The sequence below is a fragment of the Brevundimonas sp. NPDC058933 genome (assembly GCF_049315965.1).
Classification (GTDB): Bacteria; Pseudomonadota; Alphaproteobacteria; order Caulobacterales; family Caulobacteraceae; genus Brevundimonas.
This window is the reverse complement of the sequence record NZ_JBMOSL010000001.1, coordinates 1047973-1103518: the sequence shown is the minus strand read 5'-3', so window position 1 is coordinate 1103518 and position 55546 is coordinate 1047973. Positions and strand designations below refer to the sequence as shown.

At 66.1% G+C, this 55546-nt stretch carries 49 protein-coding genes and 4 tRNA genes (2 of these 53 running past the window's edge); 39 read left to right on the top strand and 14 right to left on the bottom strand.

The window, feature by feature from the left end; translation table 11 throughout:
- From ACOZBP_RS05415 to ACOZBP_RS05390, 6 genes are all read left to right on the top strand, one after another.
- Nucleotides 1-263 carry the end of a MotA/TolQ/ExbB proton channel family protein gene (locus tag ACOZBP_RS05415; protein WP_422675354.1) on the top strand. Its footprint begins 655 nt before the window's first position, so 263 of the gene's 918 nt are visible here — the last part of the coding sequence; the start codon falls outside the window, past its left edge; it ends in the stop codon at nucleotides 261-263.
- A 5-nt stretch (nucleotides 264-268) separates the two neighbouring features.
- The gene (locus tag ACOZBP_RS05410) at nucleotides 269-697 is read left to right on the top strand and encodes an ExbD/TolR family protein (protein WP_292033261.1); all 429 of its coding nucleotides are present in this window, start codon (nucleotides 269-271) and stop codon (nucleotides 695-697) included.
- Nucleotides 698-715: 18 nt separating this feature from the next.
- Entirely contained in the window at nucleotides 716-1429 is a 714-nt protein-coding gene (locus ACOZBP_RS05405) for an energy transducer TonB (RefSeq protein WP_422675353.1), read from the top strand.
- A gap of 132 nt (nucleotides 1430-1561) precedes the next feature.
- Nucleotides 1562-2311, top strand: a complete 750-nt coding sequence (locus ACOZBP_RS05400) for a M48 family metallopeptidase (RefSeq protein ID WP_422675352.1) — start codon at nucleotides 1562-1564, stop codon at nucleotides 2309-2311.
- An 82-nt stretch (nucleotides 2312-2393) separates the two neighbouring features.
- Nucleotides 2394-2470 (top strand) — tRNA-His (locus ACOZBP_RS05395).
- Between the two features lie 43 nt (nucleotides 2471-2513).
- Nucleotides 2514-3305, top strand: coding sequence for a methyltransferase domain-containing protein (locus tag ACOZBP_RS05390; protein WP_422675351.1), 792 nt, complete (start codon nucleotides 2514-2516; stop codon nucleotides 3303-3305).
- Here ACOZBP_RS05390 and ACOZBP_RS05385 read toward each other — a convergent pair.
- Nucleotides 3238-5025, bottom strand: a complete 1788-nt coding sequence (locus ACOZBP_RS05385) for a patatin-like phospholipase family protein (RefSeq protein WP_422675350.1) — start codon at nucleotides 5023-5025, stop codon at nucleotides 3238-3240. The two genes, ACOZBP_RS05390 and ACOZBP_RS05385, sit on opposite strands and share 68 nt — an antisense overlap.
- Before the next feature lie 78 nt (nucleotides 5026-5103).
- Here ACOZBP_RS05385 and ACOZBP_RS05380 point away from each other — a divergent pair, with 78 nt between their 5' ends.
- The 8 genes from ACOZBP_RS05380 (at nucleotide 5104) to metG (ending at nucleotide 14546) form a co-directional block, all read left to right on the top strand.
- Nucleotides 5104-6696 (top strand): carboxyl transferase domain-containing protein, encoded by a 1593-nt coding sequence (locus ACOZBP_RS05380; protein WP_422675349.1) that lies wholly within the window; start codon nucleotides 5104-5106, stop codon nucleotides 6694-6696.
- A 114-nt stretch (nucleotides 6697-6810) separates the two neighbouring features.
- Entirely contained in the window at nucleotides 6811-7305 is a 495-nt protein-coding gene (locus tag ACOZBP_RS05375; RefSeq protein ID WP_422675348.1) for a hypothetical protein, read from the top strand.
- 17 nt (nucleotides 7306-7322) lie between these two features.
- Entirely contained in the window at nucleotides 7323-7730 is a 408-nt protein-coding gene (locus ACOZBP_RS05370) for a hypothetical protein (RefSeq protein WP_422675347.1), read from the top strand.
- The gene (locus ACOZBP_RS05365) at nucleotides 7711-8610 is read left to right on the top strand and encodes an enoyl-CoA hydratase-related protein (protein WP_422675346.1); all 900 of its coding nucleotides are present in this window, start codon (nucleotides 7711-7713) and stop codon (nucleotides 8608-8610) included. Before ACOZBP_RS05370 ends, ACOZBP_RS05365 begins: the two co-directional genes overlap by 20 nt.
- Before the next feature lie 178 nt (nucleotides 8611-8788).
- Nucleotides 8789-10780, top strand: coding sequence for a biotin carboxylase N-terminal domain-containing protein (locus tag ACOZBP_RS05360; RefSeq protein ID WP_422675345.1), 1992 nt, complete (start codon nucleotides 8789-8791; stop codon nucleotides 10778-10780).
- A 172-nt stretch (nucleotides 10781-10952) separates the two neighbouring features.
- Nucleotides 10953-11351 (top strand): DUF1489 family protein, encoded by a 399-nt coding sequence (locus ACOZBP_RS05355; RefSeq protein ID WP_422675344.1) that lies wholly within the window; start codon nucleotides 10953-10955, stop codon nucleotides 11349-11351.
- 65 nt (nucleotides 11352-11416) lie between these two features.
- Nucleotides 11417-12763, top strand: a complete 1347-nt coding sequence (locus tag ACOZBP_RS05350) for an MATE family efflux transporter (RefSeq protein ID WP_422675343.1) — start codon at nucleotides 11417-11419, stop codon at nucleotides 12761-12763.
- A gap of 73 nt (nucleotides 12764-12836) precedes the next feature.
- Nucleotides 12837-14546: a methionine--tRNA ligase gene (metG, locus tag ACOZBP_RS05345; protein WP_422675342.1), complete on the top strand. Its 1710-nt coding sequence runs from the start codon at nucleotides 12837-12839 to the stop codon at nucleotides 14544-14546.
- Nucleotides 14547-14605: 59 nt separating this feature from the next.
- Here metG and ACOZBP_RS05340 read toward each other — a convergent pair whose 3' ends face one another.
- Together ACOZBP_RS05340 and rlmB are read right to left on the bottom strand one after the other, a co-directional pair.
- Nucleotides 14606-15451, bottom strand: a complete 846-nt coding sequence (locus ACOZBP_RS05340) for a TerC family protein (RefSeq protein WP_422675341.1) — start codon at nucleotides 15449-15451, stop codon at nucleotides 14606-14608.
- 90 nt (nucleotides 15452-15541) lie between these two features.
- Nucleotides 15542-16354 carry a 23S rRNA (guanosine(2251)-2'-O)-methyltransferase RlmB gene (gene rlmB / locus ACOZBP_RS05335; RefSeq protein ID WP_422675340.1) on the bottom strand — a complete coding sequence of 271 codons (813 nt, stop codon included), beginning with the start codon at nucleotides 16352-16354 and terminating at the stop codon, nucleotides 15542-15544.
- A gap of 210 nt (nucleotides 16355-16564) precedes the next feature.
- On the opposite strand from rlmB, the gene ACOZBP_RS05330 reads away from it, so the two are divergent.
- The 4 genes from ACOZBP_RS05330 (at nucleotide 16565) to ACOZBP_RS05315 (ending at nucleotide 19853) form a co-directional block, all read left to right on the top strand.
- Nucleotides 16565-16648, top strand: a tRNA-Tyr gene (locus tag ACOZBP_RS05330).
- 95 nt (nucleotides 16649-16743) lie between these two features.
- Nucleotides 16744-16817: transfer RNA gene (locus ACOZBP_RS05325), tRNA-Gly, on the top strand.
- Between the two features lie 61 nt (nucleotides 16818-16878).
- Nucleotides 16879-18069, top strand: coding sequence for an elongation factor Tu (gene tuf, locus ACOZBP_RS05320; RefSeq protein ID WP_422675339.1), 1191 nt, complete (start codon nucleotides 16879-16881; stop codon nucleotides 18067-18069).
- A gap of 461 nt (nucleotides 18070-18530) precedes the next feature.
- Nucleotides 18531-19853 (top strand): hemolysin family protein, encoded by a 1323-nt coding sequence (locus ACOZBP_RS05315; protein ID WP_422675338.1) that lies wholly within the window; start codon nucleotides 18531-18533, stop codon nucleotides 19851-19853.
- Between the two features lie 271 nt (nucleotides 19854-20124).
- On the opposite strand, the gene ACOZBP_RS05310 is transcribed toward ACOZBP_RS05315, so the two are convergent.
- Both ACOZBP_RS05310 and cydD read right to left on the bottom strand, forming a co-directional pair.
- The gene (locus ACOZBP_RS05310) at nucleotides 20125-21777 is read right to left on the bottom strand and encodes an amino acid ABC transporter ATP-binding/permease protein (protein WP_422675337.1); all 1653 of its coding nucleotides are present in this window, start codon (nucleotides 21775-21777) and stop codon (nucleotides 20125-20127) included.
- Between the two features lie 5 nt (nucleotides 21778-21782).
- A complete protein-coding gene (cydD, locus tag ACOZBP_RS05305; RefSeq protein ID WP_422675336.1) occupies nucleotides 21783-23399 on the bottom strand; it encodes a thiol reductant ABC exporter subunit CydD in 1617 nt (538 codons plus the stop codon).
- A gap of 218 nt (nucleotides 23400-23617) precedes the next feature.
- Between cydD and ACOZBP_RS05300 the strand changes: the two genes are divergently transcribed.
- The 4 genes from ACOZBP_RS05300 to ACOZBP_RS05285 all read left to right on the top strand — a co-directional run bounded on the left by ACOZBP_RS05300 (nucleotide 23618) and on the right by ACOZBP_RS05285 (nucleotide 27323).
- The gene (locus ACOZBP_RS05300; RefSeq protein ID WP_422675492.1) at nucleotides 23618-25183 is read left to right on the top strand and encodes a cytochrome ubiquinol oxidase subunit I; all 1566 of its coding nucleotides are present in this window, start codon (nucleotides 23618-23620) and stop codon (nucleotides 25181-25183) included.
- A 25-nt stretch (nucleotides 25184-25208) separates the two neighbouring features.
- A complete protein-coding gene (cydB, locus tag ACOZBP_RS05295) occupies nucleotides 25209-26357 on the top strand; it encodes a cytochrome d ubiquinol oxidase subunit II (protein ID WP_422675335.1) in 1149 nt (382 codons plus the stop codon).
- 22 nt (nucleotides 26358-26379) lie between these two features.
- On the top strand, nucleotides 26380-26499 hold the full coding sequence (gene cydX / locus ACOZBP_RS05290; RefSeq protein ID WP_181543479.1) for a cytochrome bd-I oxidase subunit CydX: 120 nt from the start codon (nucleotides 26380-26382) through the stop codon (nucleotides 26497-26499).
- 170 nt (nucleotides 26500-26669) lie between these two features.
- Nucleotides 26670-27323, top strand: a complete 654-nt coding sequence (locus ACOZBP_RS05285; protein ID WP_422675334.1) for an OmpW/AlkL family protein — start codon at nucleotides 26670-26672, stop codon at nucleotides 27321-27323.
- Nucleotides 27324-27348: 25 nt separating this feature from the next.
- On the opposite strand, the gene ACOZBP_RS05280 is transcribed toward ACOZBP_RS05285, so the two are convergent.
- Nucleotides 27349-28092 carry a Crp/Fnr family transcriptional regulator gene (locus ACOZBP_RS05280; protein ID WP_422675333.1) on the bottom strand — a complete coding sequence of 248 codons (744 nt, stop codon included), beginning with the start codon at nucleotides 28090-28092 and terminating at the stop codon, nucleotides 27349-27351.
- Between the two features lie 66 nt (nucleotides 28093-28158).
- Nucleotides 28159-28545, bottom strand: coding sequence for a hypothetical protein (locus ACOZBP_RS05275; protein ID WP_422675332.1), 387 nt, complete (start codon nucleotides 28543-28545; stop codon nucleotides 28159-28161).
- A 96-nt stretch (nucleotides 28546-28641) separates the two neighbouring features.
- Between ACOZBP_RS05275 and ACOZBP_RS05270 the strand changes: the two genes are divergently transcribed.
- From ACOZBP_RS05270 to rplA, 6 genes are all read left to right on the top strand, one after another.
- Complete coding sequence (locus tag ACOZBP_RS05270) at nucleotides 28642-29178, top strand: pyridoxamine 5'-phosphate oxidase family protein (protein WP_422675331.1); 537 nt, start codon at nucleotides 28642-28644, stop codon at nucleotides 29176-29178.
- Nucleotides 29179-29314: 136 nt separating this feature from the next.
- Nucleotides 29315-29390 (top strand) — tRNA-Trp (locus ACOZBP_RS05265).
- A gap of 70 nt (nucleotides 29391-29460) precedes the next feature.
- On the top strand, nucleotides 29461-29760 hold the full coding sequence (secE, locus tag ACOZBP_RS05260) for a preprotein translocase subunit SecE (RefSeq protein ID WP_422675330.1): 300 nt from the start codon (nucleotides 29461-29463) through the stop codon (nucleotides 29758-29760).
- Nucleotides 29761-29773: 13 nt separating this feature from the next.
- Complete coding sequence (nusG, locus tag ACOZBP_RS05255; protein WP_422675329.1) at nucleotides 29774-30355, top strand: transcription termination/antitermination protein NusG; 582 nt, start codon at nucleotides 29774-29776, stop codon at nucleotides 30353-30355.
- A 509-nt stretch (nucleotides 30356-30864) separates the two neighbouring features.
- A complete protein-coding gene (rplK, locus tag ACOZBP_RS05250; protein ID WP_422675328.1) occupies nucleotides 30865-31296 on the top strand; it encodes a 50S ribosomal protein L11 in 432 nt (143 codons plus the stop codon).
- A gap of 3 nt (nucleotides 31297-31299) precedes the next feature.
- A complete protein-coding gene (gene rplA / locus ACOZBP_RS05245) occupies nucleotides 31300-31986 on the top strand; it encodes a 50S ribosomal protein L1 (RefSeq protein ID WP_114818403.1) in 687 nt (228 codons plus the stop codon).
- Nucleotides 31987-32085: 99 nt separating this feature from the next.
- On the opposite strand, the gene ACOZBP_RS05240 is transcribed toward rplA, so the two are convergent.
- A complete protein-coding gene (locus tag ACOZBP_RS05240; RefSeq protein WP_422675327.1) occupies nucleotides 32086-32697 on the bottom strand; it encodes an NAD(P)-dependent oxidoreductase in 612 nt (203 codons plus the stop codon).
- Nucleotides 32698-32752: 55 nt separating this feature from the next.
- On the opposite strand from ACOZBP_RS05240, the gene ACOZBP_RS05235 reads away from it, so the two are divergent.
- Entirely contained in the window at nucleotides 32753-33157 is a 405-nt protein-coding gene (locus tag ACOZBP_RS05235) for a winged helix-turn-helix transcriptional regulator (protein ID WP_422675326.1), read from the top strand.
- Here the strand turns inward: ACOZBP_RS05235 and ACOZBP_RS05230 are convergent.
- The gene (locus ACOZBP_RS05230; RefSeq protein WP_422675325.1) at nucleotides 33154-34320 is read right to left on the bottom strand and encodes an aspartyl/asparaginyl beta-hydroxylase domain-containing protein; all 1167 of its coding nucleotides are present in this window, start codon (nucleotides 34318-34320) and stop codon (nucleotides 33154-33156) included. The two genes, ACOZBP_RS05235 and ACOZBP_RS05230, sit on opposite strands and share 4 nt — an antisense overlap.
- Before the next feature lie 175 nt (nucleotides 34321-34495).
- On the opposite strand from ACOZBP_RS05230, the gene ACOZBP_RS05225 reads away from it, so the two are divergent.
- The 7 genes from ACOZBP_RS05225 (at nucleotide 34496) to ACOZBP_RS05195 (ending at nucleotide 39320) form a co-directional block, all read left to right on the top strand.
- The gene (locus ACOZBP_RS05225) at nucleotides 34496-35152 is read left to right on the top strand and encodes a DUF47 domain-containing protein (RefSeq protein WP_422675324.1); all 657 of its coding nucleotides are present in this window, start codon (nucleotides 34496-34498) and stop codon (nucleotides 35150-35152) included.
- Between the two features lie 6 nt (nucleotides 35153-35158).
- A complete protein-coding gene (locus tag ACOZBP_RS05220) occupies nucleotides 35159-36160 on the top strand; it encodes an inorganic phosphate transporter (RefSeq protein WP_422675323.1) in 1002 nt (333 codons plus the stop codon).
- Nucleotides 36160-36597 (top strand): NUDIX hydrolase, encoded by a 438-nt coding sequence (locus ACOZBP_RS05215; RefSeq protein ID WP_422675322.1) that lies wholly within the window; start codon nucleotides 36160-36162, stop codon nucleotides 36595-36597. Before ACOZBP_RS05220 ends, ACOZBP_RS05215 begins: the two co-directional genes overlap by 1 nt.
- A gap of 84 nt (nucleotides 36598-36681) precedes the next feature.
- The gene (locus tag ACOZBP_RS05210; protein ID WP_422675491.1) at nucleotides 36682-37242 is read left to right on the top strand and encodes a DUF2059 domain-containing protein; all 561 of its coding nucleotides are present in this window, start codon (nucleotides 36682-36684) and stop codon (nucleotides 37240-37242) included.
- A 296-nt stretch (nucleotides 37243-37538) separates the two neighbouring features.
- The gene (gene rplJ, locus ACOZBP_RS05205) at nucleotides 37539-38054 is read left to right on the top strand and encodes a 50S ribosomal protein L10 (protein ID WP_422675321.1); all 516 of its coding nucleotides are present in this window, start codon (nucleotides 37539-37541) and stop codon (nucleotides 38052-38054) included.
- Nucleotides 38055-38109: 55 nt separating this feature from the next.
- Nucleotides 38110-38490, top strand: coding sequence for a 50S ribosomal protein L7/L12 (rplL, locus tag ACOZBP_RS05200; protein WP_422675320.1), 381 nt, complete (start codon nucleotides 38110-38112; stop codon nucleotides 38488-38490).
- 149 nt (nucleotides 38491-38639) lie between these two features.
- Entirely contained in the window at nucleotides 38640-39320 is a 681-nt protein-coding gene (locus ACOZBP_RS05195; protein ID WP_422675319.1) for a type 1 glutamine amidotransferase domain-containing protein, read from the top strand.
- 52 nt (nucleotides 39321-39372) lie between these two features.
- Here ACOZBP_RS05195 and ACOZBP_RS05190 read toward each other — a convergent pair whose 3' ends face one another.
- The 4 genes from ACOZBP_RS05190 to ACOZBP_RS05175 all read right to left on the bottom strand — a co-directional run bounded on the left by ACOZBP_RS05190 (nucleotide 39373) and on the right by ACOZBP_RS05175 (nucleotide 45028).
- Nucleotides 39373-41352, bottom strand: a complete 1980-nt coding sequence (locus ACOZBP_RS05190) for a M61 family metallopeptidase (protein WP_422675318.1) — start codon at nucleotides 41350-41352, stop codon at nucleotides 39373-39375.
- Nucleotides 41353-41397: 45 nt separating this feature from the next.
- Nucleotides 41398-43341: a M61 family metallopeptidase gene (locus ACOZBP_RS05185; protein WP_422675317.1), complete on the bottom strand. Its 1944-nt coding sequence runs from the start codon at nucleotides 43339-43341 to the stop codon at nucleotides 41398-41400.
- 101 nt (nucleotides 43342-43442) lie between these two features.
- Nucleotides 43443-44459 carry an alpha/beta fold hydrolase gene (locus tag ACOZBP_RS05180; RefSeq protein WP_422675316.1) on the bottom strand — a complete coding sequence of 339 codons (1017 nt, stop codon included), beginning with the start codon at nucleotides 44457-44459 and terminating at the stop codon, nucleotides 43443-43445.
- A gap of 53 nt (nucleotides 44460-44512) precedes the next feature.
- Nucleotides 44513-45028 carry an FKBP-type peptidyl-prolyl cis-trans isomerase gene (locus tag ACOZBP_RS05175; RefSeq protein WP_422675315.1) on the bottom strand — a complete coding sequence of 172 codons (516 nt, stop codon included), beginning with the start codon at nucleotides 45026-45028 and terminating at the stop codon, nucleotides 44513-44515.
- A 539-nt stretch (nucleotides 45029-45567) separates the two neighbouring features.
- Here ACOZBP_RS05175 and rpoB point away from each other — a divergent pair.
- Together rpoB and rpoC are read left to right on the top strand one after the other, a co-directional pair.
- Nucleotides 45568-49683 carry a DNA-directed RNA polymerase subunit beta gene (gene rpoB, locus ACOZBP_RS05170; protein WP_422675314.1) on the top strand — a complete coding sequence of 1372 codons (4116 nt, stop codon included), beginning with the start codon at nucleotides 45568-45570 and terminating at the stop codon, nucleotides 49681-49683.
- Between the two features lie 101 nt (nucleotides 49684-49784).
- The gene (gene rpoC / locus ACOZBP_RS05165) at nucleotides 49785-53981 is read left to right on the top strand and encodes a DNA-directed RNA polymerase subunit beta' (RefSeq protein WP_422675313.1); all 4197 of its coding nucleotides are present in this window, start codon (nucleotides 49785-49787) and stop codon (nucleotides 53979-53981) included.
- Between the two features lie 57 nt (nucleotides 53982-54038).
- Here rpoC and ACOZBP_RS05160 read toward each other — a convergent pair whose 3' ends face one another.
- Nucleotides 54039-55133: a hypothetical protein gene (locus tag ACOZBP_RS05160; RefSeq protein ID WP_422675312.1), complete on the bottom strand. Its 1095-nt coding sequence runs from the start codon at nucleotides 55131-55133 to the stop codon at nucleotides 54039-54041.
- A gap of 411 nt (nucleotides 55134-55544) precedes the next feature.
- Between ACOZBP_RS05160 and rpsL the strand changes: the two genes are divergently transcribed.
- Nucleotides 55545-55546: a 2-nt sliver of a 30S ribosomal protein S12 gene (gene rpsL, locus ACOZBP_RS05155; RefSeq protein WP_292037356.1), read on the top strand. It continues 373 nt past the right edge of the window; only 2 of the gene's 375 nt are visible here; the start codon is cut by the window's right edge — 2 of its three bases fall inside, at nucleotides 55545-55546; the stop codon falls past the right edge of the window.

Sequence of the window (55546 nt, the reverse complement as noted above, 5' to 3'; positions counted from 1 at the left end):
TCGTCGGTCTGTTCGGCACCGTTTACGGCATCATGAACTCCTTCATCGGCATCGCCGAGTCCAACACGACCAACCTGGCCGTTGTTGCTCCGGGTATTGCTGAAGCCCTGCTGGCTACCGGTATCGGCCTGTTCGCCGCTATCCCGGCCGTTATCTTCTACAACTACTTCAACACGCGCATCTCGAACTACGGCACGCGTTCGGACGGCTTCAACGCTGAACTGATCAACGCCATCTCGCGTCAGCTCGACAAGGGAGCGTAAGACGGATGGCCGCCAAACTTTCCGGTTCCGGCGGCGGCAAGTACACCGTCGAGGCGAACGCCGAGATCAATGTCACGCCTTTCGTCGACATTATGCTCGTTCTCCTCATCATCTTCATGGTGGCGGCTCCGCTCGCCACCGTGTCGGTGCCGGTGAAACTGCCTCGCGCCGTTGCGCCTCCTGGCAAGAACCCGCCGACGCCGGTCTTCATCTCCATCCAGAATGATGGCGATGTGTGGATTGGCGACCTGCGGTCATCGCCTGGTTCGCTTGGTGAAGATCTGAAGGTTCAGATCGGACGCAGGAACCCCTCCGAAGAACGTATTTTCATTCGCGCAGACCAGCAGACCCGGTACGGCGATTTCATGCAGGTCATGAACGCCCTCCAGGATAACGGTTTCTACAGCGTCGCCCTCGTTGGCGAAGAGAGTTAAGGGGGGCGGGCGAATAGCATGACAGCTGAACCTCACGTCCACCGGGATCCCATCCTGGATCCGCCGAAGAAGAAGAAGAAGCTTTCGACCGGCGCCATCGTGGGCATCACCATTTCGGTGATCGTTCACGCCCTGGCGGGCCTGTACTTGTACAACAACAAGTTCGTGTTGAAGGAGATGACCTACGAGGATGAGGCCGTCGACGTCGAGCTGATGGAGGTTCCGCCTCCGCCGCCTCCGCCGCCGCCGCCGCCGCCGCCTCCGCCGGACACCCCTCCGCCGCCGAAGCTTCAGGTGCGTGAACCGCAGATCAACACCCAGGCGCCTCCGCCTCCGGTGACTGTGGCTATCGAACCGACGAAGAAGGAAGACCGTCAGGAATACACGGGCCCGCCCGTGATCGTCCCCGGACCTCCGCCTCCGCCGGCTCCTCCCGCTCCGCCGCGTCCTTCGGTCATCACCAACCCGAGCTGGTCTCGCCAGGTCCAACCCGAGTTCCCGGAACGCGCCCAGTCGCGCGGTATCGAGTCCGGTTCGGCCAAGGTGAACTGCGCCGTTGCGCCTAACGGCAGCCTTTCGGATTGCCGGCTGGTGTCGGAAGACCCCTCTGGCGCCGGTTTCGGCCAGGCGGTTCTTCGGGCGGCCCGTTCGGGTCGTCTGGCGCCGCGGACTGTCGATGGCGCCGCCGTCGGCGCCCGCGTCGAGTTCACGACCCGCTTCCGTCTGGACTAGGGATCTCATCCGAGATCAGGTTGAACGCCCTGGAGGAAACTCCGGGGCGTTTTTCTTTGTCTGACGCCCCGCAGTCTGGCGCTGGCCTGGAGCCTTGCCCATGGTCGCTATCGAATTTCTGAAGGATCCGCCGTGAACAAGCTTGTCGTCATCATCGCCGCCACGACGACCCTGGGTCTTGGCGTGGTCGGTTGCGCCTACAACGAGAGCCTGGGCCGCAACCAGTTCCTGATCGTGGACGACAGCGCCCTGATTCAGCAGTCGAACGCCGCCTGGGCTGAGACCCTGAAGTCGCAAAAGGTGTCGACCAACGCCGCCCAGAACGAACGGGTGCGTCGCGTGGGCGGGCGCATCGTGCAGGCGGCGGGTCTTGCGGGCCGTAGCTGGGACTATGCCGTGTTCGAGGACGCCGGCCCTAACGCCTTCGTCCTGCCGTCCGGTCAGATCGGCGTCACCACCGGCCTGCTGAAACTGGTTCAGAACGACGACCAGTTGGCTGCGGTGCTTGGCCATGAGGTCGGTCACGTCGTCGCCCGCCACGCGGCTGAACGCTATTCGACGCAATCGACCACAGGTCTGGTTCTGGGCGCGGTTCAAAGCCGGGCAGGAGACTACTCCCAGGCGGTCGGCGCGCTCGGCGGCATGGGCGCGCAGTTTGGCCTGCTGCTGCCCTTCTCGCGCAACCATGAGCTGGAGGCGGATCGTCTCGGCGTCGATTACATGGCCGCCGCGGGCTACAGGCCGTCTGAATCTCTGGCCCTGTGGCGGCTGATGGCGCAGCAGCGCCAGTCGGGCGCGCCGGAATTCGCCTCGACCCACCCGTCTGACCAGACCCGGATCACGGCGCTTCAGCAGTATATCGCCAGCCGCGGCTGGAACTGACGGGGAATAAACCGAAAATCCTTCACAAGCATATTGCCGACTGGAGCGAGGCCCGCTAGAGAACCGCCCTCGCGTTGATCGCGCCGCCTTAGCTCAGTTGGTTAGAGCGCCGGTTTGTGGAACCGGAGGTCCTCAGTTCAAGCCTGAGAGGCGGTACCATCGCTCCAACGAATCGCTTTCGGCGACTTGGAGTGGTGACGACATGAGCGACGCTTCCCCCATGTGGGACCCCCGCCAATACAATCGCTTTGAAGCCCAACGCGATCGCGCCGCGCTCGATCTTCTGGTGCGTCTGCCTGAGGATCTTGATCCGGCCGAGATCTGGGACCTGGGCTGCGGCACGGGCCAGCACGCGGCCCTGCTGAAGCGCCGCCACCCGAACGCCCAGGTCCATGGCATGGATTCCAGCACCGCCATGCTGGATCAGGCCCACGCCCTGTCGACCGAGGTGGACTGGTCCGTTGGCGACATCGCGACCTGGACGCCCGAACGACCCGCCGACCTGATTCTGGCCAACGCCTCGCTGCAATGGCTGCCGGATCACGCTGACCTGTTCGTCCATCTGGCCGAAGCGCTGGCCGCCGGCGGCCTGCTGGCCGTGCAGATGCCGATGGCCTGGGAGACGCGCCACCACGCCCTCATGCGCGAGACGGCGGCCGAGGGGGCGTGGGCGTCGCTGTTGGCGGGCGTGGACACCATCGCGCCCCTGCTGCCGGCTGAGGCCTACTACGAGGCGCTTTCGCCGCTGTGCGACCACATCGACATCTGGGCCACGACCTATCTGCACGTCCTGACGGGTAAGGACGCCGTGCTGGAATGGATGAAGGGCACGGCGCTGCGACCCTATCTGACCGCGCTGGCCAGTGATCCGCCGATGCAAGAAGCCTTCTTGAAGGCGCTGGGCGAGCGGCTGTCGTCGGCCTTCCCTAGACGGGCGGACGGAGCAACTCTTCTACCATTTCCTCGTCTGTTTCTGGTGGCGCAAAGGCGCTGACCCGGTGGCGATGCAGGTGCTCGATCGGGCAGTTCAAGGTGGTCAGGGAAGCCTGAGCGGCGGCGTAGCCTGAGGACACGGCCGGCTCATAGGCCTTCCAGTCACGAATATCGACGCCTTCGGGGCGAGGCTGGATGAGCAGGTCGCTGTCGGCGCGCGCCTGTTGCAGTTCCGCCTCCGTCGTCAGGGTGGCCGAGCGCATCAGCACCGAGACGATGGGCGGCCCCTTTTTCCAGGCGCCGGAAAGGATCCAGCGCCACCACGAGGGCGGGTTCTCCAGCGCCTGAGGGTCCACGCCGCGCGTCTGGGACACGTCGACGCCGACAACCGGCCCGCTGTTCAGTCGACGCATCACCTCGCTGGGGAAGTTTCTCAGCACGGCGCCGTCCACCAGCACCTGACCGTTCATCACCACCGGCGGCATGACGCCCGGAATGGAGATTGAGGCGCGCAGGGCGTGACGCAGCATGCCTTCCCGATGCACCTCGATCTTGCCGGAGGTCAGATTGGTCGAGACAGCGAAGAAGGGCAGGGGCATGTCCTCGATGGCCACGTCGCCGTAGGCGTCCTGCATCAGGTTCGCGACCTTGCGGGCATGGGTCATGGCGATGATCGGAAAGGCGATGTCCGACAGCGGGTCGGATTCGACGAAGGCCTTGCGGATGCGCTCGTCCAACTCCTCGTCTGACCAGCCCAGGCCGGGGCCGGCGGCGATGACCGCCCCCATGGAGGAGCCGCCGATGAAGTCGATGGGCATGCCGGCCTCACGCAGGGCCTTCAACGCGCCGATATGAGCGTAGGCGCGGGCGCCGCCCCCTGACAACACCACGCCGACGGCGGAGCCCGTGACAATGCGGGCGATCCGCGCCGTGTCGTCGAAAAGGCCTTCAACGGCATGGAACCAGCGCCCGGGCCTGAAGGTCTCCAGCCAGACGCGGGTGTTGGTGGGCCGGGCCATGTGCGGGGCGCGCAGCAGGATCAGGTCGGTCAGCGGGTGGGCTTCGTCTGCGACCTGAAGCGGCGGAATGGGCGGGTGCGGCGCATGGTCGGCGTCGCCAACCATGAAGACGCGGTCCACCTGTCTCGCACACAGCGAGGCCCATCCCGGCTCGTCGGCCTCGGCGATATAGAGGACGTAGTCGTGCGCATCCTCGACGCCCGAAAACCATTCGGCCGCCGACGACAGAGCCGTCTGGTCGATGATGCGGCAGGTGAAGCCCTGGGCCTCAACGGCGCGGGCGACGCGCTCGACGAAGCTGCGGATCGGCTGCCGCCGCGCCGAGATGAAGCCGAAGACGGTCGGGTCGGATCCCGTCGAGTTGCGATCGCGCGCACGGGTCAGCATGATCTGGCCCAGTTCGGCCATCAGGGCCGGCTCGGCGCGAGCCGCATCGAAGAAGGCGTCCCGCGGCAGGGCGATAACGTCGCTGTCGCGCAGAGCCACGACGTTGGCCAGGTGCGTGGTGCCGGCCAGCATGGCCATTTCGCCGACGGGATCGCCCGGCTTGATGACGCCCACGAATTGCGATCCGCGTCCGTTGTCGTCGCGAAACACGCCCAGCCGCCCGGCGCGCAAAAGATACAGGGTGTCGGCCGGATCGCCGGCGGAGAAGAGCCGCTCACCCCGCGTCAGGGCGAACCAACTGGCGCGCGTGTTCTTTGTGCCCTCAAAGACGCGCGCGAGCGCAGCTTCAAGCGTGTCGGGACGTTCAACAGCCATGGGATCGTTTATGCCGGATTTCGTCCGACAGGAAAGCGGGTGCTTCCCCCCGAGGCGGAAGCCTCCTAAACCTTGGGCATGCCCAAGCTGATTTCCGCCGTCGATCGCAACAGTCCTGCTTTCAAAACGCTGGATGCGCACAATCGCGCCCTGCGGGACGCGCTTTATGAAAAGGTGGCCAAGGCCGCGCGGGGCGGTTCAGACGCCAGCCGCGACCGCCACGTGGCGCGCGGCAAGCTCCTGCCGCGCGACCGGGTCGAGCGCCTGCTGGACCCCGGCTCGCCCTTCCTCGAGGTCGGACAGCTGGCCGCCAACGGCATGTATCGCGACGAAGCCCCCGGCGCGGGCATGATCTGCGGCGTCGGTCGGGTGTCCGGCCGCGAGGTCATGATCGTCTGCAACGATCCGACGGTGAAGGGCGGCGCCTACTTCCCCATGACGGTGAAGAAGCATCTGCGGGCGCAGGAGATCGCCGAGCAGAACAACCTGCCGTGCGTCTACCTGGTCGATTCGGGCGGCGCCAACCTGCCGCATCAGGCCGAGGTCTTCCCGGACCGCGACCACTTCGGCCGCATCTTCTTCAATCAGGCGCGGATGAGCGCGAAGTCGATCCCGCAGATCGCCTGCGTCATGGGCTCCTGCACCGCCGGCGGCGCCTATGTGCCGGCCATGTCAGACGAGACGGTCATCGTGCGCAATCAGGGGACCATCTTCCTGGCTGGCCCGCCGCTGGTGAAGGCCGCCACCGGCGAGGTCATCTCGGCTGAGGAACTGGGAGGGGCCGAGACCCATGGCCGCAAGTCCGGCGTGGTCGACCATGTGGCCGAGAACGACGAGCATGCCCTGGAGATCGTCCGCTCCATCGTCGCCAACCTGAACACGGTCAAGGATGTGCCGCTGGACGTGCGCGAGCCGCGCGCCCCGGCCCTGGACCCGCAAGAGCTTTACGGCCTGATCCCCGACGACGTGCGCGCGCCCTATGATGTCCGCGAGGTCATCGCCCGCATCGTCGACGGCTCGGACTTCGATGAGTTCAAATCGCTTTACGGCGCCAGCCTGGTCTGCGGCTTCGCCCGCATCTGGGGCTATCCGGTCGCCATCCTGGCCAACAACGGCGTCCTGTTCTCGGAGAGCGCCCAGAAGGGCGCGCACTTCATCGAACTGGCCTGCAAGCGCAAGATTCCGTTGCTCTTCCTGCAAAACATCTCCGGCTTCATGGTTGGCGGCAAGTACGAGGCCGAAGGCATAGCCAAGCACGGCGCCAAGCTGGTGACGGCGGTCGCCTCGGCCGAGGTGCCGAAGTTCACGGTCCTGATCGGCGGCAGCTTTGGCGCCGGCAACTACGGCATGTGCGGCCGGGCCTACAGCCCGCGCTTCCTCTTCACCTGGCCCAATAGCCGCATCAGCGTGATGGGCGGCGAGCAGGCCGCCTCGGTTCTGGCCGCCGTCCACCGCGACGCCGAGACCTGGACGGCCGACGAAGCCGAGAGCTTCAAGGCCCCGATCCGCCAGAAGTACGAGGACGAGGGCAACCCCTACTACGCCACCGCTCGCCTGTGGGACGACGGCGTCATCGACCCGGTCCAGACCCGCGACGTCCTGGGCCTGGCCATCAGCGCCAGCCTGAACGCCCCCATTCCGGAAACGCGCTTCGGCGTGTTCAGGATGTAGGGTGAAGATATTGTACGGTGTTCAAAATCTGCTTGTAGCGAGGCGACGCGGCTGGAAAGGTCGCATCGGCGATCTCGATCCGGGATCGAAATCTGCACGACAAGGACAGTGATCATGAAGAAGACTGCAGCTCTCATCGCCTTGACGGCCCTGCTCGCGGCTTGCGGATCGCAGGCCGACTCGAAACCCGCAGCGGCGACGGAAGAGGCTCCGGCGATGGCTTCAACGCCGCAGGCCGCAGCGGCCGAACCCGTTTCTGCGGCCGAGGAGGAGGCCGCACGCGCAGGCCAGCCGTCGCAGGCGGTCTTCCCCGTCGGCTATCGCGGCGAGTGGGACTATAGCGACGACGGCTGCGCCAAGGACGAGAGCGGCACTCGCTTCATCATCACCGCCAACGAGATCAAGGGCTACGAGGACACCTCGAAGCTGGTGGCGCTGGAAACCCTTGAAGGGCAGGGCGACGCCATCCGCGTGGTTCTGGAAAGCCAGTCCTCTGAAGGGGACCAAACCCTCGTACAGATCCTGCGTCTGTCTCCGGTCGCCGGCATTTCGCTGCGCGTCGAGCAAGACGGCAAGACCGTTCGCGCCAACCGTTGCGACCCCGTTTGATCCACCGGATCTCCGCCTTGAACCGCGGCGTCGTCCGCGTCAGCCTGGGCCTTTTGCTCGGGCTGGCGCTTGTCGGCGCGGGCCATGCGCAGACGCAGACCTCCATTCCTGTGCGTTTTCAGGGCGAGTGGAACAGCGACCCGAAACACTGCGGCGACCGCGAAAGCGGGACCAACCTGATCATCACGGACAAGGCGCTCATCTATTTCGAAGCGGGGGACGAGGTCCTGGCCGTTCATCCAGCGGAACTGGACGGGATCAACATCCTCGTCGACCACGAAGACTATGACGGGATCGAACGCCTCAGCCGCACGCTGATACTGTCAGACGACCACCAGAAGCTCAGCTTCACCTATGGCGACGGACCTGAGTCCGTCGTCCTGCGCTGCCCGCAAGGAAACCAAGATGGCCGACAAGCCGACTGAAGAAGACCTGAACGCCCTGGACGTCACCGACGCCGAGGCGGCCGAAATCAACGCCATCGCCCATCCCTTCGTCGCTGACCCGGCGCCGGACGCGGACAATGAACTGGTCAAGATCGACGCCCTGCCGTCGGGCGTGGTCTTCGTGACCATCAACCGTCCCGAAAAGCGCAACGCTTTTGACGCAGCCACCATCGCGGCCCTCTATCAGGCGTTCGAGACGCTGCACGGGGCCGACCGGGTCCGCGTGGTCTTCATCCGCGGCGCGGGCGGCACCTTCAGCGCGGGCGCCGACCTGAACTGGATGGCCGACGCCGCCGGCTGGTCCGAGAGCGACAACCGCGACGACGCCATGGGTCTGGCTAAAATGCTCAAGGCCCTGCACGACGTGCCGGCCCTGACGGTGGCTCTGGTCGAGGGCTCGGCCATGGGCGGCGGGGCCGGCATCGTCGCCGCCTGCGACATGGCCGTGGCGGTCGAGGGCGCGCGCTTCGCCTTCTCCGAGGTCAAGCTGGGCCTGATCCCCGCGACCATCGCTCCCTATGTCATCGAAGCCGTCGGCGCGCGTCGCGCCCGCCAGCTGTTCCTGACCGCCAACACCTTCGACGCCGACTACGCCGCTCATGCGGGGCTGATCGATCTGGTCCTGCCGGAAGGGTCGGTGGACGAGTTCATCTCCATGCTGACCGACAGCCTGACGACCTGTGCGCCCGGCGCCATGGGCGAGGCCAAGCGTCTGGTGAACGATGTGGCGGGCAAGGATATCGACCATCGCCTGCTGGAAGAGACCGCCAAGCGCATCGCTCGCGCCCGCGTCTCGGCCGAAGGCCAGGAGGGCGTCCGCGCCTTCCTCGACAAGCGCGCACCCAGCTGGGCTGAGTAAGACTGCTCAAATGACCCTTCTCCCCTTGTGGGAGAAGGTGTCAGCCGAAGGCTGACGGATGAGGGGTTGCGCCGCCCCAGCCGCTTCGTCTTCGATCCCATTTTTTGCGAGACCCCTCATCCGACCCGCTTCGCGGGCCACCTTCTCCCACAAGGGGAGAAGGGTAAGGAACAGCCTGATGTTCAAGTCCGTCCTGGTCGCCAATCGCGGCGAGATCGCCTGCCGCGTCTTCCGCACCGCCCGCCGCATGGGCCTGCGCACCATCGCCGTCTATTCCGAGGCCGACGCTCAGGCGCTGCACGTTCGCGAGGCGGACGAGGCGGTGCTGATCGGCCCGGCGGCGGCGCGCGAATCCTATCTGGATTCGGCCAAGGTGCTGGCGGCGGCCAAGGCGACGGGGGCGGAGGCCATCCACCCCGGCTACGGCTTCCTGTCCGAGAACGCCGACTTCGCAGAGGCGGTGATGGAGGCCGGGATCGTCTGGATCGGCCCGCAGCCGTCCTCGATCCGCGCCATGGGCCTGAAGGACGCGGCCAAGAAGCTGATGATCGAGGCCGGCGTGCCCGTCACCCCCGGCTATCAGGGCGAGGACCAGTCGGTCGAAACCCTGACGGCCGAGGCGGCGCGCATCGGCTATCCCGTCCTGATCAAGGCGGTCGCCGGCGGCGGCGGCAAGGGCATGAAGAAGGTCGACCGGGCCGAGGACTTCGCCGATGGTCTGGCTTCGGCCCAGCGCGAGGGCCAGTCGTCGTTCGGCGATCCGCGCGTCCTGATCGAGAGCTATATCACCCGCCCGCGCCACATCGAGGTTCAGGTCTTCGGCGACAGCCATGGCAATGTCGTCCATCTGCATGAGCGCGACTGCTCGCTGCAGCGCCGACACCAGAAGGTGATCGAGGAGGCGCCCGCGCCGGGCATGGATCAGGCCACGCGCGACGCCGTCACCGCCGCCGCCGTCCGCGCGGCCAAGGCCGTGAACTATCAGGGCGCAGGCACCATCGAGTTCATCGCCGACGCCTCGGACGGGCTGAAGGCCGACCGCATCTGGTTCATGGAGATGAACACCCGGCTGCAGGTCGAGCACCCGGTCACGGAATCCATCACCGGCGTCGATCTGGTCGAATGGCAGCTGCGCGTCGCGGCGGGCGAACCGATCCCGCTGGCTCAGGCCGACATCCCGATGAAGGGCTGGGCCATGGAGGCCCGCCTCTATGCCGAGGACCCGGCCCACGGCTTCCTGCCCTCCATCGGGCGGCTGGATCACTTCGTCATGCCGGACGACATTCGTGTCGACACCGGCGTGGAGCAGGGCGGCGAGGTCAGCCAGTTCTACGACCCGATGATCGCCAAGCTGATCGTCCACGCCGACAGCCGCGAAGCCGCCGCCGCCCGTCTGGCGAACGCCTGCCGCGAGGTCGAGGTCTGGCCCGTCCGCACCAACGCCGGTTTCCTGGCCCGCTGCCTGGACCACCCTCGCTTTGTCGAGGGCGACGTGGACACGGGCTTTATCGCTGCCGAGGAGGGGGCTTTGATCGCCTCGCCCGTTTCGGCGCAGGCTCTGGCTGGCGCTGCTGGCCTGATCGGGCTTGAGGCGGACGCCGCCGCCTTTGACGTCGAGGACAAGGCGCTGGCTCCGTGGCGGGCGGGCCTGTTCGGCTTCCGCATGAATGGCGCGGCTCAGTCGCGCACGGCCCTGCACCACGGCGACCAGCAGCACGCCGTGACCCTGGCTGGCGAGCCGGGTTGGCACGGACGTCAGTCGAGCTTTGACGTCGGCGTGGAGGGCGAAACCGCCCGCGTCTATGGTGAGACCGATCTGGTCGTGGTCGACGGCGATGTCGTCACCGCCTTCGCCCCGGACGCCGAGCGGATCGTGGTCTTTGACGACGGCGACGTCATCGAGTTCCGTCGCCGCAAGTCCAGCACCAGCGCTGGCGGTTCCGCCTCCGATGGCGGCCTTCGCGCGCCCATGCCGGGCAAGATCGTCGCCGCGCCGGCCAAGGCCGGCGACGCCGTGACCAAGGGCCAGCCTATCGTCGTTCTGGAAGCCATGAAGATGGAACACGCCCTGACCGCGCCCTTCGACGGCGTGGTGGCCGAGTTCAACGTCGCCGTCGGTGATCAGGTCGTGGACGGCGCCGTTCTGGCGGTGGTGAAGGCGGCGGACTAACCCCCGCCGTCATCCCGGACGGCCGTCTGGCCGATCCGGGACCCAGGCATCGGCTTCAAACACGGGCAGGGCTGGATCAGAGCCGCCGTCTGGGTCCCGGGTTCCGCTACGCGGCCCCGGGATGACGGAAGAGGTGGTTTCGCCAATCCCGCCAAGAGACTATGTGCCCCCCATGCCCCTTCACATGATCAAACTCTGCGTCGGCGTGTCCGAGGTCGAGACGCTGGAGGCGAACGTCGCCCGTTCCGACTGGCGCATCGTCCACACCCGCATGACGCCCAAACGCGCCGCCGAGATCGAGGACGGCGGTTCGCTCTACTGGGTCATGAAGGGCTCTGTGACCTGCCGTCAGCGCATCCTCGACATCACCACTGTCGGCGAAGGCAAGGCCAGCCGCTGCGAGATCAGGCTGGACAGCCAGGTCATCCGCACCGCGCCCCTGGCCCGGCGGCCGTTTCAGGGCTGGCGCTATTTCGAGCCCAAGGACGTGCCGCCGGACCTGTCCGTGGCCCAAGCGACGGACCTGCCCGACGACCTGGCGCGTGAGCTGCGCGAACTGGGCGCATGGTGACCCTTTCGTGGCTTTAGGCCGCAAGTGTTGACCTTTGGTCGTCGTCGTGGCCTGTCCCGGCTCCCATGACCAACGCCCTGTTCAGCTTCAAGACCCGCGAAACCCTGTCCGAGCTGCTGAAGCTGGCCTGGCCGGTCGTGCTGGCGCGTCTGGGCATCATGACCATGGGCCTGACCGACGCCATCGTCGTCGGCCACTACGCCAGCCGCGAACTGGCCTATCACTCCCTGGCCTGGGCGCCGTCATCGGTCGTCCTGACCACGGCGGTCGGCCTGATGATGGGCGTACAGGTCATGACCGCCCGCCTGCTGGGCGAGGGCCGCAAGGACGAGGTCGGCGCGGTCCTGCGTCGCGGCATGGTCTATGCGCTGCAGATCGGCGTCGTCTCGATGATCGCCCTGATGCTGCTGGGGCCGTTCGGGCTGCAGCACATGGGTCTGGAAGACGGACTGGGCGAGGGCGCTTCGCCCGCCCTGATGGTCTTCGCGCTTTCGATGCCGGCCTATCTGATCTCGGTCGCGGCCCAGTTCTTCCTTGAGGGGCTGCATCGGCCCAAGGCCGGGATGGTGGCCATGTGGGTCGCCAACGCCGTCAACCTGGGTCTCAATCTGATGCTGGTGCCGGACCTTCTGGGGCTGGGCGTCGATGGCGCGGTCGCCTCGGCCTTGGCCACCTTCGGCGCGCGCACCGCGCTGGCGATCTTCCTGGTCATCTTCATCCTGCGCCTGCCCGAGGCGAGGGCTCTGGGCGTCTTCAGCAAGCCGAAGCGCGACAAGGCGGTCGAGCGCGAGCAGGTCAAGGTCGGCGTCGGCGCCGGTTCGTCCAACTTCATCGAGGTCGGCGCCTTCGCCGCCATGACCGTTTTCGCCGGTCAGCTGGGCGCCGCCGAGACCGCCAGCTGGGCCGTGGTCATCAACGTCTCCGCCATCGTCTTCATGGTGCCCATGGGCCTGGGCTCGGCGACGGCGGTCCTGGTCGGCCGCAGCTACGGCGCGCGCGACCGGGACGGCGTCATGCGCGGGGGCCTGGCCGGCATCGGCGTGGTCACGGTCCTGGCCTTCATCATCGCGATCGGCCTGTGGCTGACCGCCCCCCTGGTGGTCAGCGCCTATACGACCGACCCGGCCATCCTGGCCATCGCGGCCCCGGCCCTGGTGCTGGCGACCCTCTTCTTCGTCGCCGACGCCCAGCAGGTCGTCGCCGCCCAGGCCAACCGCGCGTCGGGCGACGTGGTCTGGCCGACGCTGATGCACCTTCTGTCCTACGGGCTTATCATGATCCCGCTGGGCTGGTGGCTGGCGCACCGGATCGGCGTCGACGGTCTGGTCTGGTCGGTCATCGTGGCCAGCCTGATCTCCGGCGCGCTGCTGATCGGCCGGTTCGTGCGGATCGCGAAGCGCTTGCCGGCCTGAGGCCTGACGGCGGGGTGACGCCTCGGGTTTCGCCCTCTATATCCGTCTGCTTCCTCCCGCAGACTGGACGACCATGGCCCGCATCCTCATCACCTCGGCGCTGCCCTACATCAACGGCATCAAGCACCTGGGGAATCTGGCCGGGTCCATGTTGCCGGCCGACGTCTGGGCGCGGTTCATGCGCGGGCGCGGCCACGACGTCCTCTATGTCTGCGCCACCGACGAGCACGGCACCCCGGCCGAGCTGGCCGCCGCGGCCGCCGGCCAGGACGTCCGCACCTATTGCGACGAACAGCATCAGGTCCAGAAGCAGGCCGGCGAGGCCTTCAGCCTGTCGTTCGACGTCTTCGGCCGCAGCTCCAACGCTCCGAACACCCGCCTGACCCAGCACTTCGCCAAGGTGCTGGAAGAGCGGGGCCTGATCGAGGAGCGCGTCGACCGGATGATCTATTCGATCGACGACGCCCGCTTCCTGCCCGACCGCTATGTCGAGGGGACCTGCCCGCACTGCGCCTATGAAAAGGCGCGCGGCGACCAGTGCGACAACTGCGGCCGCCTGCTGGACCCGACCGATCTGATCAATCCCTATTCGGCGGTCTCGGGCAGCCGCAACCTGGAGGTCCGCGACACCCGCCACCTCTATCTGCTGCAGACCAAGGTGGCTGACGAAGTCCGCGCCTGGGTCGACGCTCGCTCCGAGGGCTGGCAGCCGCTGGCCCGTTCCATCGCCTACAAGCATCTGGACGAAGGCCTGATCGACCGCGGCATCACCCGCGACCTTAAATGGGGCGTGCCGGTCGTCGGTCCCGACGGCGGCCCGCGTCCGGGCATGGAGGGCAAGGTCTTCTACGTCTGGTTCGACGCCCCCATCGAATACATCGGCGCGACCGAGGAATGGGCCGAGGAGACGGGCGGCAACTGGCGCTCGTGGTGGCGTCTGGACGAGGGCGCGGACGACGTCCGCTACGTCCAGTTCATGGGCAAGGACAACGTCGCCTTCCACACCGTCAGCTTCCCCGCCACCATCCTGGGCTCGGGCGAGCCGTGGAAGACGGTCGATCAGCTCAAGGCCTTCAACTGGCTGAACTGGTACGGCGGCAAGTTCTCGACCAGCATGGGCCGGGGCGTCTTCATGGATCAGGCGCTGGAGCTCCTGCCGGCCGACTACTGGCGCTGGCACCTGACGGCCTATGGTCCTGAGCACTCCGACGCCGCCTTCACCTGGGAGCAGTTCCAGGCGACGACGAACAAGGACCTGGCCGACGTCCTGGGCAACTTCGTCAACCGCATCGTCAAGTTCACGGAATCCAAGTTTGACGGCGTCGTGCCCGAGGGCGGCGAGGCCGGTCCGCTGGAAGCCAAGCTGGCGGCGGACATCAAGGCCGGTCTGGAAACCCTGACCGCCGAGTTCGAGGCCATGGAGTTCCGCAAGGCGGCCCAGGCCGCGCGCGCCCTCTGGGTCATGGGCAACGAGTATCTTCAGGAAGCCGCCCCTTGGACGGCGCTGAAGACCGACCGCGACCGCGCCGCCGTCGTCGTGCGCACCGGCCTGTCGCTGGTCGCCCTGTTCGCCCGCATCACCGTGCCCTTCATGCCCGGCAGCGCCGAGCGCATCGGCGCCACGGTCGGCGCTGCCGACCTGTCGTGGCCGAACGCCGACGCCGACCTGCTGACCCTGGTCCCCGCCGGTCAGACGGTCGCGGCCCCCGCCGTCCTGTTCGCCAAGATCGAGGACACCCAGGTCGCCGAATGGACCGAGCGTTTCGGCGGCGCTGAGGGCTGAACTTCCGAGCGCTGAATAGAGAAAAGGCCCGGAGCGATCCGGGCCTTTTTGCTGTCAGGTCACGGAGCGGGCGCCGCGTCCGCCGCTGGAGGCTTCCTCTGTTCCAGCCCGCCGGGCAGGCCGGCGGGCGTGGAGCCCTTGCTGCCGGCGGCGGCGTGCTTCATGTGCTTGGCCTGTTCCTCGGCGCTGATGTCGAGGAAGGCCGGGGCCGAGGCGTTGAACTGGTCGGCGTGACCGGTGCGCACGATGACCGATCGGCCGCCGTCCCAGATCATGTGCAGGGCGACATAGAGGACGATGGCCAGGCCGATGTAGGCGATCCAGCGATAGCGGTTCAGCAGCTTGGCGATGAAGCTGGCGGCCAGACCCATCAGGGCGATCGACAGAACCAGGCCGAAGACCATGATCCAGGGGTGGTCGTGGCTGGCGCCGGCGACGGCCAGCACATTGTCCAGCGACATGGTCAGGTCGGCGATCATGATCTGGATCAGGGCGGCGCCAAACGTCTTGCGCTTCAGACCCATTTCCTCGGGGCTGGGGCCGCCGCCGTGTTCGATGGCCATGGCCCGCTCGATCTCGGCCTCGGCCTCGGCCTGATCGTGGGTCGCCTGCTCGCGCAGTTCGCGCCACATCTTCCAGCAGACCCAAAGCAGCAGGAAGCCGCCCGCAAGCAGCAGGCCGACCACGGCCAGAAGCTGCACGGTGATCAGGGCCAGGCCGATGCGCATGACGACGGCCGCTGCCAGGCCGATCAGGATGGCCTTGCGGCGCTGTTCCTGGGGCAGGGCGGCGGCGGCCAGGCCCACGGCCACGGCGTTGTCTCCGGCCAGGACCAGGTCGATCATCATGACCTTGCCGAGGGCGGAGGCCTGACTGAGGAAGTGGGGATCTGAGAGGAATTCCATCGGCGCTCTTTAAGCGCCGGCAGGGGCTGCGCCAAGACGCCGCAGCAAACTGGCTCCCGCCGATCTTCGGTCGGCGGGAGGAGAGGCCGATCAGACCGGGCGCTGGGCGCGGGCGGTCTCGTACAGGGCGATGGCCGCCGCGTTGGAGACGTTCAGGCTTTCGAATCCCCCGGGCATGGGGATCCTGGCCATGACGTCGCAATGCTCGGCCACCAGTCGGCGAACGCCGTCGCCTTCCGAGCCCATGACCAGGACGGTCGGGCGTGAATCGAGCGCCTGTTCCAGCGTCAGTTCGGCCGAGCCGTCCAGACCGACGGCGCGCCATCCCAGATCGGCCAGTTTTTCCAGCGCGCGGCTCAGATTGGTGACGCGGGCGCAGGGCAGGCGCTCCGTCGCGCCCGCCGCAGCCTTGGCCAGGGCTCCGGCCAGGGCGGGTGAATGCCGGTCCTGCACAACGATTCCCTTGGCCCCGAACGCCAGGGCCGAGCGGAAGATGGCGCCGACGTTCTGGGTGTCGGTCAGTTGATCCAGCAGGACGATAACGCCGCTGGCGTCTTCGGCCAGGTCTTCCAGCGAGACGCCTTCCAGCGGCTGAACCTTGAAGACCATGCCCTGGTGAACGGCGCCGGCGGGCAGCAAGCGGGCGAGGGCGGTCGAATCAATCACCTCGATTCGGTGGCCGTTCGCCAGATTTTCCCGTTCGATTTCCGCGGCTCGATCCTCTGTGACCATCAAACGGCCCATGCCGCGACGGGCCGGATTGGCCAGGGCGGCCAGAACCGGGTGTCGGCCCCAGACAAAATTATCCGCATCCGCCTTGCCGCGGGGGCCTTTCGGGGCTGAATCCCCCCCGGAACGGCCTGTGGGCGTGGGGGACCATCCCTTCTCGGGCCGGCTTTCCACGCGCTTGTGAAAAGATTGCTTTTTACCGGGTTTCCGGTCGTTGCGTTCTGAAAATGACGACACTATAAGACGGCCTCCGATTTGGGCCCTAGGGCTTCGGGTCAGGCGCTTCCTCTATTACAGGCGTCGCCGGACACGAAGGCTTTCGCGACAAAAATGATCGAAAGATCGTGATGTTGCGTATCCAGACCGGTTTTGAGAATGCGCGCTGGGGGAATGTCCCGAGTGGCAAAGGGGGGGGACTGTAAATCCCCTGCGTAAGCTTCGAAGGTTCGAGTCCTTCTTCCCCCACCACGCGCATTATTCAGGATCGGAACGGCGGGACGCCAGAAAGGAATCGGGTGCGGAAACGCCAGCCTCTAGCCGGGCTGGGGCAACGCATTCTTCGCGCGGGTATAGCACAATGGTAGTGCAGCAGCCTTCCAAGCTGAGGATGTCGGTTCGATCCCGTCTACCCGCTCCAGGTTTTTAGAACTGAGCAGAAGCGCCCCTCCGCTTTGGACCCGGGCCACAGGAGTTTGGCCATGGCCAAGGAAAAGTTCGAACGCACCAAGCCGCACTGCAACATCGGCACGATTGGTCACGTTGACCACGGCAAGACGACGTTGACGGCGGCGATCACGATGACGCTGGCGAAGGCCGGCGGCGCGAAGGCGATGAACTACGCCGACATCGACGCCGCCCCGGAAGAAAAAGCCCGCGGCATCACGATCAACACGGCTCACGTCGAGTATGAGACGGCCAACCGTCACTACGCGCACGTCGACTGCCCGGGCCACGCCGACTACGTGAAGAACATGATCACGGGCGCCGCCCAGATGGACGGCGCCATCCTGGTGGTGTCGGCCGCTGACGGCCCGATGCCGCAGACGCGCGAGCACATCCTGCTGGCCCGTCAGGTCGGCGTGCCGGCCCTGGTCGTGTTCATGAACAAGGTCGACCTGGTCGACGACAAGGAGCTGCTGGAGCTGGTCGAGATGGAAGTGCGCGAGCTGCTTTCGTCCTACCAGTTCCCGGGCGACGACATCCCGGTGACCATGGGTTCGGCCAAGGCCGCGACCGACGGCGTGAACCCGGAAATCGGCGAGCAGCAAGTGCTGAAGCTGATGGAAACCGTCGACGCCTACATCCCGCAGCCGGAACGTCCGGTCGACATGCCCTTCCTGATGCCGGTCGAAGACGTCTTCTCGATCTCGGGCCGCGGCACCGTGGTCACGGGTCGCGTCGAGAAGGGTATCGTCAAGGTCGGTGAAGAAGTCGAGATCGTCGGCATCCGTCCGGTCCAGAAGACGACCTGCACGGGCGTCGAAATGTTCCGCAAGCTGCTGGACCAGGGTCAGGCCGGCGACAACGTGGGCGTGCTGCTGCGCGGCACCAAGCGTGAAGACGTCGAGCGCGGTCAGGTGCTGTGCAAGCCGGGTTCGATCACCCCGCACACCAAGTTCCTGGCTGAAGCCTACATCCTGACCAAGGAAGAAGGCGGCCGCCACACGCCGTTCTTCACCAACTACCGTCCGCAGTTCTACTTCCGCACGACCGACGTGACCGGCATCGTGCACCTGAAGGAAGGCGTCGAGATGATCATGCCCGGCGACAACGCCGAGCTGACCGTCGAACTGATCACCCCGATCGCCATGGATCAGGGCCTGCGCTTCGCCATCCGTGAAGGCGGCCGCACCGTCGGCGCCGGCGTGGTCGCCAAGATCGTCGAGTAATCGATCGATCCGGGCCCCAGGGCCCGAACAGTAGCGTACCGGCCTCTCTCACCAGCGGCCGCAGTAGCGAGTAACAGAGCGGCCCCCCGGAGCAATCCAGGGGGCCGCTTCTGCTTTCAGGGATTGGCGGCGCCGGGATTGCGACAGGCGAGGAGAGCAGACGGAACCCCATTCTCCCGCGCGACGTTGGTCATCGGGATTAACGAATGGGTAACCATGATGCGGCGCGCGATCAGACTCGGATTGTTTATCGGCACCATCATCGGGATGAGCGCCTGCGCGACCGTGGAAAGGGGCGGCTCAGCCGGACCGTCGTCGGGCGCCTATGGGACGGTCGATATCGGCCGAACCGGTTGAACTGCGTTTTGCCTCATGAACCACTGGCATAGCGAGGCGATCAGCCTTACTATTCCTGCGCGGACGCCGCTTGTCGCGCCGCGCCGCGGGTCTTTCCCCTTTCGATGTTGACCATCGCTATCGTCGTCGTGCTGCTGCTTGTGGTGCTGAACGGCCTTTTCGCCATGACCGAGCTTGCGGTCGTTTCATCACGTAAATCCAAGCTTCACAGCCGTGCCGAGCGCGGCGACCGCGGGGCCAGAGCGGCCCTGAAGCTGTCCGAGGAACCGACGCAGTTTCTGTCGGCCGTTCAGGTCGGCATCACCCTGATCGGGATTCTGGCGGGCGCCTATGGTCAGGCCACCATCGCGGGTGAGCTTGATCGGATTCTGGAAGCGGCCTTCCCAGCCTTTGCTCCCTACTCGCAGTTCTTCGCTACGGCCCTTGTGGTGGTGCTGATCACCTATGTCTCGCTGATCGTCGGCGAACTGGTGCCCAAACGCCTGGCCCTGATATTCCCTGAGGCGATCGCCTCCAAGATGGCCGCGCCGATCTCGGCCATGGCCCTGCTGATGAAACCGTTCGTGCTGCTGCTGACGGCCTCGACCTCGGGCATCCTCAAGCTCATGGGCGTCAAGGATCGGGACGGCTCGGACGTCACCCAGGAGGAGGTCGAGAGCATTCTGGCCGAAGGCACGTCCGCCGGCCTGATCGAACCTGAAGAACAGGTGATGATTGAGGAAATCCTGCGTCTCGGCGACCGCGCCGTGCGCGTGGCCATGACGCCGCGCCACGAGGTCTTCTGGATCGCCCTGGACGACACCGAGGAAGTGCTGCGCGAGGAAATCCGCACCTGCCCCTATTCGCGGATCGTGGTCGCGCGCGAGAGCGATGTCGATAATCCCCTGGGCGTGGTTCACAAGAAGGATCTGCTGGACAGTCTTCTGACCAGCGGTTCCTACGACATCGAGAAGCTGGTGGCCGAACCGGCCTTTATCCCGCAGTCGACTTCGGTGCTGAAGGCGCTGGAGATCCTGAAAGGCTCCAAGGTCCACATGGCCTTTGTCGTGGATGAGTACGGCGCCTTCGAGGGCGTGGTCACGGCCACCGACCTGCTGGAAATGATCGCCGGGGACTTCAACGAAAGTCACGACGAACTGGGTCAGTCGATCCGCAAGCGCGAGGATGGGTCATGGGCCGTCGATGGCCAGGCCGATCTGGATGAACTTGGCGATATCCTAGGTGAGGACTTCGGAGAGCACGAAAGCTTCCACACCGTCGCCGGTCTGGTGCTGCATCACCTGTCTCGCCTGCCGCAGGAGGGCGAAGTCCTTCAGCTTGGCCGGTTCGAGGTCGAGGTCATCGACATGGACGACCGCCGGATCGACAAGCTGCTGTTCCGGACGATCATCCCGGGGCGGGAAGGCGGACCGACCGACACCAACTGATCCTGGGACCCGCCGTCGTTGGGACCTGGAGAGAGATCAAGGCGCACGCCCGTTGACGGGCGTGCGCTTTTTCTTGGTCAGGGCTTCGGCTTGTCGGCCATGTTGCTCCAGACGGAGACGAAGCCGAGGGCGGCCATGAAGACGAGGAAGGCCGAGGCGATGGCGGCGATGACGGGAACGACGTCTGCGGGCATGGGATAGTCTCCTTTGAACCCAGCAAAGCCGTTCGCGAGCGCACGCGCCTTGATGAAGATCAAAAGGCTGCCGTCGCTCAGACCGTTTCGAGGGCTTTCTGGAGCGACATCCGCACCGCACCTGTCGACGACAGCCTTGAGACCGCTAGACGCCCATCGCACAGGGCCAGAGGCGCGGGGCGGTGGCTGACCAGAATCAGGCCTTGCCCGGTGCGCTCCAGACGATGGGCGAGACGTTCCAGAACCCGCGCTTCCGTGGCGGCGTCCAGACCCTCGGTCGGCTCGTCCAGCACCAGCCACGGCGCGGGGCGCAGATAGGCGCGGGCCAACCCGAGACGCCGACGCTCGCCACCCGACAGCCGCGCCCCGTTCTCGCCGAGCGGCGCATTCAGACCCGCGGGCGCGGCACGAACGCGATCGGCCAGATCGGCGTCCTCCAGCGCCGCCCACAAGGCGTCGTCGCCGGCGCTCGGCAGGGCCATCTTCAGGTTCTCGCGGACGCTTCCGGCCAGAAGCACGGCCTGTTGCGGCGCATAGGCGAACAGGCCCCGCGCGGCGTCAGGAGAGGCGTCAGCGACGTCGACGCCGCCCAGAGCCGCCTCTCCGGACTGGGGCGTCCGCAGGTGCATCCACCGTTCGATCAGGGTGGTCTTGCCCGCGCCCGAGGGGCCGATGACGGCCAGGCGCTGCGGCGGGGTCAGCGTCAGATCGACGGACGGAAGGCGGAGGGCCGGTGTGGCTATGCTGGCTGAAGCGGATGGGGCCTGGTCCAGCAACCCGCCCAGACGTTCGACGGCCGCCTCGACCGCGCCCTTGTGGCGGAAGGCGGTCAGCAGGGCGCCCGCGCTCTCGACGGTTGTGATGGCGGCCAGAATGGCCAGGGCGATCAGGGGCGGCGAGGCGGCCCCAGCGGTGGCCATGACGCCGACGATGGCCAGGGCCATGGCGCCTGACTGGGTCAGCATGATCCAGCCGCCGGCCCAGGCCAGACGTTCGGTCGCCTGTTCCAGCACGGCGCCGCGCTCGGCCAGGCGGTCCACGGCCCAACCCTTGACGCCATAGGCCTGAAGCTCGGGCGCGGCGGCGGCAAGGGCGGCGAACTGGGTCTTGAACTCGCCCGACGCAGCCTGAACCGCTCGCCCGGCCGGTTGCGCCATCCAGCGGCCGACCAGAGCGGCGGCGATGAGGCCGAGGGCGCTGGCGGCGGCGATAGCCAATGCGGTCGTCCAACCGGTCAGCAGGGCCAATCCGAGGCCCGCTGTCAGGCCGGCGCCGGCGCCCCAGGGGGCGGACAGGCGCACGAAGCGGTTCTGGATGGCGTCCACGTCCTGCACCATCCGCGACGAGGCCTCGCCGCCGGCCAGGGCCAGGGCCGGGGTGACAGGACCGCGCGCGATCCCCTCGAACAACTGCGGACGCAAGGCGGCCAAAGCCTTCAGCGCCGCGTCATGGCCGGTGACGCGCTCGCCATAGCGCGAGCCGGTCCGCACGATGGCCAGGAACCGGATCAGGGCGCTGGGGATCATGAAGTTGAAGCTGTAGGCGGCGGCCGACCCCGCCAGCCCGGCCAGGGCCGAGGCGGTGATGAACCAGCCCGACACGCCCAGCAGAAGCACCGCCGCGGCGGAGACCAGGGCGGCGGTGACGGCGGCGGTCAGCAGACGCGCGCCCTGTCGCCGTTCCTGCGCCCGGATCAGGGTCTTGAGGCGGGCGACACCAGTCATGTTCATGACGCTCACAGCCGCACCACGACGTCAGCCAGTTCGGCGACGACCTGGGAATGGGTGGCGATCAGGGTGGTGCGGCCCTCAGCGGCGGCGCGGATGACGGGCAGCAGGGCGGCTTCGGAAGCAGCGTCCAGATTGGCTGTGGGTTCGTCCAGCAGCAGGATGGGCGCGGGCTTGAGGAAGGCGCGGGCCAGGCCCAGACGCCGCCGCTCGCCGCCCGACAGGCCGCCGCCACGCTCGTCGATGATACGGTCCAGTTCGCCGGTGAAGCCCGCGCGGGCGGCGGCCTCGGCCACGCGCTCGGGCGGCGCCCCCCGCCACGCCAGACCGATATTGTCGGCCAGGGTTCCGGGAACGACGACCGGCGCCTGACCGGCCCAGGCGATCCAGGCGGTCAGATCGGGATGGTCGGACAGGCGCATGTCGCCGACCTCGACCTCGCCGCCGCTCAAGGGCGACAGGCCCAGGAACAGATGCAGCAGGCTGCTCTTGCCCGAACCGCTGGCGCCGAGCAGGGCGACGGTCGCGCCGGGCGCGATGGTCAGATCGAAACCCGTCAGGACGGGGGCGCAGGCCTCATAGGCGATGGTGACGTCGCGAAAGACGATGGCCGGGGCTTTAGCGGGGGCCGGCGGACGCGCGGCGACCGGGGCTGCGCTCTCGGCCAACGTCTTCAGGCTGGATGCGGCGGCTTCGGCGGCCTGTCTGTCGTGATAGGCGGCGGCGAGGCGGCGCATCGGCGCATAGACCTCGGGGGCCAGCGCCAGCAGGAAGAAGGCGCGTGTCAGGCTCAACTGCTCGGGCGCCGGGAAGGGCAGTAGCTTCAGCAGGTTGAAGCCGCAATAGACGGCGACCAGAGCCACGGCGATGGCCGAGAAGAACTCCAGGATCGCCGAGGACAGGAAGGCGATCTTCAGCACCTTGCCTGTGCGGCGGGCAAGGTCGTTCGAGGCGCGGGCGATCACCGCCGTCTGCTGCGTCTCGGCCTGGAAGGCGAGGATGGCGGGCAGGGCGCGGATGCGGTCGAGGAAGAGCCCGGACAGTCGTTCCAGCGCCTGGAACTGCCGCCGGCTCTCGGCGCCCGCCGCCATGCCGGTCAGGGCCATGCCGATGACGAAGGGCGCGAGGGTGAAGATCAGGATGCCGGCGGTGAAGGGGCTGACCACGGCGGCGACGGCGATCAGCAGCAACGGCGTGACGGCGGCCGCCATCCGCGCGGGCAGGAAGCGCGAGACATGGCCGTCCATCGCCTCGACCCCCTCCACGGTCGCCGTCATGGTCTCGGCGTCGGACAGACGGCCCGAGAAGGCGCCGTTCAGGGTCTGCCGGCGCAGGTCGCCCTTGACCGCCCGGGCGGCGCGGGCGGCCGTCACGGTCGCGACCTGGGTCACGGCGCCGCGCGCCAGCAGGGAGGCGAGCGCCAGGGCGGCGCCGGGCAGGGCGTGGCTGAACCCTTGCGGCAGGGCGCCGACGGCCAGACCAAGACCCGCTGCAAGGCCCACGGCCGGCACGGCGTCGGCGATCACCAGTCCGCTGGCCAGGGTCATGATCCGTTTGCGGCGCGACAGGGCCATCTTCAGCCATTGGGCTGGTGCGGCGTCTGCATCGATCGGCTGGGCCGTCATCGTCTCTCCTGCTCCGTCCGCGCGAACAGACATGGACCAGCGCGAAGGCGCATTGGGCGAATCGTCCTTGTGACGAAACACCCTTGGGCGAAACGCCGTCTAGAGCGAGTCGCCCCGCTCGGGCTTTGATCAGGATCAAGGCGCGCCCAACGGCGTCGCTTTAGGTTATAGTAGAACGCCGGTCGATGGGGGCTGGCGGTCAGGAGCCTGAGCCCATGATCGACCTGGCGGTCGTAGACCTGTCACGCCTTCAGTTCGCACTGACGGCGCTATACCACTTTCTGTTCGTGCCCCTCACGCTGGGTCTCTCCTTCATGCTGGTCATCATGGAGAGCATCTATGTGATGACGCGCAGGCCCATCTGGCGGACCATCACCCGCTTCTGGGGCGTGCTGTTCGGCATCAACTTCGTGCTGGGCGTGGCCACAGGCCTGACCATGGAATTCCAGTTCGGCATGAACTGGTCCTACTACTCCCACTATGTCGGCGACATCTTCGGGGCCCCGCTGGCCATCGAGGGCCTGATGGCCTTCTTTATGGAGGCGACCTTCGTCGGCCTGATGTTCTTCGGCTGGGACAAGCTGAAGCCGCACGCCCACCTGTTCGTCACCTTCATGGTCGCCCTGGGCACCAACCTGTCGGCGCTGTGGATCCTGGCCGCCAACGGCTGGATGCAGAACCCGGTCGGCGCCGCCTTCAATCCCGACACCATGCGCATGGAAGTCACCGACTTCATGGCGGTGATCTTCAACCCGGTGGCCCAGGCCAAGTTCGTCCACACCGTGTCGGCCGGCTACGTCTGCGCCGCTGTGGTCGTTCTGGGCATCTCGGCCTTCTATCTGCTGAAGGGCAAGCACGTCGGCTTCGCCAAGCGGTCGATGACCGTGGCCGCCGCCTTCGGCCTGTTGTCGTCGCTGTCGGTCGTCGTCCTGGGCGATGAGTCGGGCTATGCCCTGACCGACAACCAGAAGATGAAGCTGGCCGCGCTTGAGGCCATGTGGCGGACCGAGCCGGCCCCCGCCGGCCTGACCGCCTTCGGCCTGCCCAGCCTTGAAGACCGCCACACTCATTTCGAGGTCAAGATCCCCTATGTCCTGGGCCTGATCTCGACCCGCAGCATCGACAAGCCGGTTATCGGCATTCTGGAGCTGGTCGCCGTGGCCGAGGACCGCATCGAACGCGGCGTCGTCGCCTATGACGCCCTGGAGAAGGTGAAGGCCGACCACACCGACATGGCCGCCCGCGCCCAGTTCGAGACCGTGCGCAACGACCTGGGCTACGGCCTGCTGCTGAAGCGTTATGTCGCCGATCCGCGTCTGGCCACGCCGGATCAGATCAAGCTGGCCGCCTGGGACACGGTGCCCAATGTGCCGCTGATGTTCTGGGTCTTCCGCATCATGGCCGGGATCGGCTTCCTGATGATCGGCCTGTTCGCTACCGCCTTCGTGCTCTGCACCCTGCGCAAGCACGAGACCAGGTGGTTCCTGCGTCTGGCCGTTCTGGCCATTCCCCTGCCGTGGATCGCCATCGAATCCGGCTGGCTTCTGGCCGAGGTGGGTCGTCAGCCCTGGGCCGTGGAGGGCGTCCTGCCGACCTTCCTCGGCGCCTCGAGCCTCAGCGTGCCGCAACTGTGGACCACGATTATCTGCTTCACCCTGCTCTACGGAGCCCTGGCTGTGGTGGAGGTCGGCCTGATCCTCCGCGCGGTCAAGAAGGGCCCGTTCGCCGAACAGGAAGCCCGCGAAGCCGACGCCAGCACGGAAGGCGAACCGGCGGTCGCCTGACCCCGGTCGTTGAAGGAAAAGAGAGATGGAACTTCCCCTCGACTACACCACGCTCCGCCTGATCTGGTGGGGACTGCTGGGCGTGCTGCTGATCGGCTTCGCCCTGACGGATGGCTTCGACATGGGCGTCGGCGCCCTGCTGCCCTTCGTCGCCAGAACGGATGAAGAGCGTCGCATGGTGATCAACACCATCGGCGCGACCTGGGAGGGCAACCAGGTCTGGTTCATCGTCGGCGGCGCCGCGATCTTCGCCGCCTGGCCGCAAGTCTATGCCGTCAGCTTCTCGGGCTTCTACCTGGCCATGTTCCTGGTCCTGTCCGCGCTGATCCTGCGGCCGGTGTCGTTCAAGTATCGCTCCAAGCGGCCAGAGGCGCGCTGGCGTTCGATGTGGGACTGGGGGCTGTTCATCGGCAGCTTCGTCCCGGCCCTGGTGTTCGGTGTGGCGGTCGGCAATGTCCTGATGGGCGCGCCCTTCCGTCTGGATAGCGACCTGCGCAGCTTCTACGAAGGCAGTCTGCTGGGTTTGTTCACGCCCTTCACCCTGGTGTGCGGTCTGCTGTCCGTCTCCATGTTGGTGCTGCACGGCGCGGCCTGGCTGGCGGTCAAGGGCGAGGAAGGCGTGGTGCTGAAACGCGCTCGCGCCATCGGCACCGCCGCCGGTCTGGCCAGCCTGGTCCTGTTCGCCGTCGGCGGCGCCATGGCGGCCTTTGGCGACATGGGCTTCCGCATCACCGGCGCGGTCGATACGGGCGGCGTGTCCAACCCGCTGCGCACGGCGGTCGAGGCCGCGCCCGGCGCCTGGATGGACAACTATGGCCGCTATCCGTGGATGATCATCGCCCCGGTTCTGGGCTTTGCCGGCGCCGCGATCGGCCTGCTGGGCATGTGGCGCAAGTCGGCGGCCCTGGCCTTCGGCGGCTCGTCGGCCTCGGCGGTGGGGATCATCTCGACCGTCGGCCTGTCGATGTTCCCCTTCATCCTGCCCAGCTCGATCAACGCCCAGTCCAGCCTGACGGTCTGGAACGCCTCGTCCAGCCATACGACCCTCTTCATCATGCTGATCGTGGTGGCGGTCTTCCTGCCCTTCGTCCTGCTCTACACCGCCTGGGTCTACAAGGTGCTGTGGGGCCGCTCGACGATGGACGCGCTCAAGACCAACCCCGATCTCTACTGATCCCGCGAAAGGAGATCATTCCATGTGGTATTTCGCCTGGATCCTGGGCCTCGGCCTGGCCGTTGCCTTCGGCGTCCTGAACGGCCTCTGGCACGAGTTCCGACTGTTTGACGAAGGGGATGAGGGGCGCTCCGAGCCCTGACCCCGTCGTCGGTCGAAGTCTGCCTCCTCGATCTCGATCGGGGAGGCTTTTTCGTGCTTTTTTACCAAGGCTTGCGTTGGATCAAGGCGTGGGCGAGGCGGGCGTGGGACGGTGTTTTCGACATCGAAGCCGGGCCTCCCTCGATCCGGCGATTGTCGGGATTGATGCCGATGAAAACCGCCGCCGCCCTTCTGGCCGCCGCCAGCGTCCTGACCCTGGCGGGCGCCGCATACGCCCAAGACGCCGCCCCCGAGCCCGTCGGCAAGGGCACGCTGATCGTCACCGCCCGCATGACGGGCGTCCTGCCTCAGGCCGACGACGCCATCCTCACCGCCGCCGGCGCCGACAGCGGCCTGAAGGTCGACGTCAGCGACGACTGGATGCCGACCCTGGGCTTCACCTATTTCGTCGCCGACCACTGGGCCGTCGAGGCCATTCTGGGCGCCACCCGGCATGAGGTCCGCGCCAAGGGCGGGGCGACCGACGTGGCCGTTCACGAGACCTGGGTCCTGCCGCCCATCGTGACGCTGCAATATCGCCCGACGCCGAACGCGACGATCAGCCCCTATGTCGGCGCCGGCGTCAGCTACATGGCCTTCTTCGACGGTCAGGATAAGAACGGCTTCGAGGTCGATCTGGACGACGGCTTCGGCATGGCCTTGCAGGCCGGCGCTGACTGGAATCTCTCGGGACCGTGGACCCTGAACCTGGACGCCAAGAAGGTCTGGTTCGACACGGACGCCAGGATCAACGACGGCGCCCTGAAGAGCAGCGTCAGCCTGGACCCCTGGGTCGTGTCTCTGGGCCTCGGCCGGAAGTTCTAGGCCGACAGAGGCAGGGCGCGGGACGTCAGCCCGCGCCTTCGCCCAGCGCCTTCAGCGCCTTGGGATCGGGCAGGGCCACGTCGTTGTTCGGCAGCAGCTGGATCAGGCCCGAGGTCTTGAACTGGGTGAAGACCCGGCTGACCGTCTCGATGGTCAGGCCCAGATAGTCGGCGATGTCCAACCGGGTCATCGGCAGGTGGACCCGGTCTTCCGGCCCGCCTAGCTGCACCTGCCGCGCCGACAGACGGGTCAGGAAGCTGGCGATCCGCTCGCGCGCCGTCTTGCGGCCCAGCAGGACGATCTGCTCCTGCGCCGCCATCAGCTCGTCGCCCGCCATGGCCACCAGCCGGTGCTCCAGAGCGGGCAGGGCGTTCAGCAGTTGATCGAACTCATTGCGGCGAAAGCGACAGGCGCTCAGCGGCGTCAGAGCCTCGGCGGTAAAGCTGGACGGGCCGCGTCCGCCCAGGCCCAGAAAATCGCCTTGGAACAGGAAGCCGGTGATCTGGCGCCGCCCATCGGGCAGCAGACGATACAGCTTCACCGCGCCGTCGACGACGTTGAAGACGAAGGGGTTGGGATCGCCCTCATGGAACAGGGCCTGACCGGGTTGCGCGGTCACCGTCTCGCTCGCACAGGCCATGCCCTGCAGTTCGTGCCCCTTCAGATCGGCGCAGACGCCCAATGGACGCGCCCCGCAGGTCGCGCAGGGGTGGACGTCTTCCACGCGGACATCAACGGGTTCGACCATGGCGGCGTGAGGGGCGGGCATCGTCGACTCCAGCATTCCGCAACAGCCTAGCGGACTCAGAGTCGATTCCGAATAGGGCAGGCTGTCCTAGGCTGCGTCTTCGGCATACCTCAGCTTGGCGCCTAGCCTGTGGGCCAGCCCCGTCAGCTCGACCGCCAGGCTTTGCCGCACCAGAGGCCGCACCCCCATTTCGCGCACGATGAATGGACCGACCCAAAGGGTTTCGCCGTATTCCAGATCCGGCTGACGCCACCAGCTGACGAAACCCAGCACCCCGCCGCGCTGATTGCGGGCGGTCAGGATGCCGCGACTGTCCGGGGCCGCGCGCCAGTCGCGCAGGAAGACCCGCCACTGATCCGGCGCCAGATCGGGTCGCCACAGTTGAGCCAGGGCGAACTCGGCCGGCGCTTCGGCCTCGGTCAGGGGAACGATCTCCAGACGCGGGGCGTCCGGCATCAGGCGGGGCTCGGTCATGGAACCATTTCGCCCTGGGGCGGCTGAATTGCCTTGATCTGTGTCAAGGCGACCCGCTTGCACCCGGCGCACGGTCCGCTGAACGGAGGACAGGCCATGAGCGTTTCAGACTACGCAAACCCGACGCCGATCCATGGGGCGGCGGTGGCGGCCATTCTGAAGTTGCTGGACGGCCAGCGGTTGATGACTCTGGCGACCAATCGTGCAGACGGACGCCCCCAGGCCAGCACGCTCGGCTATCTGAACGACGGGCTGAACCTCTATTTCGTCACCGCCCGCGACAGCGAGAAGCTGCGCAACATCACAGCCGATCCCCGTGTGGGCGTCGCCGTGCGCGGCGTGGCCGGGGAGGGGGAGGCGGTCGGCCTTTCCATCGACGGTCGGGCTGAAGAAGTGACCGACGGCGAAGAGGTCCAGCGTCTCAACGACCTGATCATCGCCCGCTCTCCCGAGATCAGTCCCTGGGCCCCCGGTGGCGATTCTGTCGCGGTGGTGAAGGTGATTCCCGAACAGGTCGAAGCGGTCGCCGTCATCCAGGGTCGCAGCCGCGCCCAGACCTTCTCGATCGGCGATCCCGACCACGTCGCGCACGGCGTCAGCTATGAGCCGAGCGCCGTGGCGCGGCTGTTCTGAACATTCCTGCGCATCTGCCGGTGGTTAAAGCGAAACGCCCCTTGAAATGACCTCGGCCGTCAGGCATATGCCCCCCTCTGGCGAGGTTAGCGCCGTCGAGCTTGCTCACGGCGCATTGATCCTTGTCCGGGACACTAGGAGTGTAGCTCAGCTGGTAGAGCATCGGTCTCCAAAACCGAGGGTCGTGGGTTCGAGTCCCTCCGCTCCTGCCATTCCCCCTGTCGCGGTCGCTTGGGAGTTCCCATGTGAGGCGACAGGTTCCAGAGGTTGAAGAGACGTCATATGGCCAAGGCGAAGACCCCCGGCGGTCGCCGCACCGTGGGAAACCAGACCGCAGCCGCCGCATCCGGCGCCGCAACGGTCGCTGTTGACGCGCCTGCACCCAAGAAAAAGACTTCGCCAGCCCAGTTCTTCAGCCAGGTTCGCGCTGAAGGCCGCAAGATCGTCTGGCCCAGCCGCAAGGAGACCTGGATCACGTCCGTGATGGTCTTCATCATGGTCCTGATCGCGTCGGCCTTCTTCTGGATCGTTGACATGGGTCTGGGCTTTGCGTCCCGCTTCATTCTCGGCTTCGGCCAATAAAGGAGACGCGCACATGAACGATGCAGCGCCCGAAACCAAGCCGGCGGCCAACCCCCGCCACAAGTGGTATATCGTCAACGCCTACTCGAACTTCGAAAAGAAGGTCGCCGAGCAACTGCGCCTTCAGGCCAAGCAGCAGGGCCTGGAAGACAACTTCTCCGAAATCCTGGTTCCGACCGAGGACGTCGTCGAGATCCGTCGCGGCCGCAAGGTGAACTCGGAACGCAAATTCTTCCCGGGCTACGTGCTGGTGAAGATGGAGATGACCGACAACGCCTATCACCTGGTCAAGAACACGCCCAAGGTCACCGGCTTCCTGGGCGCGGCCGGCGGCACCAAGCCGCTGCCGGTTTCGGAACGTGAAGTTCAGAACATCATCGGTCAGGTGGAAGAGGGCGTTGAGCGTCCGAAGCCCACCATCCGCTTCGACATCGGCGAAACCCTCAAGGTCATCGACGGTCCCTTCGCCAGCTTCGAAGGCCAGGTCGAAAGCGTCGACGAAGACAACGCCCGCCTGCGCGTGGCCGTGTCCATCTTCGGCCGGCCGACCCCGGTGGATCTGGAATACAATCAGGTCGAAAAGACCGGCGGCTGATCACTCGATCATCGCCAGAACGACGTGAAGCGGCGGCCCTCGGGCCGCCGTTTTGCGTTGGGGCCTATGCCTTTCCGTCATCCCGGAAGCGGCGCAGCCGCTATCCGGGACCGCCAGAGACGCTGTCTTCTGCGTTTCGGCATGCGCAATCCCACGCGCCGATCCCCGTGAATTCCCGGGATTGGAAGATGTCGGGGCTATTTCCTCGCCCGGGCCCGACGCCGTGTTAGGCTGGGCTGCGGCGGATCATCCGGTTGGAGGTCGAGCGCGCCGCCTCATTCGAATTCAGACTCATTAGACGAATTGGACTCTGTTTTTTCGAAAGAGGTCTTTGAGGCGCCGATCTCTGATCGCGCTTCATTTGCCTTCGCAGTCTTGTCCTGTTACACGCGCGCCTTCGCTCGGCGGCCCTCAAGTCGTCAGGCGGCAAATCCGTGGAAGGCAGCCATGCCGCACCACGGCTCACCGGCCCCGTCAGTCTCTGTCAGGGTCATCCATAGGAGAGACCAATGGCCAAGAAGATTCTCGGCTATATCAAACTGCAAGTTGCGGCCGGTTCGGCCACGCCTTCGCCCCCGATCGGCCCGGCACTGGGTCAGCGCGGCGTCAACATCATGGGCTTCTGCAAGGAGTTCAACGCGCGCACCGAGAAGGTGGCCAAGGGTACGCCCCTGCCGACCGTGATCACGGTCTATCAGGACAAGTCCTTCACCTTCGTCACCAAGACCCCGCCGGCCACCTTCTACCTGAAGCAGGCTGCAGGCATTAAGTCGGGCTCCAAGCTCGTTGGTCGCGAACTCGCCGGCAAGGTCACGCAGGCGCAAGTCCGCGAGATCGCCGAAGCGAAGATGAAAGACCTGAACGCCAACGACATCGACGCTGCCATGCGCATCATCGAAGGCTCGGCCCGCGCGATCGGCATCGAAGTGGTGGAGGGCTAATCCATGGCTAAGCAAACCAAGGCTCAGAAAGCCCGCACCGGCGTCACGCAGGACCTCCTGCCGTTCGCCGACGCCATCAAGCTGGTCAAGGACAACGCCAAGGCCAAGTTCGACGAGTCGATCGAAATCGCCGTCAACCTGGGCGTTGACCCGCGTCACGCCGACCAACAGGTCCGTGGCGTCGTCAACCTGCCGTCGGGCACCGGCCGCGACGTTCGCGTCGCCGTCTTCGCCAAGGACGCCAAGGCCGCCGAAGCTACGGCAGCCGGCGCCGACATCGTCGGTGCTGAAGATCTGTACGAAAAGATCAACGGCGGCTTCATGGACTTCGATCGCGTTATCGCGTCGCCGGACATGATGGCTCTGGTTGGTCGCCTCGGTAAGGTGCTGGGCCCGCGCGGCCTGATGCCGAACCCGAAGGTCGGCACCGTGACCCCGAACGTGGCGCAGGCCGTCAAGGACGCCAAGAGCGGCGCCGTTGAGTTCCGCGTCGAAAAAGCGGGTATCGCCCACGGCGGCATCGGCAAGGCCTCCTTCGATCAGGCCGCCCTGGAAGCCAACGTCAAGGCTTACGTGGACGCTCTGAACAAGGCCAAGCCGGCCGGCGCCAAGGGCACCTACGTCAAGCGCATCACCCTGTCGTCGACGATGGGCCCGGGCTTCAAGATCGACCCGGCTTCGCTGGCTTAAGCCCTGCGGCGCTAGAATGACAAAGGCCCCGGAGAGCAATCTCCGGGGCCTTTTTCCTTCCGCGGTCTGCCGCGCTTGCGAGTCAGGCCGTGCGCCGGTTCAGTAGCCGACAGTGAAGCGCTGGCGGCGGTGCTTCGGCGCCTCGATCTCATCGGCCATGGCGATGGCGTAGTCGGGGAAGGAGATGGCGCTGCGGCCGTCCGCGCCGACCAGCAGGGCGTCGCCGCCCAGACGGAACTGGCCCGTTCGCGTGCCGCCGTCGAACAGGGCCGAAGGGGACAGGAAGGTCCAGTCCAGATCGGCTTCCTGACGCAGGCGATCCAGGAAGCGCCCGCCTGCGGAGGCCTCGGCCTTGTAGATCTCGGGAAAGTCCGGCGCGTCGAGCACTTTCAGGCCCGGCGCGGCCTCCAGGCTGCCGGCGCCGCCGACCACCAGATAGCGCGGCACGCCCGCCGCCTTGACCGCCGCGATCAGCGTCTCGGGATCGGTGTCCGTAAACATGATGGCGCTGACCGCGGCGTCGGCGTCCTTCAGAAGGCCGGGCAGGGCGGCTGCGTCATTCACGTCGCCGCTGACGGCGGCGATCCCGTCGCCAGTGGGGATACGCGCCGCGTTGCGGGCCACGCCCGTCACCTGATGACCGCGACGGGCCAGCTCCTTGACGATCTCCGATCCGGCGCGACCGCTGGCGCCGAGCACTGTGACTTTCATGGTGGTCTCTCCAGTAAGTTACCAATGGAAACCAGGTGTGCTACAGGAAGCATCCATGCAAGAAGGCACCGAAATCTCATCTGGTCACCCGGCGGAAACCGGGCGCGGGGACGTCTACGCCGCCAACTGTCCGACACGGCTTCTGCTGGACCGGATCGCGGACAAGTGGACCGTGCTTCTGTTGACCACCCTGGCGGACGAGCCGATGCGCTTCAACGCTTTGAAGCGCCGTGTTGAGGGCGTGTCGCAGAAGATGCTCAGCCAGACCCTGCGTCAGATCGAGCGCGACGGACTGGTGACGCGCACGGTCGAGGCCACGGTCCCCGTGTCCGTCACCTATGCCATCACGCCCCTGGGCCTGACGCTGGTTCGGGCGCTTCAGCCAGTCATTGACTGGGCCGAGACGCGGATGCCCGAGGTCGCCAGAGCCCAGGCTGGCTATGACAGGCGCCCTGCCTAGCTGGCTTGAAAGTCGCGTTGGGCCTTCATCATCTCGGTGATGAGGATCTTTTCCTTGTGGTCCAGATAGGGGTTCCAGACGTCGAAGATCAGGATGACGCGCAAGGCGTCGGCGTCGTTCCAAGCCTCATGTTCAATGGTGTCGTCGAACACCCAGGCCTTGCCCATCTCCCACGATTTTACGGTATTCCCCACGCGGAAGCGCGCGGGCCCGGGCAGGATGATCGGCAGATGGGCCAGCAACCGGACGTTGGACGAGCCCGTATGCGCCGGGATGTGGGTGTGCGGCTGCAGGGCCGAGAACATGGCGGTCGGGGCGAAACTGTCCTGGTCCGCCATGGGCAGGCTTTCCAGCAGGGCGGCGGTGCGGGGGCAGCGTTCGCAGACGGCGTCCTGACGCCGGCCGTCGTTCCACAGGAAAAGCGAGCTCCATTTGCGTGAATGGTTCAACTCGCCCCACTGATTGATCGGCGCTCCCTTGGGGTAGGCGATATAGGGCGCGAAATCGTCAAAGCCGGTTTTCAGCAGCGCGGTCAGTTCTTTCTGGATGAACGGCGTGGCGTCCTCCAGCGCAGGGAGCCAGGGGAACAGGCTGCGGTCGTAGAAGGGAATGACGGGCAGGCGAGGGTAGTTGAGCAGCAGCGGCTGTTGCTTCGGCGGTTGGATCAGGCCGGCGTAGATTTCCAGGCCCTCGTCGAACCGATCCAGTGCAGCTTGGCCCACGTCGGCGCGTAGGCCCGACAAACGCTGCCGCATGAAGTCGCCCAGCGCCTTGGCGTGCTGGTCGACCATTCGGGCGGCGTAGTCCATCTGGGTGGTGACTGCGGGCGGGCAGTGGTCGCGCGGCGGGGCGATCTTCAGCGCGTTGCGATAGACCTCAACCGCCGCCTTGGGCTGGTTGATTTTTTCCAGCATGGCGCCCTTGGCGAGCAGGGCGGCGAAATCATAGGGCCTCATGTCCAGCGCCTCGTCCAGGACGGCGAGGGAGGCGTGGAAATTGCCCAGCAGGCGAAGCGCGACCGCGCGGTTCAGCGTGGCGTTGTGCGTTCGTCCAAGAGCGTCCGCCTTGTTCAGCAGCGCGAGGGCCTGATTAGGGTCGCGCCGGGCCAAAGCCTGACCCGCCTGAATCAGGAATTGTTCCTGCGCTGGACTATGGTCGGGCATGCGCATTCCCCAATGCGGACACAAACATGAACTGTGCGTAATGTTGCGTTGCGGTGGACGGCGTCAATGGGGATTGTGGGAAACAACAGTTTCCGTGGACGGACGACTTGACGAAGGGGGCCGGAATCCGGTCTTGGGGCGCGGTCGCCACGCGCGGCCCTTTCGGAGACGACTGATGCTGAGCTGGTTCCAGGCGCTGCTGCCCAAGGAAGATAACTTCTTCCGCCTGTTCGACGCCCACGCCGCGACCCTGGTGAAGGGCGCCGAGGCCCTGCGCGGCATGATGGACGGCGGCGAGGCGACGCCCGACTGGTGTCAGAAGATCGTCGATCACGAGCATGAGGCCGATGACGTCGCGCGCGAAGTGCTGTTCGCGGTGCGCCGCAGCTTCATCACCCCGTTCGACCGTTCGGACATTCGCGGCCTGACCAACTCGCTCGATGACACCATCGATCAGATGCAGAAGACGGCCAAGGTCGTCGCCCTGTATGAGATTCGCGAGTTCGCCCCCAAGATGCGTGAGCTGGCCGACATCGCGGTCCAGTGCGGCGCTCTGACGGTTGAGGCGGTGTCGCTGCTTCCGGCCATGCGCAAGAACCACGAGCGGCTGAACCTGCTGACAGAGCAGATCGCCAAGCTGGAGAGCCAGAGCGACACCCTCTACGACGAAGGCATGAAGGCGCTCTACGAACTGCACCGCCACGACGTGACGGGCGGCAACACCCTGGGTTTCATCATCGGCGGCGAAGTCTACGACCATCTGGAAAAGATCATCGACCGGTTCGAGGATGTGGCGAACCGCATCAACGGCGTCCTGGTCGAGCACCTGTAGGGTCCGATGGATCACGCCCTTCTGATTCTGATCTTCCTGATCGGCGTCGCCCTGCTGTTCGACTTTCTGAACGGCCTGCACGACGCCGCCAACTCCATCGCCACCATCGTCGCGACGCGCGTGCTGCCGCCGATCTATGCGGTGGGGTGGGCCGCCTTCTTCAACTTCATCGCCTTCCTGTTCTTCGGCCTGCACGTGGCCGACACCATCGGGCGAGGGATCATCTCCCCAGACGTGATTTCGGATCAGGTGATCTTCGGCGCCCTGATGGGGGCCATCAGCTGGAACGTCATCACCTGGCTGGCGGGCATACCGTCGTCCAGTTCGCACGCTCTGGTCGGCGGCCTGCTGGGGGCCGGCATCGCCAAGGCGGGAACCAGCGCCGTCGTCGTCGCCGGCGTGCTGAAAACCGTCGGCGCCATCTTCCTGTCGCCGGCCATTGGCTTCCTGCTGGCCCTGTTGCTGGTGCTGATCGTGTCCTGGCTGTTCGCCAGGGCCAATCCCAACTTCGCGGACCGGATTTTCCGCGGGCTGCAGTTCGTCTCGGCCTCGGCCTATTCGCTGGGGCACGGCGGCAATGACGCGCAGAAGACGATGGGCATCATCGCCATCCTGCTCTACTCGCGCGGGATGCTGGGCGGCGAATTCCACGTGCCCTTCTGGGTGGTCATCACGTGTCAGGCCGCGATTGCGCTCGGCACCCTGTTCGGCGGCTGGAAGATCGTTCACACCATGGGCTCGCGCATCACGCGGCTTAGCCCTCAGCAAGGCTTCTGCGCCGAAACGGGTGGGGCCATCACCTTGTTTGCGGCGACCAGCATGGGGATTCCGGTGTCGACAACCCACACCATCACCGGCGCCATCATCGGCGTGGGCGCGGCCAGACGGGTCTCGGCCGTGCGGTGGAGCATCGCTCGCAGCATCGTCACCGCCTGGTTCATCACCATGCCGGCGGCGGCGGCGATCGGCGCGATCTTCTACTTCCTCGGCGGGCTGTTCCTGACCTGATGACCGGTTCGACCCGAACAGAGACGTCCGAAAACCGTCAGGTCGCCGCCCTGCCGTGGCGGCGGGGCGAGACAGGCGTGGAGGTCATGATGATCACCTCCCGCGAAACACGTCGTTGGGTCATCCCCAAGGGCGGGCGGATGGTGGGCAAGACCGATTCTCAGGCGGCCGCTCAGGAGGCTTATGAAGAGGCTGGCGTCCAGGGCGAGACGCTGGATGCCGTCGTGGGTTATTTCCGTTACGACAAGCGGTTGAAGACGGGGGCGGTACAGGCCTGTGTCGTGGCGGTCTATCCGCTGGAAGTGCTGATCCAGCTGGGCGCATGGCCCGAGGACCAGCAGCGCCAACGTCGCTGGATGAGCCAGGCGGAGGCCGCCGAAGCCGTCCATGAAACCGACCTGGCGGAACTGATCCGGGCCTTCAGGCCAGCGGCCTGAGCCGCAGACTTCTTTGGTGATTGTCAGGAACGGCGATCTCTGAACCTATGGGTTCTGCTTCCGAGTTCCCGCCTGAGAGTGGCCATGCGCAAAACCAGTCTGTTAGCCGCCGTCGCGGCCCTATCGTTCGCCTTCGGGACAGCGGTTCAGGCGCAGGATACGGAGAGAGGGACGTCTTCATCAGACCTGTTGCAGGTGGTGGTTCGCGACGACCCGCGTCCGGTTTTGGCGGAACGTCTGGTGCGGCTGACCCTCAATGGGATGGAGAAGTTCACCCAGGAAACGATCACCCGGGACCTGATCGAGGCTGGCGACGCCCTGCCTGAAGAGCAGGCGCGCTGGCTCCGGCGGAACGCGTCCTCGATCATTGATAGCAATCTGCGTCCGCTGATTGGGGCTATCGCCCAGGAATACGCGACCCGCTTTACCGAGGCGGAGTTGAATGCCCTGATCGCCTTCTATGACGGACCGGTGGGCCGGGACATCGCGCGTAAGCAGATGGAGCTCGGCGGCGCGCTGGGCGAGGCGATGCAGAAGTTCCAGATCGCTTTCGTGACCGAACTGTCGACCAAGTTCTGTGCCGAATTCGATTGCGCGGCCTTCGCCGCCAAGGAAACGCCGACAGCCAAGCCGAACCGGCGTTGATTTCCCCGTCAGGCCGTGTATAGAGCGCGGCTTCTCGTCATGGCTTCGGCTGTGGCGGATCCTGTCCGAGAACTTCGGGACGTGGGGGCCGCCCGCGTCATAATCGTCCAGAGAGCCCTCTGGCGCCGTGGGGAGATGGGGATGCAAAGACCTTTTGCCCTGTCGCTTGCGACGGGCGGGCCTGCTTCCTTCGGACAATAAGACCGGCCTGAACGCTATGCAGCGATGCATGGCGCTTAAGCCAAATCCGTCGTCGGGAATTAGCCTGGCGGCGAATACCAAAACTGGAGACCGCAATGGACCGCGCACAAAAAGCCGAGTCGATCGAATCGCTGAAGAGCGTGTTCGCCGACGCGGGCGCCGTGGTCGTGACCCACAACCTGGGTCTGACCGTTGCGGAGATGGAAGACCTGCGTGGTCGCCTTCGTAAAGAAGGCGGCGCGTTCAAGGTGGTGAAAAACCGTCTGGCGCTCAAGGCGCTGGGCGTCGAGGAAGGCAGCGAGTACCACGACCTGTTCAAGGGTCCCGTGGGCATCGCATACGCAGCCGACCCCGTCACTGCTGCGAAGGTCGCGGCTGAATTCGCCAAGGGCAACGACAAGTTCAAGCTCATCGGCGGCTTCATGGGCGACAAGGTGCTGGACGCCGCGGGCGTCGACGCCCTGTCCAAGCTGCCGTCGCTGGACCAACTGCGTGGCAAGCTGATCGGCCTGCTGCAAGCACCGGCGACCAAGATCGCTGGCGTTCTGCAAGCACCCGCCGGCCAACTGGCTCGCGTCTTCAACGCATACGCGACCAAAGACGCCGCCTAAGCCTCGTCATCTCTGCATATCTCTCTGAACCTCATCCTACCGAAGGAAGACTAAAATGGCTGATCTCGCCAAGATCGTTGAAGAACTGTCGGCTCTGACCGTCCTGGAAGCCGCTGAACTGTCGAAGCTGCTGGAAGACAAGTGGGGCGTTTCGGCTGCCGCACCGGTCGCCGTTGCTGCTGCTGGCGGCGCTGCTGCTCCGGCTGAAGCTGCCGAAGAGCAAACCGAGTTCACCGTTGTCCTGATCGACGGCGGCGACAAGAAGATCAATGTGATCAAGGAAGTCCGCGGCGTCCGTTCGGACCTGGGTCTGAAGGAAGCCAAGGACCTGGTCGAAGGCGCTCCGCAGAACGTCGTCGAGAACGTCTCGAAGCAAGTCGCTGAAGAGATCAAGAAGAAGCTGGAAGAAGCCGGCGCCAAGATCCAGATCAAGTAAGATCGGGTCCTGGCTTCCGGCTTCGGCCGGAGGCAGACTTCAAGCGAGCGGGTCGGAGGGAAGCCTCCGGCCCGCTTTCTTTTTGGGCGTGACTGGCGAGGCGGAGGCGGCGGACCCATCTCAGCGCTCTCATAAAAGGATAGGCCCCGATGAAGATCCTGATGGTTCTGACCTCCCACGACCAACTCGGCGACACAGGCCGCAAGACCGGCTTCTGGCTGGAAGAGTTCGCCGCCCCCTATTACGCGCTGAAGGATGCAGGCGCCGAGATCGTCATCGCCTCGCCCCAGGGCGGACAGCCGCCGCTGGACCCCAAGAGCGACGCCGAGGACGCCCAGACCGACGACACGCGCCGCTTCAAGGCCGATGCCGAGGCGCAAGACGCCTTGGCGGCCACGCAGAAGCTGGCCGATGTGAAGGCCGAGGATTTCGATGCTGTCTTCTATCCCGGCGGTCACGGTCCGCTGTGGGACCTAGCCAATGATCCGTCGTCCATCGCCCTGATCGAAGCCTTCGCCGCCTCCGACAAGCCGACGGGCTTCGTCTGCCATGCGCCGGGCGTGCTGAAGGACGTGAAGGGCGCGGACGGCGAACCCCTGGTCAAGGGACGGGCCGTCACCGGCTTCACCAATACCGAGGAAGAGGCTGTGGGCCTGACCGAGGTGGTGCCCTTCCTGGTCGAGGACATGCTGGTCGCCAAGGGCGGGCGCTACAGCAAGGGGGCCGACTGGGCCTCCTATGTGCTGACGGACGGGACGTTGGTCACGGGGCAGAACCCGGGCTCTTCGCGTGAGGCGGCCGACGCGCTCCTCGCCCTGCTGAAGGCCTAGGCTCATACGCCCAGATGAAGAAGGCCCGGGATCGCTCCCGGGCCTTTTTTTGTTAGCGACGGCGGGGGGCCAGAATTTCGCCGAGGCGGTCGGGCGTGCCCTCGATCCGCTCCAGGCGCGGGTAGCGCAGGCCGTCGTGGTAGTCGAAGGCGACGGTCCTGAAGCGGTCGCCGTTCTTGAGCAGCAGGGTGATGGGCGCGTCGGTCCCCTTGGCGGCGGTGACGGCGTCGCGCAGGACCTCGGCCGAGGCGGCGCGGTCGTTGACGGCGACCAGTTCCCAGCCCGGACCGATGTCGGCCTCGAAGGCGCGGCCGCCCCAGCGGACGCCGGTCAGCCTGTTCGATGAGGACAGGGTGAAGCCCAGGGAATACTGGAAGTCCGTGGCCCAGCCGGACTGGATGCGCTTCTCAGCCGCTGTCAGGCTGTCGGTATAGGTCAGGCGATAACCGCCGCGCGCCAGGCCGTCGAGCGGAGCCTTGGCCTCGGGGCCGGTCGCGTCCAGGCGCGTACGCAGGAAGCTGGCCCAGTCGTGCGGATGGACGGCGTTCAGGGCCGCGACCACGTCGTCGAAGGTGTAGCCGCGCGGGGCCCAGGAGCCGTCGTCGCCGCCGAAGAAGCCCTTGGCGAAGTCGTCGAGCGACTTCCTGCCGCCCGTGGCCTCGCGGATCAGGGTGTCGGCGTCCAGCCAGATCAGCAGGGCCTCGCGATAGTAGTCGCCCGTGCCGCGCATCCAGGAGGCGTAGGGGTTGCTGGTCCGGTAGCCGAGCAGGTTGTGGTTGTTGGTGTCCTGCAGCGGACGCCATTCACGGCCCGGCTGGTTGTCATAGAAGGCGGCGACCTCGGCGAAGCTGGTCAGGATGTCGGCCTTGGAGGCCAGGCCCGAACGGGCGGTCAGGACGTCGCCCCAGTATTCCGTCTGGCCCTCATAGACCCACAGCAATGTGTTCTGGGTCGGGATGTTGTGGTTGGCGGTCAGTTCGTCGGCCGGTCGCTGGCGCTTGCCGTTCCAGGCGTGGACGAACTCGTGCGGCAGGAGGCCCACGGCGCCCAGGTTCTTGCCCCAGGTGGTGAAGAAGTCGGTGGGGACCGTGTTCTCGGACGAGCGGTGATGCTCCAGCCCGATGCCGCCCATCTTGGACGTGGCGGCGACCAGGAAGTCGTAGCGGTCATAGGGGCGGGCGCCGAACAGACGGTCCGACTGGGTGACCAGGTTCTCGAACCAGGCGATCTGTTCCGCCGTCGGGGCGATGTGCTTGGCCTCGTCGGCGACGATGTTCAGGTGGACGGCCTCGCCCCTGGGGTCGATCTCGATGCGCTGGAAGTGGGCGCCGCCGAACAGGGGGCTGTCGATCAGGGTGTAGAGGTCAGTCGGGCGGAAGGTGGCCACGCCGTTCTCATAGCGCTCGGTGTCGAGGGCCACGCCGTACTTCCAGCCCTCGGGCAGGCGGATGGAGGGGGCGAAGGTGATGCCGGTCGAGCGGTAGCCGGCGGGATAGAGCAGGGCCTTTTCCCACTGCAGATTGACCATCTCGGGCGTCATGGTCACGCGCCAGGTCGAGCTGTCGGGTTGGGTCAGCCACTGGAACTCGACCACGATCTCGCTGACGCCCTGGGGGATGTCCAGATGGAAGGCGTAGGGGTCGATGGTGTCGCGCAGCCAGTCGATCCGGCTGCCCCCACCCGTGACGGTGACGCCCGAGATCAGCTGGATCGGGCCGGTGTCGGCGTGGTTGCCGGGCAGGAACTTGGGATAGAGCAGGACCAGTGGGCCGGCCGTGACCGGGATGGTCTGGCGGACGCGAACGATCTTGCGCTCCACGTCGGTCGCGTCGACCTCATACTTGATGACGCCGGGGTAGGTCGCGGCGGTCGGGGCCGGGATGGGCGGCAGGGCGCGGGGCAGGGCCAGGGGCGTGTTCTGGGGCGTGGGCGACACCGGCGCCTGCGGGCCGGTCCACTCCTGAGCGAGAGCGGTCGAGGCGACCGAGGTCAGCAGCAGGGCGAGGGCGGCGGCGGGCAGGCGTCGGGTCATCGGGTATCCAGAACTATGAGAGCCAGGCTTTACTAGCAGAACGGCTTAGCGGCGGCGGGGCGACAGGATGTCGCCCAGGCGGTCGGGCGTGCCCTCGATCCGTTCCAGGTGGGGGTAGCGCAGACCGTCGTGGTAGTCGAAGCGGACCGTCTTGAAGACGTCGCCGTTCTTGAGGATCAGCTCGATCGGGTCGGTCGAGCCCTTGGCGGCGGTGACGGCCTCCTTCAGCGCGTCGGCCGAGGCGGCGCGACCGGCGACGGCGACGACTTCCCAGCCCGAGGTCAGGCCCTGCTCGAAGGCCGGGCCGCCCCAGACCACCGAGGTGATCTTGTTGGCCTTGTTCATCATGAAGCCGAGCGAATAGGTGAAGTCGTTGCGGCCCAGCTCCTTATACAGGGCGCCCATGTAGCCGGACGGCTCCTCCTTGAAGACCAGGCGGTAGCCGCCGCGCTCGATGCCGTCCAGCGGGCCGCGCGAGGTCGGGCCGACCGCGTCCAGACGCTCGCGCAGGAAGGCGGCCCAGTCCTTGGCCTGAACCCCGTTCAGGGTCGAGGTGACGGTGTCGAAGGTGTAGGGGGCCGGGTTCCAGTCGCCGTCCTGGGCGCCGAAGAAGGCCCTGGCGAAGTCGTCCAGCGACTTCTTGCCGCCGGTCTGCTCGCGGATCAGGGTGTCGGCGTCCAGCCAGATCAGCGAGCCCTCGCGGTAGTAGTCCTCGCTGCGCTGATAGGAGCCCCAGGGCTGGGGACGGCGCTGGCTGATGATGGGGTCGTTGGTGGTGTCCTGCATGGCGCGCCACTGGCGGCCGGGGATGTTCTGGAAGCTGGCGGCGGTCATGGCCAGGACGTCCAGCGCCTGTTGCTTCGACATCAGACCCGCGCGGGCGGTCAGGACCAGGCCCCAATATTGCGTCTGGCCCTCATAGACCCACAACAGGGAGTTCTGCAGCGGCGCGTTGAGGTTGGGCGTCATCTGGTCGGCGGGGCGGCGCCACTTGCCGTTCCAGCTGTGGGTGTATTCGTGGCCCAGCAGGTCGCGGTCGGCCAGGGTGGCCTCGCGGTCGGTGAAGTATTTGGGATCGACGCTGTTCTCGGACGAGCGCTGGTGCTCCAGGCCGATGCCGCCCAGCTTGTCGGTCACGGCCACCAGGAAGTCGTAGTGGTCGAAGTGGCGGGCGCCGAACAGGCGGTCGGCCTGGGCGACCAGATTGCGGTGGAGCTGGATGTGCTCGTCGCTGGCTTCCAGCATCTTGGCCGTGTCGGCCACGACGTTCATGCGGACGGGCGAACGGCCGCCGGGATCGAGGTCGATCTGGCGATAGTGCTGGCCGGCGAAGACGGGGCTGTCGGCCAGGTGGTCGAGGGTGATGGGGGCGAAGGTCGCCAGGCCGTTCTCGAAGCTGACCGTGTCCAGACCGGCGCCATAGTTCCAGCCGGCGGGCAGTTTCAGAGTCGGCTTGAAGGTGATCTGACGCGAGTAGTAGCCGGCGGGATAGAGCAGGGCCTTCTCCCACTGGATGTTCAGCATCTCGGGGGTGACGACGATGCGCCCCTGATTGCCCTCGATCGGGGTCAGCCACTGGAAGGCGACCTCGATCTGGCTGACGCCGGCGGGGACCTCGATCTGATAGGCCCAGGGCTGGACCGTGTTGCGCACCCACTCCAGCCGTTGGCCGTTGGCGGTAAACGTCAGGCCGCCGACGTTGGCGACGGGGCCGGCGGGGCTGTGGTTGCCCGGCAGCCATTGGGGATAGAGCAGGACCATCGGCCCGGCCTGGGCGACGGGGATGGTCTGGCGCACCTGAACCAGACGGCGGTCGATGTCCGTGGCGTCCACGTCGAGGCTGATGACGCCCGGATAGGCGACGTCGCGCGGGGCCGGGATGGGCGCAAGCGCCACGGGCAGGGCGGGCGTGCCGACCTGAGCGAGCGCAGGCGCGCCCATTGAGATCAGCAGGGCGGCGGCGCTGACGGCCAGGGCGAAACGCTTCATCAGGACTATCCGGGGACGGCCGCCACCAACGCGGCCCAAGAGGGCCGCACAGCACAATGTGTCGCACCTCGCGTCAAGGCGATCCGATTGTTTTCCCTTGCCTACGGGACGATCGGGGCGAGCGCTTGAAGCAGGCTGCGATGGAAGGCCGCTGGATCCTGCATCTGCGGGGAATGGCCGAGCTCGGGAAATTCGATCAATCGAGCCTGCGGAATCGCCGCAGCCGCAGCGCGGCCCAGGGCCGGATACTGCCCAAGGCGAGCCTGGACCTCGGGGCTCGCCCGCCCTGCGCCCGGCGCCGTCCGGTCGGTTCCGCCGATGATGAGGGTAGTCGGGGTTCGCACCTGCGATAGTTCATGCACGACCGGCTGGGTGAAGATCATGTCCGAGGTCTGGGCCTGGTTCCAGGCGACCACCTCGCCGCCGGGACCGGCGTACATCCCCGCCAGCATCTCGACCGGAGCATCGTACTCGGGCCGCCATTCGCCGTCGTAATAGAAACGCTGCTGATAGGCCCTGATGCTTTCAAACGTCGTCTTGCGCTCATTGGCCAAGGCGTCGTCGAGGCGGGCGTAGGGCACGCCTTCGGCCTGCCAGTCCTCAAGGCCGATCGGGTTCACCAATACAAGTTGCTCAAGGCTGTCAGGGTTCAGCAGGGCGTAGCGTAGGCCGAGCATGCCGCCCATGGAGTGGCCGATCATGACCGGCTGTGTGACGCCCAGGCTGTCCAACAGGGCGTGCGTGTTTGCGGCCAGCTGCGACAAGGAGAACTGATAGGCTTCTGGTTTGGACGCCTTGCAGAAGCCGACCTGGTCGATCGCGATGACGCGGAAACCGGCCTCCGCCAGCACGCGAATGGTCGGCCCCCAGGTGCTGGCGCAGAAGTTCTTGCCATGAAGAAGGACGGCTGTACGGCCGTTCGCCGGTCCGGTCGGCGCGACGTCCATATAGGTCATCTCGAGCGCCTGCCGCTGGGAATCGAACGAAAAGGTCTGGACAGGGTGCGGGTAGGCGTAGCCCTCCAGGCGTGGGCCGAAGGTCGGGCGTGCCTGGGCCGAGGCTGCCGAGGACGACCCGGCGACGATCATACAGGCGATAAGTGCGGCGGTGCGGAGCATGGAGCGGGAACGTTGATGGATTCGTCCCGTTCCTCGCCGCGACCTATCGCCTCTCATCCGGCCGGGTTCACTTCCAGCAGTTCGACGGTGAAGCGCAGGGTCGAGTTGGCGGGGATTTCGGTTCCCATCCAGCGGGGGCCGTAGGCGAGGTCGGCGGGGATGACGAACTCATAGGTCTCGCCGGCGCGCATCAGGGCGACGCCCTCGGTCCAGCCCTTGATCACGCGGTTCAGGGGGAAGCTGGCCGGTTCGTTGCGCGAATAGGAGCTGTCGAACTCGCGCCCGTCGATGAAGGTGCCGCGATAGTGGACCTTGACCGTGTCGGTGGCGACCGGCTGAACGCCTTCCGGCCTTGCCTTGCCGACGCGGCGGTACTGCAGGCCCGAAGGCGTGGTGGTCCAGCCGCTGCGCTGGCCGTTCCACATCAGATAGGCGGCCTGGCCGACCTCCCAGTTCTCCTGGGTTGCGGGGCCTTGCGGGACGACCTGGGCGATGGTGGCGGGCGCGGAAGCGCAGGCAGAGAGGGTCAGGGCGAGGGCGGCGAGCGCGGGCAGGGCGATACGGTTCATAAGGCTAGGCTTATCACAAGGAATGGCGGTGTCGATGAGGGCCTCAACATGCCGTCATCCCGGCCGCAGCGGAGCGGAGAGCCGGGACCCAGGCGTTTGATTCTGTCTGGACGGGGCCTATGTCCGCCGTCTGGGTCCCGGGTTCGGCTGCGCCGCCCCGGGATGACGGAAAAAAGGTGTGGAGGCTTCGTCTGGCCGCCCCCGCCCGGTCGCGGCGCGACCACCCTCCCCGGACGGGGAGGGAGAAAGAGGTCGCAGGCCTTTATTTCGCCGGAGATCGGCGTATATATGCGCGCTCCGCAGATTCCATGAATCCCGCGCGAAAGCGCCGAGGCCCGGTTTGTCGCCCTCCGACCGGTGCGCAGGCGTCGCTCCTTTCCCAAGGAGCGGGCATATAAGGCGTCCTGATCCCGCAGCGGATCGAGGGTGGACGCCGAGAGAACCTACGGTCACGGATCGCCGAATGGCGGGCCGTGGCTGCTGCATTGACGTCGGGCCTCCATTCCTTTGTGGGGTGGGCTCGCGATTGGGAAAACAGAATGGCAAACTCCACTGACGGTCTCGCCCTGGGTAAGATCGCCTCCGCCACCTCGTTCACCGGAAAGAAGCGCATTCGTCACTCGTTCGGGCGTATCCCCGAAGCGGTGAAGATGCCGAACCTGATCGAGGTTCAGCGGGCTTCCTACGAGCAGTTCCTGCAGCGCGAAGTGCGCAGCGGGGTCCGCAAGGAGCAGGGTATCGAGGCGGTCTTCAAGTCGGTCTTCCCGATCAAGGACTTCAACGAGCGCGCCGTCCTGGAGTACGTGTCCTACGAGTTCGAGGACCCCAAGTACGACGTCGAGGAATGCATCCAGCGCGACATGACCTATGCCGCGCCGCTGAAGGTCAAGCTGCGCCTGATAGTCTTTGAGACCGAGGAAGAAACGGGCGCCCGTTCGGTCAAGGACATCAAGGAGCAGGACGTCTACATGGGCGACATCCCGCTCATGACGGACAAGGGCACCTTTATCGTCAACGGCACCGAGCGCGTGATCGTCTCGCAGATGCACCGTTCGCCGGGCGTCTTCTTCGATCACGACAAGGGCAAGACCCACTCGTCGGGCAAGCTGCTGTTCGCCGCCCGCGTCATTCCTTACCGTGGTTCGTGGCTCGACTTCGAGTTCGACGCCAAGGACGTGGTCTTCGTCCGTATCGACCGTCGTCGTAAACTGCCGGCCACCAGCTTCCTGCTGGCCCTGGGCATGGACGGCGAGGAAATCCTCAAGACCTTCTACGAGACCGTGCCTTACGAGAAGCGCGGCGAAGGCTGGGTGACGCCCTACAAGCCGGAACGCTGGCGCGGCGTGAAGCCGGAGTTCGACTTGGTCGACGCCGACACCGGCGAAGTGGTCGCACAGGCCGGTCAGAAGATCAGCGCCCGCGCCGCCAAGAAGCTGGCCGACGGCGGTCTGACCTCGCTGTCGCTGGCCGCCGACGCCCTGCTGACCAAGTATCTGGCTGCGGACGCCGTCAACTATGAGACCGGCGAGATCTACGCCGAGGCCGGCGACGAGCTGGACGCGGAAACGATCGCCCTGCTGGAAGAGCGCGGCTTCACCACCATCGACGTGCTGGACATCGACCACGTCACGGTCGGCGCCTACATGCGCAACACCCTGCGCGTGGACAAGAACACGGGTCGTGAAGACGCCCTGTTCGACATCTATCGCGTCATGCGTCCGGGCGAGCCGCCGACCCCGGAAGCCGCCGAAGCGATGTTCAACTCTCTGTTCTTCGATTCGGAACGCTACGACCTGTCGGCCGTGGGCCGGGTCAAGATGAACATGCGTCTGGAGACCCCCGAGGTTTCCGACGAAATCCGCGTCCTGCAAAAGGACGACGTGCTGAAGGTGCTGCAGATCCTGGTCGGCCTGAAGGACGGCCGCGGCGAGATCGACGACATCGACAACCTGGGCAACCGTCGCGTGCGTTCGGTCGGCGAACTGCTGGAAAACCAGTACCGCGTCGGTCTGCTGCGCATGGAGCGCGCCATCAAGGAGCGCATGTCCTCGGTCGATATCGACACGGTCATGCCGCACGACCTGATCAACGCCAAACCGGCCGCGGCCGCGGTGCGTGAATTCTTCGGCTCGTCGCAGCTGTCGCAGTTCATGGACCAAACCAACCCGCTGTCGGAGATCACCCACAAGCGTCGCCTTTCGGCGCTTGGCCCGGGCGGTCTGACGCGTGAGCGCGCCGGCTTTGAAGTCCGCGACGTTCACCCGACCCACTACGGCCGCATCTGCCCGATCGAAACGCCGGAAGGCCCGAACATCGGCCTGATCAACTCGCTGGCCACCCACGCCCGCGTCAACAAGTACGGCTTCATCGAGAGCCCCTACCGTCGCGTGAAGGACGGCAAGGCCACGGACGAGGTGGTCTACATCTCGGCCATGGAAGAGGCGAAGCACGTTATCGCCCAGTCCAACATTGAGCTGAAGAACGGCGAGATCGTAGAGGACCTGGTCCCCGGCCGGATCAACGGTGAATCCCAGCTGCTGACCAAGGCCGACGTCGACATGATGGACGTGTCGCCGAAGCAGGTCGTTTCGGTCGCTGCGGCCCTGATCCCCTTCCTGGAAAACGATGACGCCAACCGCGCACTGATGGGCGCCAACATGCAACGTCAGGCCGTGCCTCTGGTGCAGTCGGACGCGCCGCTGGTCGGCACCGGCATGGAAGCGGTCGTGGCCGTGGACTCCGGCGCTGTCGTGGTCGCCCGTCGCGACGGCGTGGTCGAGCAGATCGACGGCACGCGTATCGTCGTCCGCGCCACGTCGGAATCCGACGCCGGCCGTTCGGGCGTCGACATCTATCGCCTGTCGAAGTTCCAGCGTTCCAACCAGTCGACCTGCATCAACCAGCGCCCGATCGTGCGTGTGGGCGATGAAGTGAAGGCCGGCGACGTCATCGCTGACGGCCCGTCGACGGACCTGGGCGAACTGGCGCTGGGCCGTAACGTCCTGGTCGCCTACATGCCCTGGAACGGCTACAACTTCGAAGACTCCATCCTGATCTCCGAGCGTATCGTGCGCGACGACATCTTCACCTCCATCCACCTCGAAGAGTTCGAAGTGATGGCGCGTGATACGAAGTTGGGCCCGGAAGAAATCACCCGCGACATCCCCAACGTCGGCGAGGAAGCCCTGCGCAACCTCGACGAAGCGGGCATCGTGGCCATCGGCGCCGAAGTCCAGCCGGGCGACATCCTGTGCGGCAAGGTCACGCCAAAGGGCGAAAGCCCGATGACGCCGGAAGAGAAGCTGCTGCGCGCCATCTTTGGCGAGAAGGCTTCGGACGTCCGTGACACCTCGCTGCGCCTGCCGCCCGGCGTCGCCGGCACGGTTGTCGACGTGCGCGTCTTCAACCGTCACGGCGTCGACAAGGACGAGCGCGCCATGGCGATCGAACGCGCCGAAATCGAACGCCTCGGCAAGGACCGCGACGATGAGCTCAAGATCCTTGAGCGCAACGTCTATGGCCGCCTGAAGCCGCTGCTGCTCGGCAAGTCCGCCGTGTCCGGTCCCAAGGGCATGGGCCGCGGCGACGTGACCGAAGAGAAGCTTGGCGAAGTGTCCAAGGGCCTGTGGTGGCAGGTCGCCCTCGACGACGAGAAGGCGATGGGCGAGCTGGAGGCCATGAAGAAGCAGTTCGAGGACGCCCGTAAGGCGCTCGACCGTCGCTTCGAAGACAAGGTCGAGAAGCTGCAACGCGGCGACGAGCTGCCGCCTGGCGTGATGAAGATGGTCAAGGTCTTCGTGGCCGTGAAGCGCAAGCTTCAGCCGGGCGACAAGATGGCTGGCCGTCACGGCAACAAGGGCGTCATCTCCAAGATCCTGCCGGTCGAGGACATGCCGCACCTGGATGACGGCACCCACGTCGACATCGTTTTGAACCCGCTGGGCGTGCCGTCACGCATGAACATCGGTCAGATCTTCGAAACCCACCTGGGTTGGGCCGCTGCGGGCCTCGGCAAGCAGATCAAGGGTCTGCTCGAGCAGTGGATGGACGGCGGTATGCGTGACGCCCTGGTGTCGCGTCTGACCGAGATCTACGGCGCCGATACGCCGCTGCCCGAGAGCGACGAAGACCTGATCGAACTGGCGCAGAACCTGTCCAAGGGCGTGCCCTTCGCGACCCCGGTCTTCGACGGCGCGCATATCTCGGACATCGAGGACCTGCTGGAATCGGCCGGTCTGGATCGTTCGGGTCAGTCGATCCTGTTCGACGGCCAGACGGGCGAGCAGTTCAAGCGTCCGGTCACGGTCGGCTATGTCTACATGCTGAAGCTGCACCACCTGGTCGACGACAAGATCCACGCCCGCTCCATCGGCCCGTACTCGCTCGTCACCCAGCAGCCGCTGGGCGGTAAGGCGCAGTTCGGCGGACAGCGCTTCGGGGAAATGGAGGTCTGGGCTCTGGAAGCTTACGGCGCCGCCTACACCCTGCAGGAAATGCTGACGGTGAAATCCGACGACGTGGCCGGCCGGACCAAGGTTTACGAGGCTATCGTCCGTGGCGACGACAGCTTCGAAGCCGGCATTCCCGAGAGCTTCAACGTGCTCATCAAGGAAATGCGCTCGCTGGGCCTGAACGTGGAGCTGGAGAACAGCTGATCGGAAACTGAAGCCCTCTCCCGCCTGGCGGGGGAGGGCGGTCCGACCGCCTCTCCTCTCTGAATGAATTTTCGCGGGGCATTCCCGCAGAAGGAAAAAAGATGAACCAGGAAGTCCTGAACATCTTCAACCCGGTCCCGGTCACGCCGACCTTCGACCAGATCAAGATCGCCCTGGCCTCGCCGGAGAAGATCCGTTCGTGGTCGTTCGGCGAGATCAAGAAGCCGGAAACCATCAACTACCGCACGTTCAAGCCCGAGCGTGACGGCCTGTTCTGCGCCCGTATCTTTGGCCCGACCAAGGACTACGAATGCCTGTGCGGCAAGTACAAGCGCATGAAGTACAAGGGCATCATCTGCGAGAAGTGCGGCGTTGAAGTCACGCTGGCTCGCGTTCGCCGCGAGCGCATGGGTCACATCGACCTAGCCGCCCCGGTCGCCCACATCTGGTTCCTGAAGTCCCTGCCGAGCCGCATCTCGCTGATGCTGGACATGGCGCTGAAGGACGTGGAACGCGTCCTCTACTTCGAAAACTACATCGTCACCGAGCCGGGCCTGACCCCGCTGAAGCAGAACCAACTGCTGACGGAAGACGAGTTCTATCGCTACCAGGAAGAATACGGCGACGACGGCTTCACGGCTGAAATCGGCGCCGAGGCCGTCCGCAACCTGCTGATGGGCATCGACCTGCACGCCGAAGCCGAACGCCACCGCGGCGAGTTGGCTGACAGCCCTTCGGAAATGAAGGCCAAGAAGGCGTCCAAGCGCCTGAAGCTGATCGAGGCCTTCCTGGAATCGGGCAACAAGCCCGAGTGGATGATCCTGACCATCGTGCCGGTCATCCCGCCGGAACTGCGTCCGCTGGTGCCGCTGGACGGCGGCCGCTTCGCGACTTCGGACCTGAACGACCTGTATCGCCGGGTCATCAACCGTAACAACCGCCTGAAGCGCCTGATCGAGCTGCGCGCGCCCGACATCATCATCCGCAACGAAAAGCGGATGCTGCAAGAGTCGGTCGACGCCCTGTTCGACAACGGCCGTCGTGGTCGCGTGATCACGGGCGCCAACAAGCGTCCGCTGAAGTCGCTGGCCGACATGCTGAAGGGCAAGCAGGGCCGCTTCCGTCAGAACCTTCTGGGCAAGCGCGTCGACTACTCGGGCCGTTCGGTCATCACCGTCGGCCCCGAGCTGAAGCTGCACGAGTGCGGCTTGCCCAAGAAGATGGCGCTCGAGCTGTTCAAGCCCTTCATCTATGCGCGTCTGGACGCCAAGGGCCTGTCGGGCACCGTCAAGCAGTCCAAGCGCATGGTCGAACGCGAGCAGCCGCAGGTCTGGGACATCCTGGAAGAAGTGATCCGGGAACACCCGGTCATGCTGAACCGCGCGCCGACGCTTCACCGTCTGGGCATCCAGGCGTTCGAGCCGAAGCTGATCGAGGGCAAGGCCATCCGCCTGCACCCGCTGGTCTGCACCGCGTTCAACGCCGACTTCGACGGCGACCAGATGGCTGTTCACGTCCCGCTGTCGCTGGAAGCGCAACTCGAAGCGCGCGTCCTGATGATGTCGACGAACAACATCCTGTCGCCCGCCAACGGCAAGCCGATCATCGTGCCGTCGCAGGACATCGTCCTGGGTCTGTACTACCTGTCGCTGGTCAAGGAGAACCAGCCGGGCGAAGGCAAGCTGTTCGCCAACATGGGTGAAATCGACGCCGCCCTGGACGCCAAGGTCGTCGGTCTGCACACCAAGATCAAGGCGCGCTGGACCGAGATGAACTCGGCTGGCGAAGTCGTGACCAAGGTGATCGACACCACGCCCGGCCGGATGAAGCTGGGCGCGCTGCTGCCGCACAACGCCAACATCGGCTACGGCCTGCTGGACAAGAACCTGACCAAGAAGGAAATCGGCAACCTGATCGATCAGGTCTATCGCCACTGCGGTCAGAAGGCGACGGTCATCTTCGCCGACCAGATGATGCAACTGGGCTTCCGTGAAGCCGCCAAGGCCGGCATTTCGGTGGGCAAGGACGACATCGTCATTCCTGCCAAGAAGGCCCAGATGGTCGCGGAAACCCGCACCCAGGTCGAAGAGTACGAGCAGCAATACGCCGACGGCCTGATCACCAAGGGTGAGAAGTACAACAAGGTGGTCGACGCCTGGGCCAAGGCCACGGACAAGATCGCTGACGAGATGATGGGCGAGATCGCCCAGCCTCGCGTCTTGATCAAGGGCCAGGAGCCGGACATCAACTCCGTCTTCATGATGGCCAACTCCGGCGCCCGTGGTTCGCAGGCGCAGATGAAGCAACTGGGCGGCATGCGCGGCCTGATGGCCAAGCCCTCGGGCGAGATCATCGAGACGCCGATTATCTCGAACTTCAAGGAAGGCCTGACCGTCCTTGAATACTTCAACTCCACCCACGGCGCCCGTAAGGGTCTGGCCGACACCGCGCTGAAGACCGCCAACTCGGGTTACCTGACCCGTCGTCTGGTGGACGTGGCGCAAGACTCCATCGTCACCGAGGAAGACTGCGGCTCGACGCGCGGCATCACCCTGCGCGCCGTGGTCGAAGGCGGCGACGTGCTGGTCTCGCTGGGCCAACGCGTCCTGGGTCGCTATGCGGCCGAGGACATCAAGGAGCCGGGCGGCGACAAGATCCTGTTCCCTGCAGACACCTACCTGCAGGAAGAAGAGATCGAAGTCATCGACGCGGCCGGCGTCCAGTCGATCAAGGTCCGGTCGGCCCTGACCTGTGAGGCCGAAGCCGGCATCTGCGGCATGTGCTACGGTCGTGACCTGGCGCGCGGCACCAACGTCAACATCGGCGAAGCGGTCGGCGTCATCGCCGCTCAGTCGATCGGCGAGCCGGGCACCCAGCTGACGATGCGTACCTTCCACATCGGCGGTACGGCCCAGGTGGCGGAAACCTCGTTCTACGAGGCGACCAACGCCGGCAAGGCCAAGATCGTCGGCCCGACCGTTACGGCGGCGCACGGCGACCTGGTGGCCATGAGCCGCAACGTCGTCGTCACCATCGTCGTCGACGGCAAGGACCGCGAGACCCACAAGGTCCCGTACGGCGCCCGTCTGCGCGTCAAGGAAGGCGCCGATGTCGCCAAGGGCCAACGTCTGGCGGAGTGGGACCCCTACACCACTCCGATCCTGACCGAAGTCGGCGGCGTGATCCGCTTCGAGGACCTGGTCGAGGGCCTGTCGGTCCGCGAAGAAACCGACGAAGCGACGGGCATCGCCCAGCGCGTGGTTTCCGACTGGCGCGCCAGCCCCCGCGGTTCGGACCTGCGTCCGGCCATGGGCGTGACCCTGGGCGACACCTACGCCAAGCTGGCCTCGGGCTCTGACGCCCGTTACCTGCTGCCCGTGGGCGCCGTTCTGTCCGTGTCCAACGGCGACGAGGTCAAGCCGGGCGAGATCATCGCCCGTGTTCCGACCGAAGGCGCCAAGACCCGCGACATCACCGGCGGTCTGCCGCGCGTTGCCGAACTGTTCGAAGCCCGTCGTCCGAAGGACTGCGCCGTCATCGCCGAGATGGATGGTCGCGTGGAATTCGGTCGCGACTACAAGAACAAGCGCCGCATCAAGATCACCCCGGAACTGGACGCCGATGGCAACCAGGCCGAGGCGGTCGAGTTCCTGATCCCGAAGGGCAAGCACATCTCCGTCCACGACGGCGATCTGATCCAGAAGGGCGACTACATCATCGACGGCAACCCGGATCCGCACGACCTGCTGCGCATCCAGGGCGTCGAGGCGCTGGCCGAGTATCTGGTGAACGAAGTGCAGGAGGTCTACCGACTGCAAGGCGTGCCGATCAACGACAAGCACATCGAAGTCATCGTCCGTCAGATGCTGCAGAAGGTGGAAGTGCTGGATTCGGGTGAAACCACCCTGATCCGCGGCGACACCGTCGAAGTGGCTGAAGCCGTTCTGGAAAACGCCAAGGTCGAGAAGCGCGGCGGTCGTCTGGCCACCACGCAGCCCGTCCTGCTGGGCATCACCAAGGCGTCGCTGCAGACCCGCAGCTTCATCTCGGCGGCGTCCTTCCAGGAGACCACCCGCGTCCTCACCGACGCCTCGGTCCACGGCAAGAAGGACATGCTGGAAGGCCTGAAGGAAAACGTCATCGTCGGCCGCCTGATCCCGGCGGGCACGGGCGCCTATCTGCGCTCGCTGCAGAAACTGGCGAACGAGCGCGACGCGGAACTGACCCAGGCCCGCGAAGACGCCATCGAGCCTCTGCCGGCCGATCTGGCCCTGGAACTGGAAAAGTCGGAAGGCTGATCCGTTTCGGAACTGAAGACTGAAGAGGGCGGCGCTGGAGACAGCGCCGCCCTTTTTCTATCGGGGCTCGCGGGGGGCGGCCGCGCCCGGCGTGGCTGGTCGACCCGAGGCGGGCGGGCCGTCGCGGCGGGTCTGGACGTTACGCGTGGAGTCCATCTGGGTTGATGAATCCAGATGCGCGCCGGCGCAGCCTGTGCCGAAGTTCGAGCCGGGGCAGTCCTGAGGCGGCAGAACGCCGACGCCGCCGGACAGGGGGCGTCGCTGGGCCTCGTAGCGCTGCATTTCGCGGGCGCCTTCTCGCGCGAAACGGGCGTCGCGCTCGGGGTTGCCGCTGCCGGTGATGGGCCGCGTGGCCCCCTCTGCGGCGCGGGCGTTGAACCGTTCGTCGCAAACGACCTGCTCGCCGCGCGTGAGAATGGCCCGGGAGGGGCAACCGGCGGGCGAGGTGCGCAGGGCGCGGGCGTTGCGGCCGTCCTGCCCTTCAGGGGCGACACGCCAGGCGTCCGACACGCCCGGGACGCCCGAGGCCGCAGCCGAGGGCGCTCCGGGAGCAGGGTTGGCGAGGCGCGGAGCCGGAGCGGCGGGCAGGCCGTCGCGGGCCTCGTCCTCGTCCTTCTTGCGGGGACGGAGCGCCGTCACCGGGGCGGAAGCGGGGGCGGCGCGTTCGACGGTGGCGGGCGGCGCGGGCGTCGGCGCGGCGACTGGCGCGCGCGCCGGAGCGGGCAGGGGGGCGGCAGGCGCCAGAGGCGCGTTCCGGGTCACGGTCTGGGGGGTCGGAAGCGGCGCAGGGGTCGGGAGCGGCAAGGGGGCGGGGGCTGGCGTCGGTATGGGCGGGACAACCGGCATGGGCCGCTGGGGCGTGGGCGTGGCGCGTTCCGGCGTGGGCAGGGGCTCAACGGTTGGCGTAGGAAGCGGCGGGGCCGGACGCGGGACGGGCAAGGGCTCCGGCGTAACCGTGGGCCGTTCGATCTCCAGCTGGATGATGGGCTGCAGGTCGGGAGCCGGGGCCGGATGATCTTCACTGGACGCCAGCAGGACCATGGAGCCCAGGACGACCACATGCATCAGGAGAGAGGCGCCCGCCATCAGGCCCCGCCGCACGCCAGGACGCAGACGCCGGGCCGGCGCTCGGGCCAGAACTGCAACGCTCATAGCGGCTCCCCAATCCTCGTCGAGAATGATGCCAAGGCAAGCATGGCAATATAGGGGCGAGTCTCGGAACCGCGGAACGCTGATCTCTACTTGAGGCGAAGCTTCGATGCTCGTCAGCCTGGCGCGCTCGTCCGCCAAGAGGGTGAATCACTTGACGCCTTGACCCATCGCGCGTACACGGCGCGCACTTTCGAGATGTAGGCGGTTCTCCGTCTGTCGAGATTGTGACAATTGAACGGACGGGCTGTGCCCGCCGGAACGCCCGAAGCGCGCGTTCCGGTTTTTTCGTTTGGCTGTTGCGGCTCGCTCGAGAACAACACCCGGGCGGCGCTTCGGCGGCGTCCAAAAGAAGGCTCATGAGGCGCCCCGGCCGGAAGGCACACGCCTCCACATCGAAAAGAGACAAATCGTAT

What these genes read in the sequence shown, in the direction of transcription:
- ACOZBP_RS05410 (WP_292033261.1), top strand. Translation starts at nt 269, where the DNA reads ATGGCCGCCAAACTTTCCGGTTCCGGCGGCGGCAAGTACACCGTCGAG.
- ACOZBP_RS05405 (WP_422675353.1), top strand. Translation starts at nt 716, where the DNA reads ATGACAGCTGAACCTCACGTCCACCGGGATCCCATCCTGGATCCGCCG.
- ACOZBP_RS05390 (WP_422675351.1), top strand. Translation starts at nt 2,514, where the DNA reads ATGAGCGACGCTTCCCCCATGTGGGACCCCCGCCAATACAATCGCTTT.
- ACOZBP_RS05385 (WP_422675350.1), bottom strand. Translation starts at nt 5,025, where the DNA reads ATGGCTGTTGAACGTCCCGACACGCTTGAAGCTGCGCTCGCGCGCGTC.
- ACOZBP_RS05380 (WP_422675349.1), top strand. Translation starts at nt 5,104, where the DNA reads ATGCCCAAGCTGATTTCCGCCGTCGATCGCAACAGTCCTGCTTTCAAA.
- ACOZBP_RS05375 (WP_422675348.1), top strand. Translation starts at nt 6,811, where the DNA reads ATGAAGAAGACTGCAGCTCTCATCGCCTTGACGGCCCTGCTCGCGGCT.
- ACOZBP_RS05365 (WP_422675346.1), top strand. Translation starts at nt 7,711, where the DNA reads ATGGCCGACAAGCCGACTGAAGAAGACCTGAACGCCCTGGACGTCACC.
- ACOZBP_RS05360 (WP_422675345.1), top strand. Translation starts at nt 8,789, where the DNA reads ATGTTCAAGTCCGTCCTGGTCGCCAATCGCGGCGAGATCGCCTGCCGC.
- ACOZBP_RS05355 (WP_422675344.1), top strand. Translation starts at nt 10,953, where the DNA reads ATGCCCCTTCACATGATCAAACTCTGCGTCGGCGTGTCCGAGGTCGAG.
- ACOZBP_RS05350 (WP_422675343.1), top strand. Translation starts at nt 11,417, where the DNA reads ATGACCAACGCCCTGTTCAGCTTCAAGACCCGCGAAACCCTGTCCGAG.
- metG (WP_422675342.1), top strand. Translation starts at nt 12,837, where the DNA reads ATGGCCCGCATCCTCATCACCTCGGCGCTGCCCTACATCAACGGCATC.
- ACOZBP_RS05340 (WP_422675341.1), bottom strand. Translation starts at nt 15,451, where the DNA reads ATGGAATTCCTCTCAGATCCCCACTTCCTCAGTCAGGCCTCCGCCCTC.
- tuf (WP_422675339.1), top strand. Translation starts at nt 16,879, where the DNA reads ATGGCCAAGGAAAAGTTCGAACGCACCAAGCCGCACTGCAACATCGGC.
- ACOZBP_RS05315 (WP_422675338.1), top strand. Translation starts at nt 18,531, where the DNA reads ATGTTGACCATCGCTATCGTCGTCGTGCTGCTGCTTGTGGTGCTGAAC.
- ACOZBP_RS05310 (WP_422675337.1), bottom strand. Translation starts at nt 21,777, where the DNA reads ATGAACATGACTGGTGTCGCCCGCCTCAAGACCCTGATCCGGGCGCAG.
- cydD (WP_422675336.1), bottom strand. Translation starts at nt 23,399, where the DNA reads ATGACGGCCCAGCCGATCGATGCAGACGCCGCACCAGCCCAATGGCTG.
- cydB (WP_422675335.1), top strand. Translation starts at nt 25,209, where the DNA reads ATGGAACTTCCCCTCGACTACACCACGCTCCGCCTGATCTGGTGGGGA.
- cydX (WP_181543479.1), top strand. Translation starts at nt 26,380, where the DNA reads ATGTGGTATTTCGCCTGGATCCTGGGCCTCGGCCTGGCCGTTGCCTTC.
- ACOZBP_RS05285 (WP_422675334.1), top strand. Translation starts at nt 26,670, where the DNA reads ATGAAAACCGCCGCCGCCCTTCTGGCCGCCGCCAGCGTCCTGACCCTG.
- ACOZBP_RS05280 (WP_422675333.1), bottom strand. Translation starts at nt 28,092, where the DNA reads ATGCCCGCCCCTCACGCCGCCATGGTCGAACCCGTTGATGTCCGCGTG.
- ACOZBP_RS05275 (WP_422675332.1), bottom strand. Translation starts at nt 28,545, where the DNA reads ATGACCGAGCCCCGCCTGATGCCGGACGCCCCGCGTCTGGAGATCGTT.
- ACOZBP_RS05270 (WP_422675331.1), top strand. Translation starts at nt 28,642, where the DNA reads ATGAGCGTTTCAGACTACGCAAACCCGACGCCGATCCATGGGGCGGCG.
- secE (WP_422675330.1), top strand. Translation starts at nt 29,461, where the DNA reads ATGGCCAAGGCGAAGACCCCCGGCGGTCGCCGCACCGTGGGAAACCAG.
- nusG (WP_422675329.1), top strand. Translation starts at nt 29,774, where the DNA reads ATGAACGATGCAGCGCCCGAAACCAAGCCGGCGGCCAACCCCCGCCAC.
- rplK (WP_422675328.1), top strand. Translation starts at nt 30,865, where the DNA reads ATGGCCAAGAAGATTCTCGGCTATATCAAACTGCAAGTTGCGGCCGGT.
- rplA (WP_114818403.1), top strand. Translation starts at nt 31,300, where the DNA reads ATGGCTAAGCAAACCAAGGCTCAGAAAGCCCGCACCGGCGTCACGCAG.
- ACOZBP_RS05240 (WP_422675327.1), bottom strand. Translation starts at nt 32,697, where the DNA reads ATGAAAGTCACAGTGCTCGGCGCCAGCGGTCGCGCCGGATCGGAGATC.
- ACOZBP_RS05235 (WP_422675326.1), top strand. Translation starts at nt 32,753, where the DNA reads ATGCAAGAAGGCACCGAAATCTCATCTGGTCACCCGGCGGAAACCGGG.
- ACOZBP_RS05230 (WP_422675325.1), bottom strand. Translation starts at nt 34,320, where the DNA reads ATGCCCGACCATAGTCCAGCGCAGGAACAATTCCTGATTCAGGCGGGT.
- ACOZBP_RS05225 (WP_422675324.1), top strand. Translation starts at nt 34,496, where the DNA reads ATGCTGAGCTGGTTCCAGGCGCTGCTGCCCAAGGAAGATAACTTCTTC.
- ACOZBP_RS05220 (WP_422675323.1), top strand. Translation starts at nt 35,159, where the DNA reads ATGGATCACGCCCTTCTGATTCTGATCTTCCTGATCGGCGTCGCCCTG.
- ACOZBP_RS05215 (WP_422675322.1), top strand. Translation starts at nt 36,160, where the DNA reads ATGACCGGTTCGACCCGAACAGAGACGTCCGAAAACCGTCAGGTCGCC.
- ACOZBP_RS05210 (WP_422675491.1), top strand. Translation starts at nt 36,682, where the DNA reads ATGCGCAAAACCAGTCTGTTAGCCGCCGTCGCGGCCCTATCGTTCGCC.
- rplJ (WP_422675321.1), top strand. Translation starts at nt 37,539, where the DNA reads ATGGACCGCGCACAAAAAGCCGAGTCGATCGAATCGCTGAAGAGCGTG.
- rplL (WP_422675320.1), top strand. Translation starts at nt 38,110, where the DNA reads ATGGCTGATCTCGCCAAGATCGTTGAAGAACTGTCGGCTCTGACCGTC.
- ACOZBP_RS05195 (WP_422675319.1), top strand. Translation starts at nt 38,640, where the DNA reads ATGAAGATCCTGATGGTTCTGACCTCCCACGACCAACTCGGCGACACA.
- ACOZBP_RS05190 (WP_422675318.1), bottom strand. Translation starts at nt 41,352, where the DNA reads ATGACCCGACGCCTGCCCGCCGCCGCCCTCGCCCTGCTGCTGACCTCG.
- ACOZBP_RS05185 (WP_422675317.1), bottom strand. Translation starts at nt 43,341, where the DNA reads ATGAAGCGTTTCGCCCTGGCCGTCAGCGCCGCCGCCCTGCTGATCTCA.
- ACOZBP_RS05180 (WP_422675316.1), bottom strand. Translation starts at nt 44,459, where the DNA reads ATGCTCCGCACCGCCGCACTTATCGCCTGTATGATCGTCGCCGGGTCG.
- ACOZBP_RS05175 (WP_422675315.1), bottom strand. Translation starts at nt 45,028, where the DNA reads ATGAACCGTATCGCCCTGCCCGCGCTCGCCGCCCTCGCCCTGACCCTC.
- rpoB (WP_422675314.1), top strand. Translation starts at nt 45,568, where the DNA reads ATGGCAAACTCCACTGACGGTCTCGCCCTGGGTAAGATCGCCTCCGCC.
- rpoC (WP_422675313.1), top strand. Translation starts at nt 49,785, where the DNA reads ATGAACCAGGAAGTCCTGAACATCTTCAACCCGGTCCCGGTCACGCCG.
- ACOZBP_RS05160 (WP_422675312.1), bottom strand. Translation starts at nt 55,133, where the DNA reads ATGAGCGTTGCAGTTCTGGCCCGAGCGCCGGCCCGGCGTCTGCGTCCT.